At 63.1% G+C, this 57,671-nt stretch carries 44 protein-coding genes (1 of these 44 running past the window's edge); 22 read left to right on the forward strand and 22 right to left on the reverse strand.

Features of this window, described 5'->3' with window-relative positions; all coding sequences use genetic code 11:
- Nucleotides 1–178 precede the first annotated feature (178 nt).
- Together OKA05_RS24945 and OKA05_RS24950 are read right to left on the reverse strand one after the other, a co-directional pair.
- Complete coding sequence (locus OKA05_RS24945) at nt 179–5,794, reverse strand: PA14 domain-containing protein (RefSeq protein ID WP_264489934.1); 5,616 nt, start codon at nt 5,792–5,794, stop codon at nt 179–181.
- A 40-nt stretch (nt 5,795–5,834) separates the two neighbouring features.
- Nucleotides 5,835–6,620, reverse strand: coding sequence for a YdjY domain-containing protein (locus tag OKA05_RS24950; protein WP_264489935.1), 786 nt, complete (start codon nt 6,618–6,620; stop codon nt 5,835–5,837).
- A 261-nt stretch (nt 6,621–6,881) separates the two neighbouring features.
- Here OKA05_RS24950 and OKA05_RS24955 point away from each other — a divergent pair, with 261 nt between their 5' ends.
- Nucleotides 6,882–7,226, forward strand: a complete 345-nt coding sequence (locus OKA05_RS24955; RefSeq protein WP_264489936.1) for a GntR family transcriptional regulator — start codon at nt 6,882–6,884, stop codon at nt 7,224–7,226.
- 710 nt (nt 7,227–7,936) lie between these two features.
- Entirely contained in the window at nt 7,937–8,878 is a 942-nt protein-coding gene (locus OKA05_RS24960) for a fatty acid desaturase (protein WP_264489937.1), read from the forward strand.
- 124 nt (nt 8,879–9,002) lie between these two features.
- Here OKA05_RS24960 and OKA05_RS24965 read toward each other — a convergent pair whose 3' ends face one another.
- Complete coding sequence (locus OKA05_RS24965; protein ID WP_264489938.1) at nt 9,003–10,022, reverse strand: lipid A deacylase LpxR family protein; 1,020 nt, start codon at nt 10,020–10,022, stop codon at nt 9,003–9,005.
- A gap of 214 nt (nt 10,023–10,236) precedes the next feature.
- Here OKA05_RS24965 and OKA05_RS24970 point away from each other — a divergent pair, with 214 nt between their 5' ends.
- From OKA05_RS24970 to OKA05_RS24980, 3 genes are all read left to right on the forward strand, one after another.
- Complete coding sequence (locus OKA05_RS24970; protein WP_264489939.1) at nt 10,237–10,503, forward strand: glutathione S-transferase family protein; 267 nt, start codon at nt 10,237–10,239, stop codon at nt 10,501–10,503.
- Between the two features lie 232 nt (nt 10,504–10,735).
- Nucleotides 10,736–11,494, forward strand: a complete 759-nt coding sequence (locus tag OKA05_RS24975) for a PRC-barrel domain-containing protein (RefSeq protein ID WP_264489940.1) — start codon at nt 10,736–10,738, stop codon at nt 11,492–11,494.
- A 38-nt stretch (nt 11,495–11,532) separates the two neighbouring features.
- Nucleotides 11,533–12,066, forward strand: a complete 534-nt coding sequence (locus tag OKA05_RS24980; RefSeq protein WP_264489941.1) for a DUF3341 domain-containing protein — start codon at nt 11,533–11,535, stop codon at nt 12,064–12,066.
- 828 nt (nt 12,067–12,894) lie between these two features.
- Here OKA05_RS24980 and OKA05_RS24985 read toward each other — a convergent pair.
- Nucleotides 12,895–13,140: a hypothetical protein gene (locus OKA05_RS24985; protein ID WP_264489942.1), complete on the reverse strand. Its 246-nt coding sequence runs from the start codon at nt 13,138–13,140 to the stop codon at nt 12,895–12,897.
- A 134-nt stretch (nt 13,141–13,274) separates the two neighbouring features.
- On the opposite strand from OKA05_RS24985, the gene OKA05_RS24990 reads away from it, so the two are divergent.
- Nucleotides 13,275–13,490, forward strand: coding sequence for a hypothetical protein (locus OKA05_RS24990; RefSeq protein WP_264489943.1), 216 nt, complete (start codon nt 13,275–13,277; stop codon nt 13,488–13,490).
- A gap of 117 nt (nt 13,491–13,607) precedes the next feature.
- On the opposite strand, the gene OKA05_RS24995 is transcribed toward OKA05_RS24990, so the two are convergent.
- Complete coding sequence (locus tag OKA05_RS24995) at nt 13,608–14,117, reverse strand: hypothetical protein (protein ID WP_264489944.1); 510 nt, start codon at nt 14,115–14,117, stop codon at nt 13,608–13,610.
- A gap of 188 nt (nt 14,118–14,305) precedes the next feature.
- Nucleotides 14,306–15,223, reverse strand: a complete 918-nt coding sequence (locus OKA05_RS25000) for a phosphatase PAP2 family protein (RefSeq protein WP_264489945.1) — start codon at nt 15,221–15,223, stop codon at nt 14,306–14,308.
- On the opposite strand from OKA05_RS25000, the gene OKA05_RS25005 reads away from it, so the two are divergent.
- From OKA05_RS25005 to OKA05_RS25060, 12 genes are all read left to right on the forward strand, one after another.
- Nucleotides 15,222–16,064 carry an NAD(P)/FAD-dependent oxidoreductase gene (locus tag OKA05_RS25005; RefSeq protein ID WP_264490018.1) on the forward strand — a complete coding sequence of 281 codons (843 nt, stop codon included), beginning with the start codon at nt 15,222–15,224 and terminating at the stop codon, nt 16,062–16,064. The two genes, OKA05_RS25000 and OKA05_RS25005, sit on opposite strands and share 2 nt — an antisense overlap.
- A 25-nt stretch (nt 16,065–16,089) precedes the next feature.
- Nucleotides 16,090–17,421, forward strand: a complete 1,332-nt coding sequence (locus tag OKA05_RS25010; protein ID WP_264489946.1) for a cation:proton antiporter — start codon at nt 16,090–16,092, stop codon at nt 17,419–17,421.
- A gap of 222 nt (nt 17,422–17,643) precedes the next feature.
- Entirely contained in the window at nt 17,644–18,543 is a 900-nt protein-coding gene (locus OKA05_RS25015; protein WP_264489947.1) for a YihY/virulence factor BrkB family protein, read from the forward strand.
- Between the two features lie 172 nt (nt 18,544–18,715).
- Nucleotides 18,716–18,991 (forward strand): hypothetical protein, encoded by a 276-nt coding sequence (locus OKA05_RS25020; RefSeq protein ID WP_264489948.1) that lies wholly within the window; start codon nt 18,716–18,718, stop codon nt 18,989–18,991.
- Nucleotides 18,992–19,113: 122 nt separating this feature from the next.
- Nucleotides 19,114–19,464, forward strand: a complete 351-nt coding sequence (locus OKA05_RS25025) for a hypothetical protein (RefSeq protein WP_264489949.1) — start codon at nt 19,114–19,116, stop codon at nt 19,462–19,464.
- A 159-nt stretch (nt 19,465–19,623) separates the two neighbouring features.
- On the forward strand, nt 19,624–20,823 hold the full coding sequence (locus OKA05_RS25030) for an alpha/beta fold hydrolase (protein ID WP_264489950.1): 1,200 nt from the start codon (nt 19,624–19,626) through the stop codon (nt 20,821–20,823).
- 575 nt (nt 20,824–21,398) lie between these two features.
- Nucleotides 21,399–22,673 carry a phospholipase D-like domain-containing protein gene (locus OKA05_RS25035; protein WP_264489951.1) on the forward strand — a complete coding sequence of 425 codons (1,275 nt, stop codon included), beginning with the start codon at nt 21,399–21,401 and terminating at the stop codon, nt 22,671–22,673.
- Nucleotides 22,674–22,843: 170 nt separating this feature from the next.
- Nucleotides 22,844–23,470, forward strand: coding sequence for a hypothetical protein (locus tag OKA05_RS25040; RefSeq protein WP_264489952.1), 627 nt, complete (start codon nt 22,844–22,846; stop codon nt 23,468–23,470).
- 123 nt (nt 23,471–23,593) lie between these two features.
- A complete protein-coding gene (locus tag OKA05_RS25045) occupies nt 23,594–25,141 on the forward strand; it encodes an HNH endonuclease signature motif containing protein (protein WP_264489953.1) in 1,548 nt (515 codons plus the stop codon).
- 11 nt (nt 25,142–25,152) lie between these two features.
- Entirely contained in the window at nt 25,153–26,370 is a 1,218-nt protein-coding gene (locus OKA05_RS25050) for an AAA family ATPase (protein WP_264489954.1), read from the forward strand.
- Nucleotides 26,367–26,966, forward strand: a complete 600-nt coding sequence (locus OKA05_RS25055; protein ID WP_264489955.1) for a DUF4276 family protein — start codon at nt 26,367–26,369, stop codon at nt 26,964–26,966. The genes OKA05_RS25050 and OKA05_RS25055 overlap by 4 nt, the downstream gene beginning before the upstream one ends.
- Nucleotides 26,967–27,153: 187 nt before the next feature.
- Nucleotides 27,154–30,000, forward strand: coding sequence for a site-2 protease family protein (locus tag OKA05_RS25060; protein WP_264489956.1), 2,847 nt, complete (start codon nt 27,154–27,156; stop codon nt 29,998–30,000).
- A gap of 65 nt (nt 30,001–30,065) precedes the next feature.
- Here OKA05_RS25060 and OKA05_RS25065 read toward each other — a convergent pair whose 3' ends face one another.
- Genes OKA05_RS25065 through OKA05_RS25080 form a run of 4 tightly spaced genes read right to left on the reverse strand, consistent with a single transcriptional unit; the run spans nt 30,066 to nt 43,733 of the window.
- The gene (locus OKA05_RS25065) at nt 30,066–31,157 is read right to left on the reverse strand and encodes a vitamin K epoxide reductase family protein (RefSeq protein WP_264489957.1); all 1,092 of its coding nucleotides are present in this window, start codon (nt 31,155–31,157) and stop codon (nt 30,066–30,068) included.
- Nucleotides 31,154–32,032, reverse strand: a complete 879-nt coding sequence (locus OKA05_RS25070) for a hypothetical protein (protein ID WP_264489958.1) — start codon at nt 32,030–32,032, stop codon at nt 31,154–31,156. The genes OKA05_RS25065 and OKA05_RS25070 overlap by 4 nt, the downstream gene beginning before the upstream one ends.
- A gap of 14 nt (nt 32,033–32,046) precedes the next feature.
- The gene (locus tag OKA05_RS25075; RefSeq protein WP_264489959.1) at nt 32,047–32,694 is read right to left on the reverse strand and encodes a PEP-CTERM sorting domain-containing protein; all 648 of its coding nucleotides are present in this window, start codon (nt 32,692–32,694) and stop codon (nt 32,047–32,049) included.
- A 14-nt stretch (nt 32,695–32,708) separates the two neighbouring features.
- Nucleotides 32,709–43,733 (reverse strand): SdrD B-like domain-containing protein, encoded by an 11,025-nt coding sequence (locus OKA05_RS25080; protein WP_264489960.1) that lies wholly within the window; start codon nt 43,731–43,733, stop codon nt 32,709–32,711.
- Between the two features lie 426 nt (nt 43,734–44,159).
- On the opposite strand from OKA05_RS25080, the gene OKA05_RS25085 reads away from it, so the two are divergent.
- Nucleotides 44,160–46,997, forward strand: coding sequence for a site-2 protease family protein (locus OKA05_RS25085; protein ID WP_264489961.1), 2,838 nt, complete (start codon nt 44,160–44,162; stop codon nt 46,995–46,997).
- A gap of 173 nt (nt 46,998–47,170) precedes the next feature.
- Nucleotides 47,171–47,647, forward strand: a complete 477-nt coding sequence (locus OKA05_RS25090) for a hypothetical protein (protein WP_264489962.1) — start codon at nt 47,171–47,173, stop codon at nt 47,645–47,647.
- 72 nt (nt 47,648–47,719) lie between these two features.
- On the opposite strand, the gene OKA05_RS25095 is transcribed toward OKA05_RS25090, so the two are convergent.
- From OKA05_RS25095 to OKA05_RS25120, 6 genes are read right to left on the reverse strand one after another with little or no spacing between them, the layout of a single operon-like run.
- Complete coding sequence (locus tag OKA05_RS25095; protein WP_264489963.1) at nt 47,720–48,940, reverse strand: bifunctional folylpolyglutamate synthase/dihydrofolate synthase; 1,221 nt, start codon at nt 48,938–48,940, stop codon at nt 47,720–47,722.
- Complete coding sequence (locus tag OKA05_RS25100; protein WP_264489964.1) at nt 48,937–49,284, reverse strand: type II toxin-antitoxin system RelE/ParE family toxin; 348 nt, start codon at nt 49,282–49,284, stop codon at nt 48,937–48,939. The genes OKA05_RS25095 and OKA05_RS25100 overlap by 4 nt, the downstream gene beginning before the upstream one ends.
- Nucleotides 49,251–49,463, reverse strand: a complete 213-nt coding sequence (locus tag OKA05_RS25105) for an addiction module protein (RefSeq protein ID WP_264489965.1) — start codon at nt 49,461–49,463, stop codon at nt 49,251–49,253. The genes OKA05_RS25100 and OKA05_RS25105 overlap by 34 nt, the downstream gene beginning before the upstream one ends.
- A gap of 48 nt (nt 49,464–49,511) precedes the next feature.
- A complete protein-coding gene (accD, locus tag OKA05_RS25110; RefSeq protein ID WP_264489966.1) occupies nt 49,512–50,348 on the reverse strand; it encodes an acetyl-CoA carboxylase, carboxyltransferase subunit beta in 837 nt (278 codons plus the stop codon).
- A gap of 25 nt (nt 50,349–50,373) precedes the next feature.
- Complete coding sequence (locus OKA05_RS25115) at nt 50,374–51,132, reverse strand: ComF family protein (protein ID WP_264489967.1); 759 nt, start codon at nt 51,130–51,132, stop codon at nt 50,374–50,376.
- Between the two features lie 7 nt (nt 51,133–51,139).
- A complete protein-coding gene (locus tag OKA05_RS25120) occupies nt 51,140–52,207 on the reverse strand; it encodes a CPBP family intramembrane glutamic endopeptidase (protein WP_264489968.1) in 1,068 nt (355 codons plus the stop codon).
- A gap of 345 nt (nt 52,208–52,552) precedes the next feature.
- Between OKA05_RS25120 and OKA05_RS25125 the strand changes: the two genes are divergently transcribed.
- Nucleotides 52,553–53,560: a ketopantoate reductase family protein gene (locus OKA05_RS25125; protein ID WP_264489969.1), complete on the forward strand. Its 1,008-nt coding sequence runs from the start codon at nt 52,553–52,555 to the stop codon at nt 53,558–53,560.
- 97 nt (nt 53,561–53,657) lie between these two features.
- Here the strand turns inward: OKA05_RS25125 and OKA05_RS25130 are convergent, their stop codons facing one another.
- Nucleotides 53,658–54,158 carry a GAF domain-containing protein gene (locus OKA05_RS25130; RefSeq protein ID WP_264489970.1) on the reverse strand — a complete coding sequence of 167 codons (501 nt, stop codon included), beginning with the start codon at nt 54,156–54,158 and terminating at the stop codon, nt 53,658–53,660.
- A gap of 166 nt (nt 54,159–54,324) precedes the next feature.
- The gene (locus OKA05_RS25135; RefSeq protein WP_264489971.1) at nt 54,325–54,471 is read right to left on the reverse strand and encodes a hypothetical protein; all 147 of its coding nucleotides are present in this window, start codon (nt 54,469–54,471) and stop codon (nt 54,325–54,327) included.
- A 109-nt stretch (nt 54,472–54,580) separates the two neighbouring features.
- Here OKA05_RS25135 and OKA05_RS25140 point away from each other — a divergent pair, with 109 nt between their 5' ends.
- Nucleotides 54,581–55,144 carry a hypothetical protein gene (locus OKA05_RS25140; protein WP_264489972.1) on the forward strand — a complete coding sequence of 188 codons (564 nt, stop codon included), beginning with the start codon at nt 54,581–54,583 and terminating at the stop codon, nt 55,142–55,144.
- 40 nt (nt 55,145–55,184) lie between these two features.
- On the opposite strand, the gene OKA05_RS25145 is transcribed toward OKA05_RS25140, so the two are convergent.
- The 4 genes from OKA05_RS25145 to OKA05_RS25160 form a co-directional block, all read right to left on the reverse strand.
- Nucleotides 55,185–55,325 (reverse strand): hypothetical protein, encoded by a 141-nt coding sequence (locus OKA05_RS25145; RefSeq protein ID WP_264489973.1) that lies wholly within the window; start codon nt 55,323–55,325, stop codon nt 55,185–55,187.
- Nucleotides 55,322–56,116: a hypothetical protein gene (locus OKA05_RS25150; RefSeq protein ID WP_264489974.1), complete on the reverse strand. Its 795-nt coding sequence runs from the start codon at nt 56,114–56,116 to the stop codon at nt 55,322–55,324. Before OKA05_RS25150 ends, OKA05_RS25145 begins: the two co-directional genes overlap by 4 nt.
- The gene (locus OKA05_RS25155) at nt 56,113–56,877 is read right to left on the reverse strand and encodes a hypothetical protein (protein WP_264489975.1); all 765 of its coding nucleotides are present in this window, start codon (nt 56,875–56,877) and stop codon (nt 56,113–56,115) included. The genes OKA05_RS25150 and OKA05_RS25155 overlap by 4 nt, the downstream gene beginning before the upstream one ends.
- A 480-nt stretch (nt 56,878–57,357) precedes the next feature.
- Nucleotides 57,358–57,671, reverse strand: partial view of a peroxiredoxin gene (locus OKA05_RS25160; RefSeq protein ID WP_343226998.1) — the 3' end only. Its footprint extends 319 nt past the window's final position; the window shows 314 of its 633 coding nt (coding positions 320–633); its start codon lies off the right edge, out of view; the stop codon is at nt 57,358–57,360.

The following is a 57,671-nucleotide window of genomic DNA, read 5'->3' on the forward strand; positions in this document are numbered from 1 at the left end:
CGGGGAGTACCAGTGACCTTTTCGTCACACTACGCCGCCGTTCCGGCAAGCAGGGAGGATGCCGAACACTATTGGCATCTTGCCCAAGTCCGTTGAAGGGGCGTCCCGCCCGTTCCCTTGGTTCCCGATCCGGACTCTCAAGGAAATGAAGGTGCGAAGATATTTTTCAGACAGCTTCTCACGGACCGGCCTGCACCTTGAGCCGGATGAAGCGGGTCGAGGAAGTGGTGGTGTTGAAACTATCGCGAACAATGAGCTGCGTGGCGGTGTCGGCTTCGACCACCACGTTGACGTCGGACCAGTCGTTCAGCGCGCCGCAGGTTTCCACCGTGTAGGTCAGGTTCGTGGCCTGCGGATTCTTGTTCACGGTCAGGCGGAGGTGCTGCTTGTCGGCGACGGTCTCGAGGTCGGCGACCGGCCCGGCGGTGTAAACCAGCGGATTGGTGCCCAGGGCATACTCCATCAGGTTGGTGAGGCCGTCCTTGTCGGCATCGTCGCCGGGCAGGTTGGCGCCGGGGTTGGCGTTGCCGAAGTTCGCGGCCTCCCAGGTATCGTAGATGCCGTTGCCATTGGTGTCCGGATTGACGGCGGTATAGACGAGCACCAGGTTGTTGCCGGCCTGTTGGACCGCCCAGGTGCCCTGCGGCAGGGTGAGCCCGCTGGTATCCACCGTGAACTTGTCCGCGCTGAAGGTGGGGATGGAGGAGCTCGTCTGGATCAGGACGAAGGAGGCGTTGGTTTCGGTGAAGTTCGCGAGGGCGAGATCCACCGGGCGGATGGTGATCGGGTTGCCGCTGGTGGCCGTCAGACTGAGCGAGCTTACGGTCGCCTTGTCCCAGCCGGTGCCGGCCGCCCCGGTCCAGTTGTTGATCTCCCAGGTCACCTTCGATCCTCCGGCCAGGGTCAAGGTGTTGTTGACCGTCAGATTGCCGACCGCGTTGTTTCCGGGTGCGAGCGTGCCGCTGTTACTCACCGTGCCAGCGATGCTGCCGCTGCCGCCGAGGGTGCTCGCGGCGTTGATGGTGGTGGCGGTGTTGCCGAGCGCGCCGTTTACCAGCAGCGCCCCGCCGGTGATCGAGGTGGCGCCGATGTAGTTGTTCGATCCGCTCAAGGTGAGCGTGGCGGTGCCGGTCTTGGTGAGAGCCCCCGCTCCGCTGATGACTCCGGAGAGGGTCTGGCTGGCGGATGACGAATGCCGGAGGGTTCCGGCGTTGGAGATATTGCCGCCGTAGGTTCCATTGCCCAGGCTGCCGCTGCCAGCGATTTCCAAGGTGCCCGCAGCGACGACCGTGCCGCCGGGATAGGTGTTGGCAGCCGTTAGAATCACCGTTCCGTTCAAGGTCGTCGTTCCAAACGTCAGGACCGACGGGGCGGACTCGGAGATGGCGCCATTCAGCGTGGCGACACCGGTTCCCTTCGCCCCGATCGTCGCGCTTCCCGTCAGGGTGATAGTCCCGTTCAGCGTGTTGTTAGAGAGGTTGTCGTTGGCGAAGCGAAGTGCGACGTCGTAGCCGCTTCCTTCGCCGTAGCCGGTTCCCTCGATGGTGAAGTCCTGGCTGAAGGTGCCACCGGTCCACATGCCCAGTTGTCCGCCGGTTTTCACGACGACCCGGGTGGTGCTGCCGAGACCGCCGCCTGCAGCGGACGTGGTGCTGGTGCGACCGCCTTCCATTTGCAGCGTGCCCGTGAATCCTGCCCCGAGCCCCGCGGTGCCCCATCCGAAGTCGAAGTTCTTCCCGGTCTCCAGGGCCAGGGTTCCAGCACCGGTGTATTTCGACCAGGTCTGGGCGGCGGCTCCGGTGGCGGTGTTGTACTGGACCCTCAGGGTGGCACCGGACGCGATGTCGTAGGTGCTGTTGAGCGTCGGCTGGATGGTGCCGTTGCCCAGTTGCAGGGTTCCTGCCGAGACCTTGGTTGCGCCCGTGTAGGTATTGGTGCCGGTCAGGACCAGCGATCCGTCACCGGCTTTGACCCATCCCTGGTTACCCGCCAACACCGCGCCGATGGTGGTGGTTTGATTCGTCACGGTGATCACCGGGAAGTCGCTGGCGACGGCAAGCGTGAGCGGGCCGCCACTGCCGGTGTTCAGCGTCCAACCGTGGCTGGGCGAGGTATCGCCAAAGACCAGGGTGCCAATGGTGCGCGCACCATCCAGGGTGACGGTGGGGCTGGTGGTGAGATTGAGCGTGCTGAAGTCGGCATAGGCCCCGGTCCCCGATGGGATGCCGCCCTGCCAATTGCCGGCGGTGATCCACGAACCGCCGCTGGAATTAATCCACGTGGGTGGGACGATCACCGTGATATTCAGGGTGGCAATGTCCTCCAGCCCCGAGGGATCGGCCACGCGGACGGTGAAGGTATTCACGCCGAGGTCGGCGGCTTGCGGCGTGCCGGAGAGCGCGCCATTGGGCGCGACGTTCAGCCATGCCGGCCCACCCGGGAGCTTCGAGAAGACGAGCGCGTCGGCGGAGTTGAAGTCACTGGCGAGGGGAGCAAGGCTTTGACCGGTGTAGGCCATCGCGACGGGCGCGTCCGGCCTCGCGACCGGATCGGCGGCAAAGGACGGTGCCTGGTTGCCGACTGCCACATCGTCGAAGCTGCCACCGAGGCGATAGGAAAGAAACTGGCCGGGGATTTCGCCGGAGCCGTTCGCAGGCGCGGCATCGCCCTGGCGTTGCCAGGCCACCGCGAGATGATCGCCGCCGCCGCCCTCCTTGTGGCGGACTTCGAAGTAGTAGTACTTCCCGGCCTGCAAGGCGATGTAGGCGCTGGGAGAACGCTGGCTCCACCCCTTGGGATCCGTGTAGCCGGAGAGCTGGTGGATGCGAGACTTGGTCGCCGCTTGTTCGCTGGTGCCGAGCCAAAGTTCCGAGTTGTCGTCGGAGGTGAGATAGAAGCGGTAGTTGCCGGTGACGGTGGGCTTGATCCAACCGGTGATGCGCTGGCCGTAGTCCTCGCCGTAGTCGGCAGTCGTCGCGGCACTGGTGATCGGGCCGCTGGAGTCCGCGTTGAAGGGGAACTTCGCCTGTGAAGTCAGGTCGGTCACGGCACTGCCACCGATGCCGGTATAGACTTCACGCCACAATCCGCCGGACACGAGCGCCCCGGTGTCGGTCACGGTGACTTGCGCCGCGGTGCTGGTGAGCGTGCCGAGCGTGGTGGTAAAGACGCAGTCGTAGTCGCCCGCGGCGCCACCGGAGACATTCGCGAAGGTCAGCGAGGGGCTGTTGGTGGGTGCCCCCATGTTCACGCCGTTGCGGCGCCATTGGTAGAAGCCGGGCTGCGGACCCGTGGTCGCGACCGAGAGCGTCACCGAGCCACCCCGGGTCGTACTGGCCGGTTGCGGATGAGCGGTGATGCTCATCGTCGCGGGAGTACTGTCCGGCGCGGCGATATAGGCACCGTCGATCACTTCGATCGCACCGCCGTTGATCGCCCAGCCGATGGAGAGGAGATCGGCTCCCGTGCCTTCCTTGTGCAGCGCCTCGAAGGAATAGGCCTGACCGGCGGTCAGGTTGAACGCCACCGACTGCTGGCTGCCGTACTTGTTCCACTGGTTCACCGCGGTCGAGCCGGTGACCGAAGCGATCGCCGTGGGCGAGACGGCGCCGAGGCCGCTGCTATTGAACTTGAGCTGCGAGCCATCGTCCGAAGCGATGTAAAAGCGGTAGGAGCCGGTGACCGGCGCGATCACGCAGCCGGTGAGGCGCGCGCCGTAGTTGTCGCCACTGAAGTCGCCGGTCAAGCGGGTCACGGTGCGCGTGACATCCGGGGAATTCGGGAACTTCGTGGCCCCCGTCAGGTTCGTCACCAGAGTGCCGGTGAGGCCGGTGTACACCTGGTAGTTCGCGAGCCCGGCGATGTAGCCGGCAGGCGCGGGATGAATGCTGACGCTGACATCGATCGGCTCGACCAGCGTGTAGCTGCCGCGGGTGACGCTGAGCTGCACCCGGTAGCTACCGGCCATGCTGAAAGTCATGTCGGTGGTGGCGGCCGAGGGTTGGCTGAAGGTGACCGTGCCGGGACCGGAAAGCTTGGTCCACGCGGCGGAGTAGCCGGAGGAAACGGCAGCACCTTGGCCGTCCACGAGACTCACCGGCATGGCAAGCGTGCTGCCGGTGTGGGAGATCTTCCGGGCATCGATGGTCGGCCAGGTGATATTGGGCGACTGGAAGTTCGCGATGACCTGGTCGGGTGCATCGTTGATGGACGGGATGATGTTCAGGCCGCCATTGGCGATGACATACGGCAGGGCCATGTCGATTGCGGCGCACTGGGTTTCGTCGAGGTAGCTGTCATTCACGCTGCGCGAGCGGAAGTACTGGAAGCCGCCCGTGTGGGTGCGCGACAGCGCGTAGTAGAAGCGCCAGTTGTCCAACATGAAGCGTTGCTGGCGGTCGGTCAGGAAGGCGGTGGCCAGGGCGTGATAGGCCTGGGCCCCGACGCAGTAGGCGTGGGCTTCCTGCTGACGGATGTAATGGCGGCTGGTGTAGGCCTTCAAGCGGGCGAGCTTGTCTTCATCGTCCGCGGTGAGGGCACCGCCGTTCCGCTTGTAGAGGTCCATGCCGAGTGCGGTGGCGGGAGTGCGGCCGGCAGCGTCCCATCCGGTGGGCGCATTGAGCGTGTAGGCCACGTGGCCGTCGTCGTTGCTACTGGAATTATAGTAAGCAGTGCGCTTGCCCATCCAGTTCCACTGCATCTGGAACTTCTCGTCGAGCGTGTGATCGTAGTTCTCCTTGCCGACCTCCACGGCCCCGACCGGTGCGGTGGGGTAGCCGAAGTAGTGGCCATCGCGCGGGCGCACGGTCATGTCCATGCCCACGTGGCGGGCGAAGGCCATGCCATTGAAGCTATAGACGCCGCACATGTTGATGCCGCCGCCCCAGCCGAGGTGGATGTAGTCTCCGATCACCCCGCCATGCGACACCATGCCCGCGATCTGGGTGCCCGCCGGCGTGTAAGTCGTGCCGAGCGCCGGTTGTTTCCACCACTGGACCGTATTGGCGCACATCTCCGCGCCGCGCTGGATCGCGGGTGCCACGGTGGCGTCCGCGGTCTTCGCATAGTACTCGGAAAGGAACATCACGAACTGGCCGAGCTGCCAGTTGCTGAGGGCACCGCCCACGTAGTTCGGGTTCGCCGTGCCATCGAACAGCTTGTCCTCCACCGCGGCATAGACGCCGGCGTTGATCTGTTGGACGCAACGGTCGCGGATCTTGTTGATCGAAAGCCGGTAGGGCTTGGCACCGGTCGTGTCGTTCCAGTTCGGGTGGCCGAGCAGGCACAGGCCGGACCAGCCAGTGGGGTAGCCCACGTCGCCATTGCTGGTGCTCATCACGCGCTGGTGCAGCCACGCGCAGGCACTCTCGAAGCTCGCCTGGTGCTTGGCGCTGGCGCGCGGGTAGGCCGCTCCGAATGTCCCTGCCGACGGCAGGGTCACCGTGACATCGAGCGATCCCACGCCCGGGCGCAGCACTTTCAAGGGCAGCGAGCCTCCAGCACCTTCGGCGCGGTCCACCGCGAAGCCGAGCTCCTGGCTGACCCCGTGGTGATAAGTGCCGGTCGGCGTGAAGGTCTTACCGAAGGCCCCGAACAAATAGTCACCGACTTGCAAGCCGGAGGTAACCCCGGGCGCGGCGGCATCGAGCGACACGATGCGCGCGTAGCTCGAATTCGGGGTGACGCGGAATTGGCCGCCGATCGGTCCGAGCGGATAGTTCCGGGTCTCTTCCTGGGCAGTGGCTGCGGCGGGCAGCAAGGCCAGCAAGGCGCAAATGAGGGAGGCAAGACGCATGGGCTTTTGAGAGCTGGGTTTTCGCGGACGGAAAAGAAATTCAAGGGGCCGGCGGGACGGGGCGGAGCGTCACGGTGACCGGTGTCGCCTCGGACGGCAGCAAGGCCGTATTGGGCAGGTAGAGGGTATCGTCGTCGCCGCCCGCCCGCGGATTCCCGGCGAGTGCGGTGGAGTCGGAAATCAGCGCGATGATCGAGCCGTCGCGCTCCGCAGCAAAGCCGCCGGCGTCCACTACGGAGCCTTGATAATGCCAAGGCCCGCGAGCCAGCGTGCCGCCGGTTTTTCCCTGCGGACTTTCGTGGGCAAGCGCCAGCAGGTCCTCGAGCGCCAGCTTCTTCGCCGGACCATTGGTCGCCCACTCCACCTCGATCGTCACCGGCACCGGCTTCGGTGCCTCGCCCTGCGGTGCCAGTCCGATCAAAAGCGCTGCCACATGGAGGTGTAGCGGCGACACCTCGGCCGCGAGCAGCGCCTCATGGACCTTGCCCTTGGTGGTGACCAGGGCGTATTCCACCAGGCCCTCGCGGGCATTGATTTTAGCGGGAAACGAAATCGTCCGGGTGGCGCGGTCGCATTGGATCCGGCCGATCCGGAAGGTGGTCTCGCCGGTCTTTTCAATCAGCTTCGCGACTTCCTCCTTCCAAGCCTCGGGCGTGGCCGGACCCATGCCGCCTTCGGGCTTGGTGGCGGGGATGAACTTGCCCGAGCCATCGATCGCACCTTGAGCCGGGTCAGGCGGGGATTGGGCCCCGGCCGACGCCACGCCCAGGGTCGCCGCGATGGCGATGACCGACCCGGACCGGAGAAGCCCTGATAGCGTTTGCATCGTTGGTTGTTCGACCATTGGGTTTGCCGTTGCGGGCGGGAGAGCTGCTGGGTGTCGCGGTTCGTCCGAGCCGGAGCGGTGACAGACCGGGAAGGGACGCGCGTGCTTCTCCCGCTGATCTATAGCAGGATCGTCACATTCAAAGCGATAAAGTGACGCCTATATTGCATCCTCGCTCTTCTCAAGCCCTTTAATTCTCGTAACCGGTCAAAAAAGTGAAGAGGTTCGCGCACCGTGACCCGCCCACTCCGCCGCCTGCCCTTGGCCGAGCAAACCGCCGCGCACTTGCGCGAGGGCTTCCAAAGCGGGCGCTGTGTCGGGCAATTGCCCGGGGTCATGCAGCTCGCGGCCGAACTGGCAGTGTCCAATCACACCGTGCGGGCGGCCCTGAAGATGCTGGAGCAAGAAGGCTGGCTCGAGGACTGTGGCGCGGGACGCCGGAGAAGGATCGTGGCGAACCAACTCAGGGAACCGTCGCGCCGCTCTCTCCGCATTGGCATCCTGCTTGATGAGCCATTTGAGGACGCAGGATTTCGCACGGTCAAAATCCTGTTGGGGGGTACGCTTTGCGATCGAGGCAGCGGGACACACTTGCGTCTTCAGTGACCAATACCTTCCCCAGTTGAACGACGATCTTCCGAAGATCTCGCGCCTGACGAGGAAGGAAGAAGTGACCGCATGATTGGGAACTGCAACCCATGGAAGCGCAATTTGAATGCTTCGGCTCACAGCCTGCGACCGAATAGTCCGCCTTGTCAGACATTCCGCCGTTTCTAAGGTTGGCCCGTCTGCTGCAAAGAAGCCTCGTCCCCCCCCGACACTGGGGGGTGGCGAATACGGGTTCCTTCCGTGCGCGGATTCGCCACCCCCCTTCCAAACAATGCTCCACATCGCTGCGCTATTCGAGGTCCCGCCTCACTTCACTCCATTGCAGAAGGGACGGCTCAATGCTGAGCTTCAAATCGCTGGATTTGCTCGCGTTCCCGACATACCCGCTCTCTGGCTGTCTCGCTCCCGCTTTGAAGATCTCCGCTCAGCGCGACACTCCTTCAGGAACATTTTTCACGCGTGTGGAATGGCCCTGCCCCACACCTTCCTGATTCCATTCGCCGAATCGGCGGAGTTGCCGTGACACCGAACCCTGGAGCATGTCCGTCAAGTGATCTCCCTTTGCAACCGGATCAATCCGCCTTGAACCTCAGATGGGCATGAAAGGCGAAAAAGGCATGGAAAACGGAAACCCCGGCAGCGACCCTGCGACCGCAGGATGGAAGGAAATCGTCCGGCGATATCAATTGCCCTCCGGCTGGCGTGCCGTGTGGCAGCTCTCTAACACCCTCATCCCCTACGCAGCACTGTGGGTGCTGATGTATTTCAGCCTGGCGATCTCCTATTGGCTTGTGGTTCCGCTTGCGATTCTCGCGGGTGCTTTCCTGATCAGGACCTTCGTGATTTTCCACGACTGTACCCACGGCTCGTTCTTCAAATCGAAGCGGGCCAATGAGGTCGTCGGGATCATCACCGGGCTTCTCGTATTCACGCCGTTCCATCAATGGCGCTTCGAACACACCATTCACCACTCTAGCGCCGGGGACCTGGATCGCCGTGGTATTGGTGACGTCTGGACCCTCACCGTGCAGGAATACCTGGAATCCTCACGATGGCGGCGTTTCACCTACCGCCTCTCCCGCAACCCGATCATTCTGTTCGGCATTGCCCCGCTGCTGCTGTTTCTGCTGCTACACCGGGTGCCCGTGAAAAAGGCGGACCGGCAAGTCCGGCTGGGGGTTCATCTTACAAATTTGACCCTCCTCCTGATGGCCGTCGCTGGTTCGTGGGCGTTCGGTATTCTGCCGTACCTCGTGATCCAGTTCACCGCGATCCTGGTGGCAAGCGTTGCCGGCGTCTGGCTGTTCTACGTCCAGCATCAATTCGAGGACGTCTATTGGGAGCGTCGGCCGGACTGGGACTTCGCAAAAGCCGCTCTTGAGGGAAGCTCCTTCTACAAGCTTCCAAAGATCCTTCAATGGTTCTCGGGAAACATCGGGTTCCACCATATCCATCACCTGAGTCCGAGAATTCCAAACTACGAATTGGAACGAGCTCACAATGCCGAGCCGATGTTCCAGAACGTGAAGCCGCTCACCATCCGAAGCAGTCTGAAGTCTTTGAAATTCCGATTGTGGGACGAAAGCGCCGGCAAGCTGACTGGCTATCAGGCGCTTAATCGGCGGCGACGCGAAGAATCGGAGACCTGATCAATTCACGCTGGGCTCCTCCACCCCGCACTCGGAATCCTTTGGATCCAGCGCGGCTTCACCTTGCATTCATGGCAGCATCGCCAGAGGTGTGGAGCACGACCCCGCGTCCGGCTCGGTCGATTCAGAAAGTCCAGTTCAGCGACATGGTGCCGAAGACCTGGCCCTCGTCCTGCCCGTCAAATTCCTTGGTCCGGTAAACAAGGGCATAGGCGAGCTTGGTGTTGTGATAATTGATAGCCACGCCTGCACTCAGGTCGGCGACGAAGACATTGCTGTCGACCGAGTGGCTGTTGCTGAACGTATTCCCGTCGAGGAAGATGTTCCGCGCCACCGCCCGCCCTTCCACGCGGGTGAAGACATAGGCGCCCACGTCATAGCGCGAGCGATCGGCTTCCTGGCGGCCATCGACGGGCGTCGAGGTCGGGGCAGCCGACGCGATCGACGGGGTACCGAAATCGTCGGGGAGATTCAGCCCGATGCGGAACTCCGAACCGAGGCACGCGTCGATTTTCACGGTGCCAAGAGCCGCCCCCGCGTAGGGTAGGAATTCCCAGTCGAGACCGGCGCGGCGTTCATGCGCCGGCCAGCGCCACATGTGCTCGTAATCCACGCTGAAGGCGAGTTCGTCATCGAGCTGGTTATCCCAACCCTTGGGGCTGTCAAATCCGCGCAGATCGTGGATGAAACGCTGGGTTTCTTCCGCGTAAGACAAGGAGCCGACTACCCCGATGTCCAGCACGAGCGAGTTGCGGACCTTTGCATCCTTCCACACCACGCCTAACTCGAGATAAAGCCAGCCCGCATAGGGGCGGTCGTACCTCTGCAAGACCGCAGTGTCGGTATCGACCGGAGTGTAGATGTTCTGCCCGAGGGCGAAAACGAGGTTTTTCTGGTAGTCCTTCTGATTGATGTAGGGAAGCAGGTCGAACAGCGGCAGGAACGGACTCGCAAAGGGGGTGTCGCTGAACTTCTCAAGATCACGGGAGCTCCAGCTGATTTTGACCCCGCTGGTGTAGTGTTGATCCGTGCCGGCAAAGAGGTCGTTTTCCAGGTAGAGGCCCAGCGTGCCAGCGGAGTCCTGGGCTGCTGCATGCCGCGCGGAGGACAGGCTGGCGAAGACAACGAGAAGGCGGAGGGTCATCGTGGCGGTAGCAGTAATAAGGACGTTGCCGCCTGAAGGGTTGATTCCCGGCGGTGTGTGACAGGTCGCGAGCTGCCGGCAATAGTCAAGAGGTGATTGAATCTCGCGCGGATTGCCGACGTGTTGGTCACCTTCATCGCTCCGCACCTCTGCGATCGCCCCACGAGTGATTCCGTTAGCGCCGCAAACCGATTCACGCGAGAATCCTTCACCCATGGAAATTCTCATCTATTGCATCCTCGACGAAGGCACGCTGAATCACGCGCAAGAGCGGTTTGACGGTGAGCTCGAAGCTCGTGGACTCACGCCGAAGGAGGGTTCACCGAATATTTGGGTCTGCGGCGATTGCTTCAGCGCGGCGGACGAGGCCCTTCAGTCGATTGGCGAGGCTGCTACGGCTTGCGGGGTTGTGGTGCAACGCGCATTCGCAGTGGCGGACGACCCCGCCGCCAAGACCGAAGCAGGGAAGTTTAGCAGTTAGAGATCGCGCCCCCTGTCGAAGCTGGGGCGGCGAAGACCGAAAAGCGCCTCATTCGGGAGAAGGTCCAGCGCAGCGCATGCAGATTGCCCATGGTGATGCATAAGATGCCCGATTTCCAGACGGTGGCCGAAGGATAGCGCCTACGGGTTGCGTGATCCGGGCGTCTGGGCTCCTAGGCACAGCGTTTGCAAATAGGGTGCCGCCTTAAAATTGCGGCAACCCATCCAATCCCATGAAAGTCTTCAACCGTACTGCCATCTGCTCACTCCTTCCCTTCTTCATCGCGATTCCCGCCATGGCCCAAAAGCCGGACTCTCCGGAAGAAGTCACCCAGGCGATCGGCAAGAACAGCGAATCCGCATGGCGGGCTTCAAAGCTCATCGGCATGGATCTGGTGAATTCGAGCAAGGAGTCGATTGGCGAGATCAAGGACATCGCCATCGACCTTGAGAGCGGGAAGGTGCTCGGCGTCATCGTTTCGACGGGCGGATTCCTCGGCGTGCAAGACACGCTCAGCGCCGTCCCGATCTCCGCCCTTGCTTACGATGCGGATTCAAAATCCTTCACCACTTCCCTGACGAAGGAGCAGGTGGGCAAGGTGCCACAGTTCAAGTCCACGGAGTGGCCGGACCTCAGTTCGGCATCCCTCGGCACCAAGCTCCGCGGCGTCCGCGACTCCATCGGCGGCGATGTTTCTGCCCCCGATAACACCGCCAAGAACGAGCGCGATATGAACGAGAAGACCACCACCCCTGTGGACCAGGGCAACAGTGACTCCGATCTCAAGATGACCAAGGATATCCGCTCCACCATCGTCGGCGCGGATCTCTCCTTCAATGCGAAGAACATCAAGATCATCACCCGCGATGGTGCCATCACCCTGCGCGGTGTGGTGGAAAGCAAGGAGGAGCACGCAGCCATCCTGAAGATCGCCAAGGAGCACGCGGGCAGTGCCACCATCTCCGACAATCTCGAAGTAAAAACCAAATAAAACACCCGCTCGCTCTCACCATCTAACCATTCATTACCATGAGCCACAAATCCGTATACGCCATCGCCACCTCTCATTCCCAAGCCGAGCAGATCGTTGACAATCTCTCCGCCGCCGGGTTCTCAGCCAATGACATCTCGGTGTTGTTTCCCGACAAGGGCACCACGCACGAATTCTCCCACGAGAAGAATACCAAGGCTCCGGAGGGAGCGGTCACCGGTGCTGCCACGGGCGGCGTGCTCGGTGGAACCCTGGGCCTGCTCGCAGGGATCGGCGCACTCGCCATCCCCGGCGTGGGTCCGCTGATCGCCGCCGGTCCGCTGCTTGCCGCGCTGAGCGGCGCTGCCGCGGGTGCCACGGTGGGCGGCATTGCCGGGGGCCTGATCGGCCTCGGCATTCCAGAGATCGAAGCCAAGCGCTACGAGAACCGGGTCAGCGAAGGCAACATTCTCGTCTCCGTGCACGCGGTTGATGGCGATGAAGTCGATCGCGCCAAAGAGATCCTCAAGGCCGCCGGAGCTGAAGACATCTCTTCCACATCGATCTCGGATGCGAAGAGCACCGTGAGCTAAGAAGTCCACGATGGACGGCCTTCCCACGGGAGGGCCGTCTTTTTTATGGCACCCGGAAAAGCGGCGCTGCCCGACCACAGCCTGGGATGTTTCCCGAACGCGACCTATGCCTCGTCTTCGCAAACGCAATCTTTTCGACTGGCTGCTTATTGTGATGCTCGCAGTTTCGCTTGCCACGCTCGGCCTCTTCGCGATCGTGGCACTCGTCCCGTTCTTTCAATAAAGGACTTTCTCCGGGCACCACTCCAAGCGCCTCGGCATAGCCTCCGCTGCGAGCTACCACGGAGGTGGCCATCGAGTCGCCAGCTCCGCTGCGCGACCGAAGCTGTTATAAAGGATTGGCACCGCCCCCCGACCCATCCTCACCGGCTGGGCCTTCTGGGTCATCCTTCTTCTCAAGTTCGGAATTCAACGTGTCGCCCGCAGCCTTTCCTCCAAGGGCTCCCAGACCAGCGCCCACAAGAGCGCCCACTGCCATTCCAGCCGGACCTGCGAACGCGCCAACTGCCGCTCCGGCAGCCGCCCCCGCGACCCCTCCGACCGACGTGCCAACTGCCCCGCCAAGACCCTCCATCCGGACGACATGACTGGTGCCATGATCTTTCGCGTTGGGGTGCTCGGCAGGAGTTTCCGGGGAGTCGGGTTGGCGGTCATGGTCGGTCATGGAAGACACCGATTGCAGGAATCATGCCCAAGGCATCCACTAGTACGGGGCCTATCTTACCAATGCCTTCAAGGACCGGCGGTCTGCGCAGGTCCTGACATGCCGAGAGTCCGACGCAAGACGCACTGGGAGAATGCAGCGTGCACGGAACTGGCATTCCGCGATCAATAACGAGCGAACCTGCCCGCGATGAAGCCCACGCCTGCAGCGATGAGGACGACCCGGACCGGTCCAAGCTCGACAAGGTTTCTGAAGCTCGACCCCGGCGGCGAAAGATCGAGGTCTTTGATTTCAACCGGCTTCGTCTCGTTCGCAGTCGCCTGCCCGGACCCTTCTGGATCTACCTCCGGGTGAGTCGCGGTTTCGTGATGCAATGCGGGATTCTTTGGGTATGCGGGAACGTTAGACATGGTGGTCGGGCCTACTGGCATCGAGATCTTTGCAAGCAGTATGCCAGCATGTCCTGGAGCCGGTCGAACCATCGCGGAGAGGCGGCCAGTCCCAGCCCTCTGCTCGTACGGCACGCTACTTGCGAAAGCATCCCATGCTTCTTGCAAAGACTGTTGGCCACCTCCGGGAAGAGCTCTCGCAGCTTGCTTTCCTTGAAGACTTCGGCAACGCCCGCCCGCACCTCACCGGCCCGGATATCGACTTGGCCTTTCAGGAGGCCATCCGGGTCATCGCACCATCACAAAGGGTGGAGGCGATGGAGCGGGAGATGGAAAGGCTGCTCGGAATCGTGAGCGATGAGGAAGAGTAGCGGCTGCGTTTCATCAGAACGCGGCGGGATCAGGTCGAAGCAAAAAGTAACGGCATCCACAATCCACACGCTGAGGTGGATCGGGATGCCGCGAAGCAAGCGGAGTTTCGAAATCCCTCAGGTATCAGGCCGCACCGCGGAGCCCTGATGAAGACGGTCCCAAGCAGCTTTTGCCGCCGCGCGAGCCTGCAACCAGTGAAGCTTCGATTCCCTTCTGGCAGCATCCCACTCGCCGGCCATCAACGGCTCACTCTCTTCAAAACTGGAGTCCGGGCGATAGCGATCAACGCTCATCTGATAAGCCGGCCCGTAATCCGCGAAGTCCTTGTCGTCCTCATAGTAAGGCTCCCGCTTGAAGTTCTCCCGCCAGTAGTCCTCCTCAATGGTGGGATCGATGTTTTCTGCGACCCTCTTACCGGCGAGTCCGCCTGCAATCGCTCCTACCACGCCCCCGATTGCCACGCCGACCGGCCCTCCGATCGCTCCCATCGCGGCCCCGGCGGCAGCACCGCCCGCCGCCCCGATACCTGTCCCCACTGGATGGGAACCAGGCTCGCCGGTCAGTGGGTCGCGGTTGAGATGACGGTCTTTCAGGGCCTCATGCGGCGGCGGTGTCGGGTCGGTCATAGTCCTTGCAGTCTAGCCGCTCCCGTGCCCGCTTCCCTAGATCCGGCTCTCCCCACCCAAGCTTGATGAAGCGATGTTTCGGGCGGGATTCCCCTGCATCCCGGTTTCGGTCGGAAGCATTATGCATCCACCCCATGCATACTGCTATGGACCCGTTGCTTTCGCATGCGATGGGCTTAGGGAGACGACTAACGTTTGTCGATGCGGAGGGCGATCAGGCCGAATAGCAGCGCCCACGCCGCACCGACCGTCCACCCAGCCAGCACGTCGGTTGGCCAGTGTACGCCTAGATACACCCTGCTGACTCCCACCAGCACGGTAACAATCACCGAGACTGCGATCAGGTAGATTCGCAGCGGCCGGCTGGTCTGGGTGCGTGCCAAAAGGATTCCCAGTGTGAGATAGACCACCGCCGCCATCATCGAGTGTCCACTGGGGAAGCTCGCGTTGGTTACCACCGTGCCGTGTGGGACGAGGTCCGGCCGCGGCCGGTCGAATCCACGCTTGAGCAGGGTGCTAAGGAAGGACCCACTGGTGATGGCGATCGCGATGAGCGCGGCAATCCGCGGCCTTTTCAAGAACAGCGCTATCCCGATCGAGACCAGCGTGAGGCCAGTGAGAATCGTGAATCCTCCCAGCGCGGTGAGATCACGCCCCATCTCCTCCAGCCGCCCGGAGCCAATGGGATTGGAAAGGTCACCCGGCTCCCGCATGGCCAGGAGAATCGCCTCGTCAATATGATGGGATTCTCCCTCCCCGATCTCATCCGCGATCTCAAGGAATATCCAAAGGCCACCCGCTATCAACAACAGGACTGCCGGGATCAATGGTTCCTGCCTCCAGCGGCCGAGAACTTGGAGAAATCGATTCATCCCCACTTCCATTATCCCGTGCCGGTGAATTGCAACAGGCATCTCCCTGCCGCCTTTCAAACCAACCGATGAAAGCTGCCCCATGCACGCGCCACCGGCAGCCACCTGGCGTCCTTTCATATCCTTGCTGGTAGATCGCGCAACCTGACCCATGGTCCGCCACATGAAGAACGAAACACCCACACTCGATGCCATCGTCATCGGGGGTGGCCCCGCCGGGCTGAGTGCGGCCATGCTGCTAGGGCGATGCAGGCGGAGAGTGGCGCTTTTCGACGAAGGCCGGCCCCGGAACGAAATGTCGTCGCGGGTGAATTGCTTTCTGGGGATCCCAGCCAGCTCACCCGTTGAGATTCTCCAAACGGGTCGCGGGCAGGTGGCAGCCTACCCCAACGTTTCCATGTTCAAGGACGGCATCGAACAGCTCGAGCAGTCGAACGGGATCTTCCGTGTGGTCTCGAAAGGAGGCGGGCATTTCCACTGCCGGGCCATGGTGATCGCCACCGGCTTGATCGACAGTCTTCCCGACATCCCCGGCATGGCGGAGTGCTACGGGAAGAGCGTCTTCCCCTGTCCCTACTGCGACGGCTGGGAAAATGCCGATGGGCAACTCGCCGTCATCGGATCGGGCAAGCCTGCTGCGGACCTCGCGGCGGAACTCCTCCTGTGGAGCGACTCCGTCGCGCTGTTTGTCACAGGGCAAGCGCTCGATGATGGACTTCGAAAGCGGTTGCAAAGCCTGGGCGTCACCGTCCACGCGAGCCCGGTACTCAAGTTACGCAACGACTCGGGGAAGGTTTCGGCCCTTGAACTGGGAGACGGCACCGTGATCGGGTGCACGGCCATCTTCCTCGTCGCTACCCAGATCCAACATCACGATTTTCTGGACCGGATGGGATGCAACCTGACGGACGGCGGCCAAGCCGAATGCGACGATGCGGGAAGAACCCCCATGCCCGGACTCTTTGTGGCCGGGAATGCCAGCAGTGGGCTTCAACTGGCCATGATTGCTGCCGCCGACGGACTGAAATGCGCGGTGGCCGCAAACGAGTGGCTGCTCCAACAAGATCAGCCCTAACAAATCGGAATCCCACCGGCAAAGCATGTCCCTACTCGCACGATTCCCCTTTCCACCGGAGGCCTCAGCCGCGCAGCTCCCTCTGCTGTATGCCTTGGTGGGGATGGCAATGTTCGCGGCCGCCTTCTTGCCACGGCTGCTGTGGCGCTTGCCGCTGTCGATGCCGATCATCCTGGTCACTTTCGGTTATGCCGTCTTCGCATTGCCTCTAGGCCTCCCACGGCCGGATCCTCAGGTGCAGGGCTACGCGACCGAAAAGCTGTGCGAAGCGGTGGTCATCGTCTCGCTGATGGGTGCCGGCCTGAAGATCGACAGGCCTTTCCAATGGAGGGCATGGAACGGCACATGGCGGCTGCTGGGGATCACCATGCCCCTGACCATCGCGGCGACCGCGCTGGCAGGCTGGGGGCTGGCCGGTCTGGCTCCTGCGGCGGCACTGCTGTTAGGCGCAGTCATCGCCCCCACCGATCCGGTGCTGGCGTCGGAGATCCAGGTGGGTCCGCCGCAGCGTGGCTCCCACGATGTGGAAGTCCACGGCAACAACGCCCCCGCCGAGAAGGAGGAAGACGAGTTCCGCTTCATCCTCACGTCGGAGGCCGGCCTCAATGACGCGATGGCGTTTCCTTTCGTCCATGCAGCTCTGGCGCTTGCGATCTCCGCCGCCTGGGGTGACTGGGTGGTGGACTGGGCGCTGGGCGATGTGGTCTATCGCCTCGTAGTGGGCGGTCTGAGCGGAGCACTGCTCGGCAACATCCTCGGACGTCTCATCCTCTCCATCCCAGCCCGTAGCCGCACGGCCACTGCCATGGTGGGCCCCGGGGCGCTGGCGGCCACGCTCATGATCTACGGGGTCACCGAGGCCCTCGCAGGCTACGGCTTCCTCGCCGTCTTCGTGGGAGCGCTGGCAATACGCAATCAACGCCGCGAACATCGCTTTCACGAGGCGCTCCACTCCTTTTCCGAAATGGCGGAGCGGGTCCTGACCGCGATCGTCCTGTTCGCATTCGGAGGTGCGATCGCCGGCGGGTTGCTTGCACCGCTGGACGCATCGCTGGTGATCGCTGCCGTCTTGACAGTGATTCTCATCCGCCCGCTGGCGGGAATGATCGGGCTGGCGGGATTCACTGAGGCCAGCGGCAGGGAAAGATGGGCGATCAGCTTCTTCGGCGTGCGGGGAATCGGCTCGCTCTACTATTTGGCCTACGCCTTGGGCCGACACGACTTCGCGGACGCCGGGCGGCTTTGGGCGTTCACGGCGCTGGTCGTGCTAATGTCCATCGTGCTGCACGGTATCCTCGCCACGCCGATCGTGCGCCGCCTGGATCGTCACCGGTCGGAAGGACCATCCGCAGGTTGATCATCGCGTCAGCGGACCCTCGGCAAGGCGCACGGAACGGATGCAGTGTGCACCTTCGGCGCCGCAATTCACCCGAGGCCTATGAACAAGCCCCTGCCTTGAATGGGAAATTTTCGCCGTCGGTCATCCACGGAGTCCATTTGCCGCTAATGAAAGAAGCTTGGATCAGTGCGTGCAAAGAGCAGTCGAACTCCGACCACGACCTTCACCAACACCCAACTCATGCAACGGCAACGACCGACCATCTGGCAGATGCTTCGCCAAACCGGAGACGAGTTCATCGAGGACGGCGCTCTCAGCCTGAGCGCTGCACTTGCCTACTACTCGATCTTCTCCATCGCTCCCCTGCTGGTGATCGCGGTCGCGATTGCGGGGACACTGGTGGATGCCAATACGGTCAACGAGGAACTCGGCTCCTTTCTCAAACAATCGCTCGGTCCGGGTGCCTTCGCCGTGGAGGAGATGGTGCAGAGCGCCCGACGACCGGCCACCAATGCGTGGGTTTCGCTCGGAGGCGTCGCGATGCTGCTATTCGGAGCGAGTGGAGTCTTCGGCCAATTGCAGGAAGCGCTGAATACCGTATGGGGAGTGAAGCGTCGCGACGGCCGCGGAATCCGGGGATTCATCAAGGACCGCTTCCTGTCTTTCGCCATGGTCCTTGGCACCGGCTTCCTGCTGCTGGTCTCGATGCTCTTGACGGCATCGCTGGAAGGGGCGGCGAAATATGCGGCGAGCGCGTTTGATACAGCGCCCGCGATCGTGGCCGCGATGGGTACCCTCGTGACCTTCCTGGTCGTGTGGGGACTGTTTGCCGCGATCTTCAAGGTGCTGCCGGATGCGAGGATACGTTGGCGCGACGTGGTGACCGGCTCGCTGGTGACGGCCGCATTGTTCGTTGCCGGAAAGTTCGCCATCTCATGGTATTTGGGCCGCGAGGCCACTGCCTCGGCCTATGGAGCTGCCGGTTCCCTCGCGCTGGTGTTGCTGTGGGTTTATTACTCATCGATCATTCTGCTCTTCGGCGCGGAATTCACCCAGGTCCGCGCCAATGCTTCCGGACGGACCATTCAGCCGGACAAAGACGCCGTGGCAGTGGGACCACCCGTCGCGAAGGAAGAGTAAGATCATGGACTCTGAGAAACGACCCGCGGGAAAAATTGGCGCGAGGTCTGCGAAGAAGATTCCCCCCGGTGCCTAAGCCCAAGGTTCACCGGGCGTGAGAGGCTCGTCATCGGTCACGTGCCTTCCACCCGCATCTCCGACCGGCGAATGAGCTTACAAACCCACATGCACAATGAAGACGGAACTTTCAGAACAGCAGACGCAGCAGAAATCCTCCGGCCCACAAGCGACCGATGATCTCACGATCGCCGAAACCCTGCGCATCTGGAAGGAGGCGCAAGCGGAGAAGGGCGAGGAAGGCTACTCCGACAGCCAGCATCCCGAATTCACTATCCCGGAGGAACGGGCCGTAAAGTTCATCGAGGAATTCGGCCCTCTGCACCCGGGCGATTACAAGGAGAAGGTCGGCAAGGACTGGCGGGTGGATTTCGTCGCGCTGGCGGATTGATCCCACCGTCCTCGTGCAGGCGGCTTCTGTCCTTCCCGCTCCTGCTCCCGACCCGTTCAGGGACCCAAGGGGGCTGGAGCGGACGTCGGCGTTGCGGCCGTTGGCAAGGGGATGAACCGGCCATGAAGTTCTTCATTCCAAGCGTGGAGGATCCCGATCAAGCACAGCTACTCCATCAGGTCCTCGCAAATGCGTGCTCGCAGAAATTTGGGATTTCGGTGACGCCCGCGCGGGTGTTTGCGCTGCGCTACCGCTGCGAGGATCACGAGTACCTCGCCCAGGTGGGCATCCCGCATCCGCCGGGGCCAGAAGCGCACGAAGTGGTCGCCATCTTTCCCAGCCCTCAGGTCTACCTCATTTGCATGCGGGGCGAAGTGACCGCTTCCTACCGGTGGAGGGTCATCGCCCGGAATGCGATTTCCGATGCGGAGTACTTCAACGAGATCGATGACCAGATTCCCGAGCCCGAGTAAGGCCCGCCGTCACGGCCTGCTAGGTTGGTCCACATTCATCGCGAACGAGGGGAAGCAAAGCGTCTGTCTGCTAGCTCGAAGGCAGAGTCAATTCGCACGTGATCGACCGTAGCGGCGGAGGGTCGCTTTCTTGGCACCGCGTCTGCGAAAGCCCCTGCCATGATACCCTCCTTCATCCTGGTGATTTGGCTTTCAGGACTCATCGCTCTGGCCGGCATCGGCGGTGCCGCTTACCTCTTCCACGATTGGTATCAACGCTCGTGGGGATGGGATGCCGCCGCGGGAGTGTCCGTCTTCGCACCCTCGCTGGGTTGGGACGCTTTGACCGCCGTGCTCGCAGCGGCGGTGCTGCTCTTGCTCTTCACTTTCGCCGGCCGTCCCATTATCCTGAGCTTGCTCCGCATCGGTCGCACGGGGAGCAATGATATGGATTCCGACCCGCGTCCTTCGCCCGTGCCCGAGTCCGTTCATGGCATCGACCGCCCGGATGGCTCGCGTCTACATGTCGAGTGCTACGGAGAGCCGGCAGGCATTCCATTGATCGCGACGCACGGTTGGGGGCTCACCGCCGCGGAGTGGAACTATCTGAAGCGCGATGTGCCCCCGGGCTACCGGCTGATCGTCTGGGATCTCCCCGGCCTTGGCTCCTCCACCGCCCCTTCCGATCGCGATTTCAGCCTGCTGAAACTCGCAGGTCATCTGGGGGCTGTGGTGGAGTTTGCGGCCAAGCCTGCGGTCCTTGTGGGCCATAGCATCGGGGGAATGATCGTCCTCACCTACATGGCGCTCTTTCCCCACGCCTCGGGTTCCAGCGTCCGGGCTCTCATGCTGGTCCACACGACGCCCACCGACCCGGTCAAGACCACCTCCGGCAGCGCGATCCTGCTGCCCTTGGAGGTGCCGCTGCTGAAACCCCTGATGTATCTCACCATCGCCCTCTCCCCGCTGATCCGCCTGATGAACTGGCTGTCGTACGCCAATGGCACCACCCATCTCATCAACAAGTTCAGCTCCTTCGCCGGCGAAGAAACTTGGCAGCAAGTGGACTTCGCCGCCCGCTTCAGCCCCCGCGCATCTCCCGCCGTGCTCGCCCGCGGAATGCTCGCGATGATGCGCTACGATGCGTTCGCGGCGCTGCCCCTCATCAAGGTCCCCACGCTGGTCGTCGCCGGGGATCGCGACTCCACCACCAAGCCCTCTGCCAGCCGCACGCTCCACGAGGGCATTGCGGGTGCTCGCCTGATCGAATTGTCGCCCGCCAAACACCTCGGCCTCATCGAGCACCACGTCATCTTCAGGCAAGCACTCGCAAGCATTTGCCAGCTTCCGAGGAAAGCTCCTTTGCCCGCTCTGAGATAGAGACTCACGGAGCTGCCGACGCTAGAGCGGATCTGCCCACGGAGATGGCCGCGGCACTTGCCGGGTCGGTGCTAGACGTGCGAGTTCGATTGCTTTCGATCGAGCGACTGAGAATCACTGCTGCAATACGAGAGGCAAGGATGCCTCGACATCCGTTGGCAAGTGGGCCTTTGATTTTCCCGATGGCATCCTTCGAAAATCTCCTTATGCACGCCGCTTGCGTGCTAGAGGACGAGGTGCAATTTTGCCGCGTCATGAGCAGATCTGGCGCTCACTGTAGCCGGGGTGATCCCAAATAAGCCGCGGCTCCAGCAGAGGGCTGGGCACTCACCCATGTGGTGAGTGCCCCTCTCAAAACTCAGAACAGGTGTCTATAGCACGAGACAACGATCCTCAGTAGTCCGGCCGTCCGGCAGACGCATGACCTACCCTCCATGGCTGCGAGCGGAAGCGCCGTCACGATCACCACTTGAGCCCCAGGAGCTCTACAGGATGGCACGGGCGCTCTACCGTTCCATGCACCGCCGTCCAAAATTTTCAGTAGCGCTCGCGAAAAAGCTGGCGGATCTGGAGCCGTGCAAATCAGCCGAGAGAAACTGGCGACCATTGGCCTGACCGCTGGAGTCTCCGCCCTCCTCACGGTGTTTATCCGGAATTTTATTTCGGGAGAAAAGAAGATCAAACATCGGATAGCTCAGCGCTACGGAATCGCCGACCCGCAATTTGAACGGGCGATGAGCCAGTTGCTTGGGCCTCCCATCATCGGCGGCAATCAGGTGGTTCCTCTTCAAAACGGGAGGCAAATCTTCCCCGCAATGTTGGACGCGATCGACAAAGCAGAGCGAACGATCACCTTCGAGACATTCATCTACTGGTCAGGTGAGGTCGCCGATCGCTTCGCCGATCTTCTCGCCGCCAAGGCGAAAGCGGGGATCAAGGTTCATGTCTTGATTGATGCAGTCGGCTGCAACTGTGTAAACGGGCAGGCCATCCGCAAAATGGTGGATGCCGGAGTGGAATTGGAGCTCTATCACATGACCAGCTTCGCCCGGGTCAACCACCGGACTCACCGCAAGCTGCTGGTGGTAGATGGCAAGGTGGGTTTTACCGGCGGTGTCGGAATTGCGGACCATTGGGATGGCGACGCTACCGACCCGGACCACTTCCGCGACACCCAGTATCGCGTCGAGGGGCCCGTCGTCGCGCAGATGCAGGCGGCGTTCCTCGACAACTGGATGAAAACGCGTGCTGTCGTCCTTCACGGCGAATCCTATTTTCCCGCCCTCCAGGATGCGGGGAACCTGCATTGCCAGATGTTCAAAAGCTCCCCGATGGAGGGCAGCGAAAGCGCGCGGCTCATGTATCTCCTCTCGATCGCCGCGGCGGAGCGGAGCATCCAGATCGGCAATGCCTACTTCCTTCCTGACGACCTAACAACCCAGACGCTTCTCGAAAGCGTGGAACGAGGCGTGAAGGTCGATGTCTTGCTTCCTGGGCGGACGATCGACTCACCGACGGAACGCGTCGCATCCCGGCATCGGTTGCGTCGACTGCTGGAGGGTGGCGTGCGGGTCCACGAGTATCAGCCCACCATGTATCACTGCAAATGCATGATGATCGACGAGCACTGGACATCGGTCGGCTCAGCGAACTTCGACAACCGCTCTTTTCGCATCAATGACGAAGCGAATCTGAATGTGATCGATCCGGAGTTCACCGCTCAAGAGGTTGAGGTCTTCAAACGAGATCTCCAACAAGCGAGGGAGTTCACCATCCAAGATTGGCACCAGCGCTCAACCACCGAGAAAATCGCCGGCAGTGCTGCCGCGCTCCTTCGATCCCAGTTGTAGCCTGTCAGGGTCACGATCCGGTTCGGCGTTCGCTTGGTGCCATCTGACTCCTGTTGCCCGGTCAGAGAGTCAGGCCGCTTTCCCGATCGGCTTGCCTTGGTCTTTCTACTTGGTTCTTCCCGGAATCGGCACCCACCATGACCGCGATGATGAAGCGGTCGCGAATCCTCATGCTGTGTTGGCTCCTGCTTGCCATCATGGGGATTCCAGCAGCTTGGAAACTCGTCAGCGCTGGCGACGGCAAAAGCAAGGCTGCTGCGGACTCCCTCGCCGAGGCCGCCTCATCTCCTGCCGCTTCATCCGCCGCAAACGGCAGTCCGGACAAGAGCAGCCGCGCAGCCGTCGATTTCGCGGCCAAGGCGAAGTCCATGCTCGAACTCCGCCCCGGCGAACTCGGGATCCTGCCGATCCCCGCGGACTTTCTCGGCGATTTGCCAGACGGCCCGGCCCCTCTCCAAAGTGGGCCACAGCTCAGGGGCATGATTCACAAGGCGCAGGCCCAAAAATACCTCGAAAGAGCCCTACGCGAAGATACCCCCGTCCAGGTAAAGGTCGGAGCAGCAGGCGATGGCCTCGGCTGGAAAGACCAGAAGCTCGATCTCACCGCCCGGTTGAACAATCCCGACGTGGCCTTTCCGGAACTTTTCGTCGAAACCTCTGCGGAGGGCGTGAGCACGAAGATCTCCATGCAAGTTTCCTGCGGGACCTGCGCCGTGGTCAGTTATCCCTCGGGGGAATCGGTCTTGATCGTGGTCGGCGGGGGATTCCCCGTGGGAGGGCTGACCCGCGAGAAATGACACTGGAAAGCGCTCCCTGGACAGCAAGAGCTGCTCCACCCGCCCGCGGAGAGCGCGGACCACGATGCCTCGCTTTGTCAGACGCGGCCGGCCGGGGTGCCGGCAGCCTGGTGCGGCATCGCGGTGCTTTTGCCCCTCTTCGCGCTGCTGGTGGCGAGGGTGCGCCGGACGGGAAAGCTCCGGGCCGTTCCAAAATTTTCGCCGACTCGCGCAGCGGAGCCGGCATCGTCGAACAAATCTCGGCCACAATCCCGCCACCCCGACCACCTAGTTCTGCTAGAGCCTCACGGTTTTGTTCGACCTTCTGGCCAGTTCAGGGCACCCAATCGGAGGCACGAACGTCGAGGTCATTGCATTCTACAGCGGCCCGTTCAATCTCCGCCAACGACGCGAGCGCCGGCAGGTTCAAGGTCTACCATCCCCCTTATGAATTGGAAAAATTACCAAGCATACCAAGCCTTTGATGAGTTCTTAAACAGTGTTGTCGTCGAGCGTCGGAGCCATATCACCGTCGGCAAGGAGCCGCTCGATTTCGCCTCCGCCTTCGACGAAATCAAAGCGCGCTTCGTGGAAGCGTTCGATGCATCCAATTCGACTTTCGATGACAAGGCGCGGCGACAATTCCAAGGAGCGGCCGACAACACGAAAAGAGTCTTCGCCAATCTAGAATACCTCTGGTGCATGCCGGTGGGGAACGTCCGAGGCGATACGAAGCGCGAATATGCACTACGCTGGTTCAGCGATCACGAGATTGTGTCAGGAGAGAAATACTTCTTCAGTGACGAACACGGCATCGCGAATCCGGGAATGTGGCACCTCACGAACAAGTATTTCGAGATGCTTTCCATCTCCCGGATTCTCAAAACCTTGGTGGATGACGGTGCGGTCAAAACGATCGCGGATTCGAAGAGCAAGATCGAGGCTCTCGCCCACGAAGGGATCTACGGCACGCCGGACTCCGGGGCCGATTTCTACACGACCCTGAAATGCAGCAGCTATCACATGCTGCTGCATCTTGCGAATCCGGATCGCTTCGAAGCGATTGTTTCTGAAAACAACAAAGCGCGGATCGTTTCGGTTTTCTCCCATGTCATCGCGGATGAAGTCATCCCGGATCGGGAAAGGCAGATCCAACGGATCCGCGAGAAGCTCTATGACACCTACGGGGTTTCAGCGAGTTCAGACGAGAAGCGCCGCTGGTTTTTTTATCTGTTGGATGTCAAACCCCTGTGGGTTGGGAAAATCACAAAGAAGTCGCAGCGGGCAGCTTCTGTCATGGCCGAGGTGTGGGAGGAGGAGATGGCCGAAGAATTGGAAGGAGATAAGAAAGATTTCTCCGGATACCGGCTCTGCCGAAGCGGCAAGCTGGTTCACAAGGCGAAGGTGCGGGATCGTTTCTCCTGTGTCGCTTGCGGATTCCACCACGAAGGACAGGTCGTTCAGGTCCATCACCTAGATCCCTTGAGCGAACGACGCCATCCCAAGATGACCTCGCTGAGCGACCTGATCACGCTCTGCCCGAATTGCCACTACATCGCGCACCATCTTCTCAGGAAGGCCGCTCTCCAGAAGTCCGACCGGTTCAAAAAGAGAGAGGAATTGGTTCCCGAGCTGACTAGGGTCTGGAATCGACGGAATCAAAGTCTTATCAAAGCGGGAGGAACCCGCTAGATCATCACCAGATGCTCATCCGCCACATCAAGGTTTCCGGTTTGCTGTCCTTCGGCCCGAAGGGCATCGACCTGTCTATGCGCCCACTGAACGTGCTGATCGGGCCGAACGGCAGCGGGAAAAGCAATTTTCTTGAGGTGTTGAATCTCATCCGGGAATCCGTTTCGCCGCTTCGCTCTTTTTCCGGCCCGGTGAGTGAAAGCGGGGGAGCGGATGAGTGGATGTGGAAGGGCGACTGGGGACTAGACGACTCACCTCCACCGGCATCGCTTTCCTGGGTGGTGTCCGGCCCCGGTGAGAAGTTTGATCCCGACCAAGGAGGAGGTGTCCACCACTCGGTTCAGTTTTACTCGTATCAGAATGAGTTGAAGCTGGCCGATGAGCGCATAGAGATGGCACTTCCCTCCCGAGGCCGTAAGGATCCGTGGTGGTTCTATCACATGAACCGAAACGGAAAGCCTTTAGTAGCTCACCTGCAAGACAGCACCGAGGAGGTCACTCGGATTCCTCATGACAAGCTTGTTCCGGGAGCCTCGATTCTTACCCAAGTCCGTTCACCGAACCGATACGAGGTCTTTCGATACCTAGAGGAGCAGTACTCAAGCATCCAACTTTACCGGGATTGGAGCTTCGGACCGCATGCCCAGATCAGGAAGCCTAACATGCCGGATGATCGGGCGGACTCGCTGGGCCGGGCCGGGCTGAACCTCGCGGCCGTGGCAGCCAGCATGAGCAGCCGGGTCAAGAAGCAGGTAGTCACTGGGATGCAGATCCTTTACCCAGATGTCCGTGATGTCCGCGTTCGTCCGGCACCGGGCGGCACGCTGAAACTCTATCTTGAGGAAGGTGACGAGATGGAGATCCCAGCCAGCCGCCTTTCCGACGGGACGCTTCGCTATTTGGCCCTACTGCTCATCCTCCTCAATCCCAAGCCCGCTCCATTGATTGTGATCGAAGAACCGGAGTTGGGGCTCCACCCTGACGTGATTCCGGCGGTGGCGAAGCTGCTGATTGACGCTTCGCAACGCACGCAACTCGTGGTGACGACCCATTCCCGGATGCTGATCGACGCGCTCGGTGACGATCCAGAATGCGTGGTCGTTTGCGAGAAGCAGGAGGGGGAATCGATCTTTGAGCGTCTGGACCGCAAGCAGATGGCAGCTTGGCTGGAGAAGTATTCCTTGGGGGATTTGTGGAGCAAAGGTGAGATCGGAGGGAACCGCTGGTGAAGATCAAACTCTACATCGAAGGCGGCGGCAACTCGCAGCTCCAAGACACCCAGTTCCGCGAGGGCTGGCGAAAATTTTTCGAGAACGCCGGCTTGAAAACGAAGATGCCGGCAACGTTTCGGGGCGGCGGCAGGGATCAGACTTTCGACGACTACAAAACCGCTGTGAAGAACAGAAAGCCCGACGTTTTGCCCCTGCTCTTGGTCGATAGCGAGGATCTCGTGGCGGCAGGTGAAACCGAGTGGGATCATCTGAAATCCCGAGATGATTGGGAGCGCCCTGAGAAGGCCGGCGGGAATGACGCCTATCTGATGGTGACCTGCATGGAGACATGGTTTCTCGCCGATCGGGAGGCCTTGAAGAAGTTTTTCCACGACTGCTGGCGAGACAATGCGGTCCCGAAATGGGCCGATCTGGAGAGCGTTCCCAAGGTCAGGGTATTCGAGGCCTTGGCAAAGGCAACGGCTGGCTGTGGCGAGAAAGGCTATGCCAAGGGCAAGCGTTCCTTTGAGATTCTCAAGGTGATCGATCCAGCCGAAGTCGAGGCGAAGTGTCCCGGAGCGAAGCGCCTGCTCGACCGGCTCCGCAACCCGTGAAACCCTTCACAAGCGAACGAGGTTGGGCTTGAACCTTGGTTAGACACGCAGGCCGCATAACCGATCGGGTGGTGCATTGGCTCAAGAGCTTCAATGATCCTTTCCCCCAAAGATTCGGGAGTGCCTGATGATCAGGAGATCCTGATTAAGGATTGAAGAATTTTAAAATTTTCCATATATCCGGGGCATGACGGCGCTTGGCCTCTTGTCTCTTCGCGACCTGCTGCCGGCCTGGGTGCTGGCAGCGTGGCTCGGCATCGCCGTGCTTTTGCCCCTCTTCGTGCTGCTGGTGGCGAGCTTGCGGCGGACGGGAAAGGTCCGGGCCGTTCCAAAATTTTCGCCGATGCCTCCGGCGATGTTGCCGCGGGAGTTGACCCTCCATGGCCAGCCGTGGATCGGGCGGCTGGGATATCTGGGCCATCAGGTGGTCCAAATCTTGCGCCCGGAGGGGGACGATGCCCCGGACTCCGTCATCTGGCTGATGCCGAATTCGAAGGAGCGAACGCTCGCGCTGCTCAGCGGCACGCTGCCGCCGAAGGGAGGACGGCCGGGCTTCTCGCTGCGGCTGATGACCTTCCTCGCCGATGGGCGGGTGATCGTGACCGCCGACCACCCGGTGACCCACCGCACACCGGCGCATTGGGCTCTGATCCAGCGGCCGTTTCCGACGATCGAGGAACAGCTTCAGGTCCATCGCTCGCAGGTCGAAACCCTAGCGGGCGAGGTCCCCGCGGTCTTGCCATTCGCCGCGGAAGTCATCGAGCGGCTCACTGCCGAGGAACAGGCCGTGAACGAGGCGCTGCTGAACTCCGGTGACTATCGTACTTCCGGCGAGCAAGAGATCCGCCCCACCCTCTTCCGCGCGCCCTCGATGGTGCTGCGTGACTTCTTCATGCGGAGGGAAGGCTTTCACGCCAGCTCGACGAACAAGAAGGATGTGGCCACCGTCCGCAAGGACACGGCGTCAGGCGACGAGGAACTCGGGGCCAGCGGCGGCATCCTCAAGCTCTCCCTAGAGGAGGAGGTGGAGCAGGACATCCGCCGCTATCGCAAGCACGCCGACCAACCCGCCGGGATGGGGCATGTCTTTCTCCGGCTGATGCTGCTCGGCGCCACCTTATTCGCCTTCACCGCCGCCTTCGGTCGTGAGAATCCGGCTCTAACAGTGGGCATGCTGCTCGGGCTGATCCTCGTGCACGAATTCGGCCACTGGCTGATGATGAAGATTTTCGGCTACCGCCGCATGGGCCGCTTCTTCGTGCCCTTCGTGGGGCCGATCGACCGCGGACAGAAGCTCAACGCCCCCGCGTGGCAACAGCTCCTCGTGATCCTCGCCGGCCCGCTGCCCGGCCTCGTCGCAGGGCTGGCCGTCTTGATCGCCGCCTTCTTCCTGCCGGGCCTGCCGATGTGGTTGCGGGACCTGAGCGGTCTGGCGATTGCGCTGAATGCCTTTCACCTCTTGCCCTTCCTGCCACTCGATGGCGGGAAGGTGGTCGATCTGCTGATCTTCCGCGATCTCCCGTATCTCCGTCCCCTCTTCACCATCGCCTCCGCAGCGGCGACGCTGGTCGCCAGTATCCCGCTGAAGTCGCGCGCCTTGCGCATCATCGGAATCGGCATGTTCACCGGCTTAGCGTGGGATATCCGAATGATCAAGGTAGCCCGCGGCGGCCGCCGTCTCGACTGGGCGGGTACGGTGGATGACGAGCACGAGGCACTGCAACGGATCTTCCGCGGCGTGCGTGAGGAGGAAAACGAGGCCTTCCTGCGCAGCAGCGGCTGGGAACGCCAGATCGACGTGCTCTTGTCCGAGGTCCTCCGCAAGCGGCCCAAGTTTGTCACGCGGATCTTCGGCGGTGCGGTCTATTGGTGGGCCAGCATGCTGCCGGTGGCGATCATCGCGGGACTGTTCATGATGAAGTTCGTGGGCAGCACCGGCCAACTGAATGCCCTGGCAAAGAACGTGGTCGAGTTCCGCGAAGGATATCCCGCCGAAGAGCGCCCCCTCACCGAGGCGCAATACGACGCAGTGACCGGCTTGGTAGCCATCACCCGCGAGGCGACGAATGGCTCGAAGAAGAGCCCGCAGGAAATGGTCGCCCTCTTGAATCCCGACGTCATCACCGGCCTCGACAAGCTCGATTGGACCGCCGCGGGAATCGCCCTCCATGGCGGTGAAGTGGATCCCACCACCCTGGCCGTCTGGCTGGAGACCCTGTGCGGCAAGCTGGAAGCCGCCGTGCGGAAAGGCGACCACACCGAGGCCCTGCGCCGCGTGGAACTGCTGCTCCATGGCATCAACGCGATGGAGCCCGCCAGCCTGCTCGCCGAGCGCGAGCCGCTGTGGGATGCGCAGATCCGGAGCCTGGCCGCCGTCGAGCAACTCGCTGCCTCGGGCAAGCTCGATGCCGCCACCATCCAGCGGCTGGAAGCCCGCGTGAACGCTCTCAACAAGGCCCCGCGCCCGGAGGTGGAAAGCCTGCTGCTGGTCGATGGCTGGGGACGCCGGCAGGCAGAGGCGGCATTCGTCGCTCCGAAGCCAGCCGATGGACCGGAGCCGAGCTTCGATGCCCGCTTCTGGCGGCTCGCCAATCCGCAATCGCTGCGGTTTTTCGACAACATCAAGGCCTTCGCGGATTCGACGCCGGCCACCGTGGCGCTCGGACGCCACTGGAAGAAGACCGGCAGGGTCGGCGAACTCCCGCCCGAACTGGAAGCCGGCACCGAGGTCCACCCTGCGCCGGGTGAGGCCGAGTTCATCGCCGACTTCTGCGAGAAGCATCGCCGGATCTCATGGCGGCGCATGACCACGATCTGCGCCCTGCGAATGGAGACCTACCGCCTCAAGAATGGGAAACTGCCCGACCGATGGAAGCATTCCATACCGGGTGGCGCGGAGTTATCGCTGGTGGAATCCGCCGGCCCGTGCCTGCAGCTCAAGGACAAGCGCGCTGCCATCATGCCGTTGGTGCCGAAGTGGCTGGGCCCGCTGGAAATCACCACCGATGCCGATTACCTCTGCCCGCTGAATTGAGCGCGCGACGCTGGAGCTGTCGCGGAAGTGATCGAATCACCCGCCGCTGGGAGCCCAAGTCCCTGTTAGAGCCCCAGCTCCTGCTGCATCACGCGAAGGAAATCAGCCTCGCTGGAGGGCAGACCGTGGAGAATCCGGCGGTCGCGGATGAGGAGCTTCGGCAAATGCTTGGTGCTGCTGGAGAAGACGATCCAGTCCTCGGCGTTCACCTTGAGCATCTCATTGATCCACGCGTCATCCTCGGAAGTGGTGGAGGCCTTCTCGCGGGCAAGGCGGAGCCCCGCCTGGGGATCCGTGAAAATCGACCGGTGGACTTCTTCAAAAGCCGCCGGTGCGCTGCGCCATACCGCAAGCGCCGCACGCGACAGCTCGCAGCTTCCCGGATGCGCCGTGTCCTTCGGCCCTAACAGCCGATTGCAAGACCGCTCCAATGGCACCGGCAAGACGATCACCGCAATGTCCTTGGGATGGCGCAAGCGAAGCGCTTCGAGGAAGCCGTGCATGGTCCGGCACGCGGGGCACTGATAGTCGAAGTACTCCACGAGCACGTGCTTCGCATCCGCGGAACCGAGCCGCGGCAAGGCCTCCACATCATAGCGCTTCATGCCGCCATCGAAGTCCACCTTGCGTCCCCCACCCTGCGCATGAAGCTGCGAAGCAGCCGTGGAAAACGGCGCAGCCGCCTCGATCCGATGCGTCGCCGCCACCGGCCCGAAGACCTGGATAAGGATCACCGCAGCAATAGGTGCCACCCCTCCAACCACCGCCAGCGACCACGTGAACGAAGCCATCCCTTTCAGCTCCCGCCATCCCCACGTGATCGTCGCCAGCGCAACGACGTGCGCCGTGAGGCACCAGCCGCAGAAGCGATGCAACACAAACGCTTGCACCACCAGAAACCACACCACCGCCCCGCCTAACAGCACCAGACAGGTCGCCAACAGCAGCGGCTTCCGCCATCTCAACGCCACACCCGTAAGCAAATACGCCGCGATCCCGAACCACGGCACCGGCACACCGGCCACGAACGACCAGCGCGACGAAAGCACCTCATCGCACGCACTCCCGCAACCCGCGATGCCCTGCGACGACTTCACGAACACCAGCAGCGCATGGATCGCCACGCCGCACGCCACAAACAGCCACCCGGCCTTCATGGCAGCGTCGCCTTGAAACGAAGGAAGCGCCGCGGATGCTCCTGGCCCTGCGGTGTGAGATCACGGACGATCCACTGGTTCGGTTGATCGGACATCACCGCGGTGAGGGTAGCACCGGATTGCCAGAACGAAAGATTCTCCGACACCTCCACCGCGTAGAGCGCCAGCCGGTCCCTGCGCCGGGGCATGGCGAGCTGGAGGTAACGCTGCCCGCCGCTTTCAAACCAAGAGTTGGTCATGGCCGGCGGCGGCCCCGCGATGAGCGGCGGCGTGCCGAAGCTGAACTCTAACAAATTCGTCACGCCATCGTGATCCGGGTCGTCATCGGGACCATCCAGCGTTTCACCCGCTAGCTCGCCGGCCGACCATTGCGCGTAGCTGCTGACCGCTGCGGTCTGCATCAGGAAGGGCGAGCCGCCGGTGTGGATCGCGCCGAGCACAACCTCGTTCGCGTCCCTGGCATTCCACTGGATCAGTGGCGGATTGAAAGGATTCGCCGCAGGCCACTTCCATAAGGTGTGGCGGAAGAGGATCCACTCGCTGCCAGTGGAGGTATTGCGGAAGCCCCAGATCCATCCCTTGCCATTCACGGTGAAGGGCGCGGCATTGTTCTCCAGCGTGAACTGTCCGTCGTAGAGGCCGTTGCTTGCGTTGTATGAAGTGGTTTCCGCGGCTGTCCAATTCGCCGCCCACTGCGCAGCATTCGAGGCGGTGGGCGCGAAGCTTCCCGTGAACGCACCGATTTGAAACTGGAAGGCCGCGTTCAGCGGCGCGCCGGTGCTGTCGACATTGGCGCCATGAGGGTCGCTGAACCAGCTAACCGTTTCCGCGGAGGCGGCGGTGAGCAGGAGCGAGGCGACGAGCGGGCGAATCACCGGCGGGCTTTTTGTTAGAGACGGCGACGGCGGCCGAGGGCGACGAGTCCGCCCAGCGCGAGGAGCAAGAAGGCGGCGGGTTCCGGAACGAAAGTGTGCGTCTGCAGCCCGTTCGGACTTGGCGAACCCACGATGCCACCACCGGGAATGCCATCCACCCCGCCGAAGACCGGCGTCTCGTCATCGATGTCGTTGACGGCCCACTGAGTGGGCAAGCCATTCGGGCAGCACTCGGGATCGGCCGCCGGGAAGATCCATGTGGAAGCGCGGGCGAGCAGCCATTCCGTGAGCGGCATCGGCAGATCGCCATTGCGGATGAAGAGGAAGGCCTCCAGTCCCTCGAAGCTGCCCGAGCCGGGAGTGAGCCACGCGCTATTGCTGGTGCCGTCGGCCTGCATCTTCACGGAGGATGCGAAGTAGCCGATGCTTTCATTGTAGCTCGCGCGGTCGAAGACATTCCAATGCGCGACCCAGTCCTCGACATTCGACTCATTCGGAGTGAAGCCCGCATCGAAGGCACCGAGCTCGAAGACGAAGGTATTGCCCAGTGCCGCGCCGGAGCTATCGACCAGATTGTCGAAGACCTCGTTCCCCCAATCCAGCGTCTGCGAATGGGCGGTGGTCGCGCCCAACAGGAGCGCGAGCAGAGGGAGGCATTTCATGGAGCGGGGAAAGTTCACGGCGTCCAGGGAGTCAGGATCTGATAGGTGAAGATGTCGTTGGCGAGGTCCATGAAGACGGCGCGATCGCCCAGGAAGAGCACGTTGTCGTTGTGCGACTGGATGGTGGTGTCGCCGGTCTTGGTCCACTGGATCAAGGCGGGCTGCACCGGTGCGCCATGCAGCAGGAAGTAGCCGGTGTAGCCCGTCTCGAGCGCGACGGCATCGCCACGCCAGACGTAGAAGCGGTCGGCCTTCTTGAAGTCGCGGCTGCCGAAGAAGCCCTGGCCGAGCGTCATCGCGCGGCTGCCGGTGAGGACCATCGGCTTCTGATCGATGGGATAGCCACCACCGACGAGGCTCGCGCCCTTGGCCAGCGGGCGGATGAATTTATTCGGGCGGACCTGCCCCCACGACAACACCGTGCCGGTGGTGTGGCGGCTGTTGAAGAACATCCCCTGGCCAGGAGGAATCACGGCAGCACCTTGGTCTGTTAGAGTGGCATCCTTCACCCAGCGCGGGGTGCCGCTGTCATCGTAGAGCCAGTAGATGGTCCACACGCCGGCGCTACTCACCTGCACCTGGTCGGCAGTGGATTGGCTGCCAGTCGCGCCGAATTCCGTCGGCGGGAAGAGCTCATCGAGTGTCCAGTGGCGGCGGATGACGATGCCGTCGCCGGCAAGGCTAACAGGAAGCCCGCCGATGAGCGTATTGAAAGGCGCATCGCCAGTGGTGAGTTCGAGGTCATTCGCCACGGTCAGCGTGCTGCCGGTGGCGGACACGACATCGAAGCGGTGGCCTTCATTCTCACCCGAAGTCATCTCGGCGTAGTAGCTGACGCCGGGCTGCAAGAGCGTGGCGAGATCGACCGGGCCCGAGCTGGTGACCAGCTCGATCTCACTTCCGGTGGCCGAGTCCACGGTGCCGGTGAATGCGGCGCAGCGCAGGTAGGGATTGTTGTAAGTGCGGCAGCAGATGTCCACCGGCGTGCGGGTCCAGCCTTCGGTGGCGGTGAAGGAGGTGTGGTCGGTGGTGTCGTCTCCGTCCTCATCGAGCTCGGCGCGGATGCGGACGAAGCCTTCGCCGCCGGTCAAGCCGGTAAGATTTTCGAGGTCGAAGATGACGACGGTCTCGGTGCAGTCGCCATTGTCGGTGACGATCAGGTCGTCGGGCTGCAGCACGATCGGGTGCCAGGTCGTCGGCGTGCCGAGCGCGGACGCGTATTCGAGGATGTAGGTGACGTGATCGGTCGCCTGCTTCGGCCGGATGAACTTGCCCTCGATGGTGCCGGGCGCGGTCTCCGATGGCGAGATGCAGAACGGGTCCCCTGCCCCGCTGTCGTAGGGCTGCGCGAAGGCGAATTCGGCGAGATTGTCGAGCACGTCGGCATCGGGATTGCCGCTGGCGTTTTCTCCGGGATGCAGCTCGAGCCACTCGGGCCAGTCATTGGAGCAGGTGTCGAGGGTCTCGATGAAGTTGTTGTCCTCATTCGTCTCGCCGGGCAGCACGACGATGGGCCTGACGTCGCCGATGAGATTGTTGTCGCCGCCATCGGCATCGCTGAAGCTGTCGTAGCCATCCGGCTGGACCTGGCCGACCTGATAGGTGCCGGGGAAGACACCGGTGAAGCTGTAGGAGCCATCCGGACCGGTGATGGTGGTGATGGGGTCGCCATTGCCATCGAGCACCGGATCGCCGTGCTCATCGAGCAGCGCGAGCGTGACGCCGGCGAGCGGATCGGTGCCGGCATAGACGAAGCCGCTGATGGCCCCGAGGCGGATCTCTACGAAGTCGCGGCCGGTGACGTCTTGGCCGGGGGCCACCGCGATGGCGGTGAGATTACCGATGAAGTCGAGATTGCCACCGTCCACATCCGAGACGCTGCCGTAGCCGGTGGGCTGCGTCTCCGCGACCTGATAGCTGCCGGGCAGGAGATTCGCGAAGAGGTAGGAACCATTCGCGCCGGTGACGGTGGTGATCGGCTGGTTCAAGCCATCGAGCACCGGCTGGCCGGCACCATCTAACAAGGACAGCGTGACTCCGGCGATCGGCGTGTCGCCGCTGCCATCGTCATCGCTATCGTCGAATACCGAGCCAGCGATGGAGCCATATTCCACCTCCACGAAATCGCGGCCGGTGACATCGTCCCCGGGCAGCAGCACGATGGGCGTTTCGTCGCCGATGAGGTTGTTGTTCGCGCCATCCACATCGCTGACGCTGGCGTAGCCGGCGGGCTGGGATTGCGAGACGCGGTAGGTCCCGGGCGGCAGATTGGCGAAGAGGTAAGAGCCATCGGGCAAAGTCACCGTGGTAGTGATCGGGGTGCCGGAGCCATCGCGGAGCGTGAGCGTGATGCCGGCCAGCGGGGTATCGCCGCTGCCATTGTTATCGCTATCCGCGAAGACATGGCCGGTGATGCTGGCGGGCTCGATCTCGATGAAGTCGTGGCCGCCGCTGGTGCCGCCGGCCGTGACGGCGATAGCCGTCTCCTCGCCGATCACGTTGTTGTTCGCGCCATCGGTATCGTTGACGCTGTTATAGCCAGCCGGCTGGTCTTCGCTCACGCGGTAGTTGCCGGGAGCCAAGCCGCCGATGCTGTAGCTGCCATCCGCAAGCGTGAGGGTCGTGACGCCATCCACCGGAATGCCCGCGCCATCGAGCAAGCGTATGAGCACGTTCTCCAGCGGGGCATCCCCGTCGCCATCGCCATCCGTGTCTGCGAATACGCTGCCGCTGATGGAGCCGGGCTGCTCCTCGACGAAATCGTTGCCGTTGTCGGTCTCGTCGGCGGAGACCGCGACCGGAATGCGGTTGTCGGTCGTGCTCGCATTCGTTGAGTCGTCGCCCGGCGTGGTGGTATCGCCGTCGGTCACGGTAAAGTAACCGGATGGCTGGGTCTCCACGACCACGTAGGCACCCGGCGGCAGATTCGTGAAGCTGTAGGTGCCCCCGGTAAGAGTGACGAAGGGCGAGCCATAGGCCACGCCGTCGGCTTGGTTTCCGTCGCCGTTCGGATCGGTGAAGAGCGCGATGGTCACGCCGGCGATGCCCACATCGCCCACGTTGTCGTTGTTCGTGTCGGCCCAGACCGTGCCGCTGATCGTGCCCGGTTGTTGCTCGACGAAATCGTTGCCGTTATCCGCTTCATTTGCGGAGACAGCGACCGGGATGCGATCATCGGTCGTGCTGGCATTGATCGCGTCGTCACCCGGAGTGGTGGCGTCACCGTCGGTCACGGTCAGATAGCCGGATGGCTGGGTCTGGACCACGACGTAGGCACCCGGGGCCAGATTGGTGAAGCTGTAGGTACCGCCGGTGAAGGTGAGGACCGACGATCCGATCTGAACTCCATCAGTCGGATTGCCATCCGCGTTCGGATCGGTGAAGAGCGCAATGGACACACCGGCGATGCCCACATCGCCCGCGTTGTCGTTGTTCGTGTCGGCCCAGACCGTGCCGCTGATGGTGCCGGGCTGCTCTTCGACAAAGTCATTGCCGTTGTCGGTCTCGTTCGCAGCCACTGCCACGGGAATGCGGTCATCGGTCGTGCTCGCATTCGTCACGTCATCGCCCGGCGTGGTCGTGTCACCATCGGTCACCGTAAGGTAGCCAGCAGGCTGCGTCTCGACCACCACGTAGGCACCCGGCGGCAGGTTGGTGAAGCTGTAGGTGCCGCCGGTGAGAGTGATGACCGATGAGCCAAATTGAACGCCATCAGCCGGATTGCCATCCGCGTTCGGATCGGTGAAGAGCGCAATGGTCACGCCGGAGATGCCCACATCGCCCGCGTTGTCGTTGTTCGTGTCGGCCCAAACCGTGCCGCTGATTGTTCCCGGTTGCTCTTCAACGAAATCGTTGCCGTTGTCGGTCTCGTTCGCAGCGACCGCGACGGGGATGCGGTTGTCGGTCGTGCTTGAATTGGCAGCGTCGTCACCCGGAGTGGTCGTATCGCCATCAGTGACGGTGAGGTAACCGAACGGCTGCGTCTCCACGACCACATAGGCACCCGGCGGCAGGTTGGTGAAGCTGTAGGTGCCGCCGGTGAGAGTGATGACCGATGAGCCAACCTGAACTCCATCAGCTGGATTGCCGTCTGCGTTCGGATCGGTGTAGAGCGCGATGCTCACCCCGGCGATGCCAACATCCCCCACGTTGTCATTGTTCGTGTCGGCCCAGACCGTGCCACTGATCGTGCCCGGTTGCTCTTCAATGAAATCGTTACCGTTGTCGGTCTCGTTCGCAGCCACTGCCACGGGAATGCGGTCATCGGTCGTGCTCGAATTCGCCGCATCGTCACCCGGAGTAGTCGTATCGCCGTCGATGACAGTGAGGTAGCCGGAAGGCTGGGTCTCCACTACGACGTAGGCACCCGGCGGAAGATTGGTGAAGCTATAGGCACCACCAGTGAGGGTGACGAAGGGCGAGCCATACGCCACACCGTCCGCTTGGTTTCCGTCGGCATTCGGGTCGGTGTAGAGCGTTAGGGTCACACCAGCGATGCCGACATCCCCCACGTTGTCATTGTTCAGGTCGGCCCAGACCGTGCCGCTGATGATGCCCGGTTGCTCTTCGACGAAGTTGTTGCCGTCATCCGTTTCATTCGCGCTGACCGCAACGGGAATGCGGTTGTCGGTCGTGCTGGCATTCGCCGCATCGTCGCCCGGCGTGGTCGTGTCGCCATCGGTCACGGTGAGGTAGCCGGAAGGCTGGGTCTCAACCACCACGTAAGCACCGGGAGGAAGATTGGTGAAGCTATAGGCGCCACCGGTGAGGGTGACGAAGGGCGAGCCGTACGCCACGCCATCAGCCGGATTACCATCCGCATTCGGGTCGGTGAAGAGCGCGATGCTCACCCCGGCGATGCCGACATCGCCCACGTTGTCGTTGTTAGTATCAGCCCAGACCGTGCCGCTGATGATGCCGGGCTGCTCTTCAATGAAATCGTTGCCGTTGTCCGTTTCATTCGCAGCGACCGCGACGGGGATGCGGTTGTCGGTCGTGCTTGAGTTGGCAGCGTCGTCACCCGGAGTGGTCGTATCGCCATCAGTGACGGTGAGGTAACCGGACGGCTGCGTCTCCACGACCACATAGGCACCCGGCGGCAGGTTGGTGAAGCTGTAGGTGCCACCGGTGAGGGTGAGAACCGATGAGCCAAACTGAACGCCATCAGCCGGATTGCCGTCCGCGTTCGGGTCGGTGAAGAGCGCGATGCTCACCCCCGCGATTCCCACATCGCCCCCGTTGTCGTTGTTCGTATCGGCCCAGACGGTGCCGCTGATAATACCCGGCTGCTCTTCAACGAAGTTGTTGCCGTCATCGGTCTCATTCGCGCTGACCGCCACCGGGATACGGTCATCGGACGTGCTGGCATTCGCCGCATCGTCGCCCGGCGTGGTCGTGTCGCCATCGGTGACGGTGAGGTAGCCAGACGGCTGGGTCTCAACGACCACGTAGGCACCGGGCGGAAGATTCGTGAAGCTATAGGTGCCACCGGTTCCGGTAACGATTGCTGAACCATAGGCCGCGCCGTCCGCTTGGTTTCCGTCACCATTGGGATCGGTGAACAGCGTCAGCGTTACTCCAACAATGCCGACATCGCCCACGTTGTCGTTGTTCGTATCAGCCCAGACCGTGCCGCTGATGACACCCGGCTGCTCTTCAATGAAGTCGTTGCCGTTGTCCGTCTCATTCGCCGCCACCGAGACCGGAATCCGATTGTCGGTCGTGCTTGCGTTGGCCACGTCGTCGCCCGGCGTGCTGGTGTCGCCATCAGTGACGGTGAGGTAACCGGAGGGCTGCGTCTCCACTACCACATAGGAGCCCGGTGGAAGATTCGTGAAGCTGTAGGTGCCACCAACTCCGGTAACGATTGCCGAACCATATACCGCTCCGTCCGCTTGATTGCCGTCGGCATTCGGGTCGGTGTAGAGCGTGAGGGTCACACCGGCGATGCCGACATCGCCAATGTTGTCGTTGTTGGTATCCGCCCAAATCGTGCCGCTGATGATGGCAGGCTGCTCCTCGACGAAGTCATTGCCGCCGTCCGTTTCGTTCGCGATGACCGCAGCGGGGATGCGGTTGTCGGTGGTGCTGGCATTTGTCGCGTCGTCACCCGGAGTAGTCGTGTCGCCGTCTGTGACCGTGAGGTAACCGGAGGGCTGGGTCTCGACCACCACGTAGGCACCCGGCGGCAAGTTGGTGAAGCTGTAGATGCCGCCGACGCCGGTGAGGATTGGCGAGCCAAAGGCCGCGCCATCGGCGGGATTGCCGTCTGCGTTCGGATCAGTGAAGAGCGTCAGCGTGACGCCAACAATGCCGACCTCGCCGGTGTTGTCGTTGTTCGTGTCGGCGTAAACGGTGCCGCTGATGATGCCCGGTTGTTCCTCGATGAAGTTATTGCCGGTGTCGGTCTCATTCGCCGCCACCGCGACGGGGATCATGTTGTCCGTGGTGCTCGCATTCGCCGCATCATCGCCCGGCGTGGTGGTGTCGCCATCGGTCACCGTGAGGTAACCGGCAGGCTGGGTCTCGACGACCTGATAGCTACCCGGAGTGAGATTGGAGAAGGTATAAGCGCCGCTGCCATTCGTGGTGGCCGTGGTCGGCTGCACACCGCCCGTATTCGGATCGCTGTCGATGTCGTTGCCCGACCCGTCCTTCAGCGTAACAACGACACCCGCAAGCGGCAGGTCGCCGGTGTTATCATTGTTCGTGTCCGCGAGGACCGAGCCGGTAATGGTGCCGGGCTGGAAGTAGCCGGCATCCAGCGTGAGATCCGATTGGCCGCCGGTGAGCGTGACGGTGTGGGTCCGCCCGGCCGCATTCGCATCGCTGTCCGAAGCGTCCGCGCCTTGGTCGGCCAGGCTGCGCAGGTAGCCGGCCACCGGATCAAAGATCACGTAGTAGCTGCCCGGCATCAGCCCGGTGAAGGAGTAGAGACCGCTCGCATTCGTCGTCGCGGTGCCGGCGATGGTGTCGTTGCTGCGATAGAGCGTAAGGGTGACGCCCGCCAGACCGCTTTCGCCTGTGTCCTTCTGGCCATCGCCATCGAGATCGTTCCAGACCAGATCGCCGATCGATACCGGCAGGGTGTAGCCGTAGTCGATCTCATCGCGGGTCTGGTTGGCGCTGAGCGAGAAGGTTGCCGCGTGATCGAGACCCCCGTTTGCATCGTAGGTCTGGGTCATGTTCGCCGGCAGCGTGCCGACGTCGATGCGCGCGGTGTAAGTGCCGGGGACGAGATTGCCTATCGAGTAGGCACCGCCCGAATCCGTGAGAGCGGAAGGCTCGGTGGCGCTGTCGAAGGTGCCGTTGCCATTGATGTCGACATAGACGCGGACATTCGCGATGCCGGTTTCGACGCCATCCAGGATACCGTTGCCATTGCTATCGTTCCACACGCGATCGCCGAAGGCCGCATTCGACCGGTAGCCGAAGTCCACGTCGGTGGCTTCCTGGCTGGTGGTCAGCGTGCGGCTGGCCTCGTGATCGAGCTCGCCATTCAGGTCATGGGTCTGGGTCGAGCCCTGCGGCAGGGTGCTGAATTCGACGCGGACATTGTAGCTTCCCGCGGCGAGGTTCTCGAAGCGGTAGAAGCCCGCGAGGTCGGTGATCGTGAATCGCTCGATGCCTTGGTCGAAGGCATTGTCACCGTCGCTGTCGATGTAAACCCACACGCCCGGGATGCCCGGCTCGCCCGCATCGCGGATGCCATCGGCATCGCGGTCGTTCCAGACGAGGTCGCCGAGGCTGGCATCGTTGCGATAGCCGAAATCCGCGTCGGTGCGGTTCGCGCCGCTGATGGTGACGCTGGCGGTATGATCGGTGGAGGGGCTGGTGAGGTCGTAGGTCTGGACGTAGCTGGAAGGCAGCGTGGAGGTATCCACCCGCACCACGTAGGTGCCGTTGAAAAGATTGCCGATCGAGTAGGCACCTGACGCATTGGTCACGGCGGAGGGCTCGGTGGCGTCGAAGACCCCGTCGCCGTCCATGTCGAGATAGACGCGGACATTCGCGATGGCGGCTTCGGAGACGGTGTGGGTAACCGCTCCGTCGTCGTCGTTGCCATTGCTGCCATTGCCACTCAGGTCGAAGTAGCCATTGACGATGCTCACGCCGAACAAAGTGCCATCGTCCTCGTTGCCAATGCTGCCGTTGCCGCTGACATCGATCCGCCCGTTGGAGACCACATAGCCGGCAAAGCTGCCGTCATCCTCGTTGCCGCCGCTGTTGTTCTGGCTGATGTCGATGAGCGCGTTGTAAACGTTGCGCACCGTGCTGACCGAAGAAATGCCGTCGGCATTGACGTCTTCCCACACCAGATCGCCGATCGAATACGGGCCGCGATAGCCGAAGTCGAGAGTGGCGCGGTGCTCCGCGCCGAGCAAGGTGACGGACGCCTCGTGATCCAGGCCGCCGTTGAGGTCGAAGGTCTGGGTGGCCGAGACCGGCAGCGTGGAGGTGTCCACGCGCACCGCGTAGGTGCCGGGGTTCAGGTTGCCGATGTACCAGAGGCCGTCGCCGGAGGTGGTCGTGTTCGGTTCGCCGGCATCGTAGGTGTTGTCATTGTCCGTATCCAGATAGACGCGGACGCCATTGATGCCGGGCTCGCCATTCTCCTGCACGCCATCGTTGTCGCGGTCGATCCACACGCGGTCGCCCACGCTGGCGCCGACCCGATAGCCGAAGTCGGCATCCACGCGGTCCTCCGCGATGCCGAGGGTGACGGACGCGCGGTGCGAGGTCGCGATGCCATCGAGATCGTAGGTCGGGCCATAGCCGACATTGGCCGCGGCGATGTCAGCCGGATCCACGCGGACGACGTAGTTGCCCGCGCTGAGGCCGGCGAAAAGGTAGTTGCCCGAGGCATCGGTGATGTCGACCGGCTCGCCGGCGTCGCGGATGCCGTCGTTGTCGAGGTCGAGATGGACGTCGATGTTAGGAATGCCGTTTTCACCGGGATCCTGGATGCCATCGCCATCGAGGTCGCCCCACACGCGGTCGCCGATGCTGCCGTAAACGGTGTCCGTCCATGAGAGTGGCAGCAGCAAGCCATAGGGGGAAATCTCCACCTGCCCGGTGTTCTCGATGGTCGCTCCCGTGAGGCTCTCGCGGGGGACGATGGTGGCGCGGAAGACGACTTGGAATTGCTGGCCGCTGGCGAGATTGCCGGGCACCGAGAAGCCCGCGACATCGAGCGGGAATGCCGTGCCGGTGCCATTGTCCGGGATGGCGGTCCATGCCTGCCAGGCACCGCCGACCATGAAGCGGTAGCGGGTGGTGCCCGGGACGTAGGTCACGGTGGACGGCAGGTTATCCTGCACTGCGAAAGGTCCCGGGATATTCGTGCGGGCGTTGCTGATGCCGCGGATGTCGTACTCTAGCGTATCCCCGCAACTGACCGCGCCATCGCCATCGGCATCGACCGCGATGGACGAGCGCTTGCCGCCGTCGCCCTCGCGCATCGGCGGGACCAGCGAGGCCACGTCCAGGCCCGGCTGGGCGACGGTGGCAACCGCCGGATCCTGACCCCACGCGGCGGCGATGCGGACGGACGGATTGAGCGTGTAAACCAGCATGCCGCTCTGGTCGCCGTCGGGATCGAAGATTTTCAACTGCTCCAGCTCGCGGAGCGAATGGCCGACGTCGTAGTGGTTGCCATTCGGGTCGGTGAGCGGGCCGACGTTGTCGCCATTGTAGTCGACGTAAACGGTCTCCTGCGTGTGGCCGTTGCCGGAGGTGGTGATCCACAGCGGGTTGCCGTTTTCGCCGGGGCTCACCGCAGAATAGGGATCGCGGCCGATGCCTAGGCTGAGCAGCACCTGGGTGGTGAGCGAAGGCCGGCCGACCAGCGTGAAGCCACCGTCCCAGTTCTGGTTCGAGCCCGACGCGGCGTCCGCGTCGATGGCGCTCATCGCATAGAAGACCGGCGGGGTGACGCCGGTGGTGTAGAAGCGGTACGCGCCGAAGTGGTTCGTGCCATTCGCCGGCTGCAGGGCGACCCGCGCGTTTCCCTTCGCCGGCACACTGATAGTGGCGGTCGTGTAGGCGGTGGCGCTACTACGGTAGTCGTAGTTGACCGTGATGGCAGCGGCACCAGGATTGTAGAGAAAGGTCACCGTGCCATCGGTCGGACTCGTGCGCGTCGAGACCGGCGCGAAGTAATCGCTGCTCCAGCGGTAGGTCGGCAGCAGCGAGGTATCCCGACTGGCGTAAGTCGACCCCACGGTGCCGGTGAAAAGCACGACCTGCACCGGCTTGTCCGCGAGCACGTGGCCGCCGACATTGACATCACTGCGGAAGATGGCCTCGCCCTCGGCAAGCAGCACCGTCTCCTCGAAGACGCCGTTGTTGTCCTTGTCCACCTGGACGCTGGCCCCGCCGGGACCGGCGGAAATCGCGAGCGCGGCGTAGCTGAAGAGGTTCTCGTCCTGGGTCAGCGTGGCGGTCGGCGTCGTCTGTGGCATGTCGATGCCCACCGGCGAGCGGTACTCATTCCCCCACAGGCCGCGCTCGAAGACTTCCACGCAGCCGGCGAGCAGGGTGTCGGTGCCGGCCGGCACGGTGGTCTTGGTCACTGAGATCGGCTTGAAGGAGGCGATCTTGTCGCGGCCGTCGTAGTCCACCACCGCCTGGAGGGTGGCGGTGGCGACGAAGTTGCGGAGGTTGAAGACCGTGCCCGCGGGGATCAGGTCGGCAGGGTTTCCCGGCGGGTAGCCGTTCGCCGCATTGCCGTCACCGAAGACCAGGGTCGTGGACTGGACCGGATCGGTGATGTCCCGCTCGTAGCCGTCTTCCCAATGGTCGTAATAGATCACCGTGCCGTCCGTGGCCGCGGCCAGCGTGACGAAGACGGTGATGGGATCGTTGGCGACCGAATTGATCGAGTCAAAGGCGCTGAGCTGATGATCCTCAGGGAACGGGACGTAGAAAAGCTGCGTCGGCGGCGGGTTCACCGCATGCGCGGCCCCACCGGCACACAGGAGGGCGCCGACGAAACCGAGGACAAACCTGCGGACAGTGGGGACTGCGGGGAGGAACATGCAAACAACCGGGGCTGACAGGGGAGAACACGGCACGCCCACTCCACGCCGCACTCATGCGGAGGATCCGTACGAGACCTCCGGCCAGACTCGCAACACCGAGCATGGTTCGACAGGTCGTCTCTGGGGAATGAAGGGGAGAACCAAATGCAACCGTCCGGACAGCGGGTGGGGACCCATTGCCCCGGACGACACGGGGAGGATGGTTAAGAAATCCTGATTATACAATATTTTTATTTATCGCCGAAATTCCCCCACGCGATCGCGTTGAATTCTCATCGAACGCTTGTTGGAAAATGAGGGATTTGCGGCCCATTATCCTACAGGTAATGAGGATTTCAGGATGGCCCCGATTTTAAATGTATCTTGATTTTTTTAAAATCTGGTGCCAGTTACTTGGCCCGGATGCTCGCCGCATTACCAGGGATGTCCTTCGGTTTCGCCCTGCTGGCCTTAGTCTTCGCGACTGGCTTGCCGCTCTTCTGTGCATTCATTGCAGTGGCCAATGTGCGCCGCTACCGGGTGAAGGCTCACCCGTGTGATTCTTATCAAGTGCCGCCGGACGTGCGGCGGCGGATGGCCCCGTGGCTCAACCGCATGGGCCACTTCGGCTTCCGCCAGGTGCAGCTCTCCCGGCTCGAAAGCGCGGGCTACGCCGAGGCGCATCGCTGGATCCTGCTCAATGAAGAGGAGCGGACCTATGCGACGCTGGAGCGCACGGTGCCGGTCAGCGGCGCAGGTGCCAGCGTCTCGCTCACGATGTTCACCGCCCTGCGCGATGGCACGCTGGTCGTGACTGCGGATCGCCGCATCACCCATCACCCGCCCGCCTGGTGGCAGGACGTGCAGCGGTTCTTCGGCACGGTCACCTCGCAGTGGAAGCTCCACTACTCACGGGTCCGCGGCGACAAGGAGCGCGTGCTCCCGCCGATCGAGAAATTCACCGGGATGCTGGAAGCGGACGAGCAAGCCCGCCACGAAGCCCAGGTGAAGGGCGGCGAGTTCGTCCCGACCCGGCAGGATCCTGATATCCTGCGCCTGCGCTTCGCACGGCTGCCCTCCCGGGTGATGCCGCTGCTGGCGGACTTCTTCACCGGCCGCAGCTTCCGCTCGGCAACCCGCCGCGACGTGGCGGCTCCGACCAAGGCCCGGGTCGACGAGAATGAACGCGTCGGCGGCCCCATCGGACTCTCGGTCAACCAAGCGGTGGAACAGGATCTGGCCCGCTACCGCGCCCTGATCGCGGTCCGCTCCAGCCCGCTCGATCACCTGCGGCGGATCGTGGTGCTGCTCGGAACCGTGGCATTCTTCATCGCGATCTTCGGCCGCGACCAACCGCTGCAAACCGCGCTCACCGTGCTGGTGCTGGCCGCGCTGCACGAAGCCGGCCACTGGGTGCCGATGAAGCTCTTCCGCTACAAGGGCGTGCCGCCGGTCTTCATCCCCTTCACCGGGGCCACCGAGCGCGGACGCAAGCTCCACGCCCCGGCATGGCAGCAGCTCGTGGTTCTGCTCGGCGGTCCCCTGCCCGGCCTGATCGCCGGCCTGGCGATGCTCGCCCACGGCTACTTCGAGCCGTCCACGCCGCGGTGGCTGCTGGATGCCGCCGGGATGGCGGTGGCGCTCAATGCCCTGCATCTGCTGCCAGTGCTGCCGATGGATGGAGGCAAGGTGATCGACCTGCTGGTTTTCCGCGACATGCCGATGCTGCGGCCGTTCTTCACGGTGACCGCGTCGCTGTCGGCCTTCGCCGCTGCGCTGGTCTTGAAATCGCGGGTGCTGCGTTACATCGCGGCCGCCATGTTCGGCGGCGTGCTGTGGGACATGCGCACCATCCAGGTGGTCCGCGGCGCCCGCAAGCTGCCATGGGCGGGCGAGGTCAATGACGAGTCCGAGGCACTGCGCCGGATCTTCCGCGGCATGCGCGAGGAGGGCCAGGGAGCCTTCATCGGCAGCGAGGGCTGGCACAAGAAGATCGAGGCACTGCTCATGGAAGTGATGCGCAAGCGGCCGGCCTTCATCACCCGCTTCGCCGGTGGCACGCTGCTGGCAGTTTCCGGAGCCATCCCTGCCCTGCTGATGGTGGGCGTGCTGCTCGGCCCCGTGCTCAGCGATGCCGGCCGGGTGGTCCGCAATGCCGAGCATGTGATCGAATTCCGCAAGACCTTCCCGAAGGAAACCCGCCAGCTCTCCGCCGAGGACCAGGCCACCTTGATCGCCCTCGCGACGGAAACCGAAACCGGCCCCGAACAAAGCGTCCGCCCGCTCACCGACGAGCCAAGCGAAACCGCGGCCGACGTGCTCCCGGTGATCGCGAAACGGCTCGACCAACTCGACTGGAACAAGGCGAACATCGCCTCGCGCAGCAATTTGATCGGCGCCCGCGTGTTGCCGATCTGGGTGGAAGTGCAATGCCTGCAACTCGAGCGCAGCGCCACTGCGGGCAATCGCGCCGAAACCTTGGAACGGGCCGAGGAGATGCTCGGCATCCTCGCCGCCGCCGAACCCGCCACCAGCCTGGAACGCCGCCAACTTCTCTCGTCCATCGAGCTCCGCGTCCTTTCCGTCGTCGAGCGTGAGGCCTCCGCCGGCCGCCTCGAGGTGGACGACCTCGACCGTCTGGACACGCGGATTTCGGCGCGGAATACCGCTCCCGATCCGGAAGTGGAAAGCCTGCTGCTGGTCGCCGCGTGGGCTGAGCGCAGCCGACTCTCGGCCATCGCCGACGCGGCCGCCCAAGCGTCCCTGGATCCCCGCTTCTGGCGCGACCTCTATCCGCGCATCCGCGTCGTCCGCCGTCTCTTGACCGAGCAGAACGCCAAGCTGGTTCCGGCCTCCGTCGCGCTGGCCCGCCACTGGAAGACCAGCCGCCGCGTGGGCGAGCTGCCACCCCAACTCGGCATGAAGGTGGCCGTGGACCCGGGTGAAGCCTCGCTTATCCTGGGATTCTGCGAAGGCCATCGCCGCCTCTCGTGGCGGCGGATCGTCACCCTCAGCGCACTGCGCATGGAGAGCTTCCGCCAAAAGAATAACGGCAACTTCCCGAAGAACTGGAAACACAGCGTGCCCGGCGGTGCCGAACTCAAGCTGGTGCTCGACTCCGGCCCCTTCATCCGCCTGACCGACCGGCTCGACCAAATCCAAGGCTCCGTGCCGATGTGGCTCACCCCCCCCTCCCTCCCCCTCCCCCGCTCCGGCCCCACCATCGACTACGATTGCCGGCTCTACGGTGCGCCGCCGCTGCCCGAGCTGTCGTCGCATTGAGGAGAAATGCTGCCGGGTATTACTGCCCGTGGAGGACCGCCGGGGATGGTGCTTCGCTACCTGCGAATTGCACGGTCTTGAGGAAGATCAGGAGACACGTATTTTCGCTTGAATGGGACCTAACCATTCACTAACAGCCGCTCGGCGTTTTCTCCACGCCGCCCCCTCCATACATGAAAAAGCTACTCCTCCGCGCCTTTGCGCTCGTTGTTGCCGTCCTGCCTTTGACCGTGGCTGAAGCCGCGCCGAAGCCCAAGCCACCCAAGATTTTCGGCGGCTTCGCAGTCGGCGAAACCTTCACCTTCACGGTGACGAACAAGACCGTCGCCGCGACGCAAGGCACCACCCCGGTCGTCAACCCCGTGGTTCCCGCGGGTGTGCCGAACTACACCGTCGGCCAGCAGGTCACGTTCACCGTCGGCAAGAAGGGCGAACTCGTCGCCCCCGGCCTCAAGATCAAGTTCTTGTCCGAGAGCGTTGTCTCCAATGCCTACGCGAACAAGCCCAAGAAGGGTGCCCAGCCGAATGCAGCGATCGTCCACAAGGACACCGAAAGCGGTGACGCCATCGGTGTGTCGCTGGCCTTCTTCACCGTCAAGGTGACCAAGCGCGTGCCGAACGTCAACCAGGTGACTTACACGCTCGAGTGAGCCTCTCCGACCGGTAACGGTCACGGTTAGTACAAATGTTGTGATCGGTGAAGGAGGGCCCAGTGCCCTCCTTTACTGCGTACTAGGCTGGAAGGTTCCTCCCTGGAGGAATGCCTTCGCCTCGCCGACAAGGAACAGCGAGCCCGCGATGAGGATGATCCCCTCCCCTGCCATCGCTGCGGCGAAGGCCTTCTCGAAAGTGGGATGGCAGACATGAGGAGGTGCGCCGGGTGGCAGCGCCGCGGCGAGTTCCTCCGAAGTCACCGCGCGCGGGGTATCGACCGGGCAGATGTGGATGATCTCTGCCAGGGGAATCAGCTCCGAGAGGATTCCCGCGATGTCCTTGGCGGCGACCGCGCTGAAAACCAGCGTGGCCTTTCTTTCGCCCAGCTGCTCCTTCCAGGTGCTCGCGAGGACGGCGGCCCCCTGCGGATTGTGAGCGCCATCGAGCACGACCTCGCGGCCGTCGTGGACCAGTTGCTCGAAGCGGCCCGGCCAGCGAACCGTGGACAGCCCGTGCAAGACCACCTCGTAGTCGAGTCGCAGGCCGGCGGCGTGCAGGCACTCGAGCGCGAGCGCAGCATTCCACCGCTGGTGCGGACCGGCCAAGGCAATGGGGTAGCCCTGCAGCGGGGCCTCGACAAAGGTCAACGGGCAGCGGCGCTCGTTCGCCTCCTTTTCTAACACCCTCTGCACACCCGGCTCCTGCGGCGAGCAGATGGCCGGCTTGCCCTCGACGAAGATGGCCGCCTTCTCCACGGCGATCGCTTCCACCGTGTCGCCCAGCCACTGCTGGTGATCGAGCCCCACGGGAGTGATTGCACAGACATCGGCCGGCACCGCGGTGGTCGCATCGAGCCGGCCGCCCATGCCGGTTTCCAGCACGATGAGCTCGCACTCGCACTCGCGGAACCAGCGCATGGCGAGCGTCAGCGAGATCTCGAAGAAAGTGGGATGCGGGTCGAACGTCTCGCACAGTGCCCGCAGCTCGGTGAGCATCGCAGCACAGTTCTCCTCGGGAATCTCCACTCCCGAAACGCGGACCCTTTCGCGGTAGTCGATGAGGTGCGGCGAGGTGAAGAGCCCGCAGCGATGGCCACCGGCGCGCGCCACCGAGTCAATCATCGCGCAGGTGCTGCCCTTGCCATTGGTCCCGGCGACGTGGATGACCTTCACGCCATGGGCAGGAAAGGCGAGATACTCCTTCAGCAAGCGCCGCGGCCCATCGAGGCCCAGCTTGATGCCGAACATCTGGGTGGAAAACAGCCAGTCGATGGATTCGCGGTAGGTCACAGCAGCCAGGGATCGGGAGGGCGGCGTTTCATGCCGTAAGAGGGGCGGCGGCGATCGTGGCGAACCACCATGATCCATAGTTCTCCGCTCCCGGAGAACACCTCGTAAAGCAAGTGATAGGGAAACTTCTTAAAGTTCCAGCGTCGGAAGCGACCGCTCGGGTGTCCCACCTCCGGATGCCGGACGACAAACTCCGCAGCCGCGTCGAGCTGATGGTAGAATTGCTCCACCGCCTTTGCTGAGTCTTCCGACAATTGCTCCACGATGTCGCGGATATCGCGAATCGCTCCTTCATGAAGAAGCATCTGCATCATCGGCCCAGCATCCGCATCGCCTCGTCCCATGGCACCATCCGGGCTTCACCGCGCTCGACTTGCGCCATTCTTTCCGTGGCGATCCGGATCGATTCCTCATCTTCAGCACCATCGTCGAAGCTGTCCAACAAGGCCTCCGCTAGCCAGCGCCGATCCTCGGGATCGAGTGCCAATGCGGCTTCCAACAAAGCCTGCGACTTTTCGCTCATGGGAGAACCTCTAGCACAACGTGCGGCCGGCGTCCACGTCCACGCCACTCAGGACGCTACTGGCATCATGAAGGACAGCAACTGCTCCAGCCGCTCGCGCAACTTGGCGCGGGGAACAATCGCATCCACCAGCCCGTGATCGAGCATGAATTCGGCGGTCTGGAAGCCCTGCGGCAGGTTCTGGTGGGTCGTTTCCTTGACCACCCGCGGACCGGCGAAGCCGATCATGCACTTCGGCTCGGCGAGGTTGATGTCGCCGATGGTGGCGAAGGATGCCGTCACGCCGCCGGTGGTCGGGTCCGTCATCACCGAAATGTAAGGCAGTCCGGCTTCCGACAGCCGGGCGAGAGCGCCGCAGGTCTTGGCCATTTGCATGAGCGAGAGCATCCCCTCCTGCATGCGGGCGCCGGAGGAGGCGGACACCACGACGACGCCGCGCTTCTCCGCGATGGCGACCTCGACCGCACGGGTGATCTTTTCACCCACCACCGAGCCCATGGAGCCGGCGAAGAACTTGAAATCCATGACCGCGAGCACCGCAGGCAGGTTGCCGATGGTCAGGCGACCGGTGACGACCGCGTCATTGAGAGCGGTCTTGGCGCGCATGCCCTCGATCTTCTCGCGGTAGTTGGCGAAGCCGAGCGGGTTCGCCGAGACCAGGTCGCCATCCATTTCCACAAAGCTGTCCGGGTCGGCCAGCAGCTCGATCCGGTCCCGTGCATCCATCCGGAAGTGATGCTCGCAATGGTGGCAGGTCTGGTGGTGCTGCTTGAGCTCCAGCTTGTGCAGCATGGCCCCGCAGTCCGGGCACTTGGCCCACAGGCCCTCTGGCATGTCGTCGCGGCCGCGGCCGCCGCGGAGAGGTGGCTTGTTGAAGATACCCATGGGTCGTTCGGTCGAGACGCCGACGCTAGCCACGCATCACGGTGACGACAACCACCTTTTGAATCCCGGCCTTGCGCAGCACGCGGGCGCACTCGCTGGTGGTGGCACCGGTGGTGAAAACGTCGTCCACCAGCACCGCGCCTAGCGGTTTTCCGGCGGCGAATCGCTTCCCCGCGCGCGATAAATCGAAGGCCCCGCGGAGGTTATTCAGCCGTTGGGCGCGGCTCAGGCTGGTCTGGCTGTCGGTGCGGCGAGTGCGCACCAGCGCCCGGCACAGCGGCAGGCCGGTTTGCCGCGAGAGGGGCCGCGCAATCTCCTCGGCCTGATTGAATTGCCGCCACAGCAAGCGCCTGCGGTGGAGCGGCACCGGCACCAGCGGCCAACCCTCCGCCAGCGCCGTGGCCAGCCGCGGATCTTCCTCGAAAGCCCGCCCGGCGAGCCGGCCGAGCTCATTCCCCAGCTCGATCCGCCGCGCGTATTTCAGGTCGTGGATCATCTCCAACAGGTCCGGGTGCAGCGGCAGCGCGGGCCGGGCGAACTCGAAGGAAAACGTCTGGTCGCGGCAGTTCGAGCACTCGAAGGCACCCTCGATCTGCCCCTCGAATTCCTCGCCGCATTGCCGGCAAAAGGGCTCGCCCAGCGACGGCAATTCCGCCGCGCAGCCCTCACACAAGGAGCGACCCTCAGCCAAGCCGGCCCCGCAGCGATGGCACCGCCCGGGGTAGATCAGGTCGAACATTCGCTTCCAAATGCCCCGCTTGCCGATCCCGCCGGTGTCGCGCATGGCGGGTCTAACTGCGATAGCTCGCCGGCGGCTCCGGCACGCGCGTCATCAGGTGCACCAGGATGCCCGTCACCATCACCACCGACAGCGGCAGCAGGCCTTCCCGCAGGGTCGGGCCGACGAACCAGCGGGTGGCCTCCGGCAGGCCGAGCACCGGCCAGGTCGCCGCCTTGAACATCCCCACGCCGACGACCCAACCGAAGTGCAGGCCGATCGGCAGCCACAGCGATGCGGTGCGGACGCGGGCGTAGGCGAGTACCACCCCGACGGCCATCAGCACGGTGAAGCTCGACACGAGCTCCAGCGGATTGGCGAAGCGGGAGAAGATCTGTCCCAACAGGTAGAAGCCGGCGGACGACGACTCCGGGTCCGGCACCCGCACGAACGGCGGAGGTTGCAGGAAATGAACGAACGCAAAGAGGAACGACAGCGAGGCGACCGCGGGTGCCAGGCGCATCGCGCGGAGGAAGATCCCGAGCAGCACGCCACGGAACAGGAGTTCCTCCACCAGGGCGACCACCACCGCGCCGGGGATGACTTTTTTCAACGCCTTCGCCCAATCGATAGCCTCCAGCGGGAACTTGTTTGGCTGGCCGCGGGTGGACTCGGCGGCATCCCGCCAGACGAAGCACCCCGCCTGGAGCATCAGCCAGCCGGACAGCAGCAGCAGGCCGGCGGCGAGGATGAAGCCGGTGCCAAATTGCAGCCAGCCCTGGGGATTGCGGCGGAGCGGCTGGCCGCGGTCGACCACCACCACATTGTCCGGCAGGCGCAGCGACCACGGGGTATCACGATAGCTGCCCGGCGGCCGGCCGAGCCGGAGCCACGCGGTCAGCGGAAAGAGCAGCACCAGCGCCGACAGCATCAGCGCGCGATCGAAGAACTTCGGGAAATCCGCCCGCCCGGCCGCATCGGCCAGAAAGCGCACCGCGCCGTTCGTCTGCTTGTCCTCGGTGACCTCCGCCAGCCCCTTGCCGAGTTGGTAGAGCCACGGCGAAATCACCGCAGCGAGGACGAGCGTGGCAGCCACATAGGCGAAGATTTTCAACACATCACTCTGCTGGCCGGGGCGCACGGGCCGGAGGGTGATCTGACGGCGGAAAACTTCCAAGTGCCAAGTGATGGGGCTTCTTCGGTAGCGGGAGGGCTGCGCCCTTCCGGCGGGGCGCGGCTCCTTTGGTGATCGTCACTCCGATTCATCTTGCGGGCCGCCCCCCGCTGGAACGACGAAGTCGTTCCGCTACGAAGCCAAGAAAAGAAGCCGTCGCGCTCCACTCGCTCCCGCTTTCGTAGCGGATGGGCTTCGCCCTTCCGGCGGGGCGCGGGTCGCCAGAAATCGCCGCTCGCGAATCTCCCTTCCCGCCACCCCCCGCCGGAACGACGAAGTCGTCCCACTACGAAGCCTCAGCGATCCATCGCGATGATCGCCGGCATTTGGAATCCCGATTGGCCGGGCCGGGCTCCGGTCTCGCATGATCACATGATGGATACCGGATCGAATGGAGCGCGGGAGAGGATCTTCATTGTGGGCGCAGGTGCGGTCGGACTTCCGTTGGCTGCCGCGCTCGCCGCCGCCGGGCGGGAGGTGGTGCTCGTTCGCGCGAGACCCGACGGGCCTCGTATCGACTCCAACATCAGCGTCCGTTTCGGAGGAAACGCCGATCCCGTGAGCGTCCGGGTGGAGCAGGTTTCTTTTCACGAGCTTCGCGAATTGGACGGAACGGTGGTGCTCGCGATCAAGTCGCACGCGAACGAAGAGGTCGCGGCGGCGCTCGCGTCCAAGAAAGTCCGGGGCGAACTTGTCGTGATGCAGAACGGCTTGGGCGTGGAGCAGCCCTTTCTCTCCTGCGGCTTCGAAGCGATGCTGAGGAGCGTCCTCTACATGACCAGCCAGGTCCGGTCCGACGGTGTGGTCGAGTTCCGCCAGATCGCATCGTGCCCCATCGGGACGGTGGCGGGCGAGCCATCGCGCCTCGCCGGTTGCGTCGCGGCACTCACGACACCGCTCTTCGCCTTCCATGGCCACGACGACATCGAGACGGAGGCTTGGCGGAAGACCATCGTCAACGCGGCCTTCAATTCGATCTGCCCGCTGTTAGAAGCGGACAATGGCCTCTTCGCGCGCGACGCCGAGGCGGCGGCGGTGGCCCGGCGGATTGCGGGAGAGTGCGTCGCGCTGGCGAGGGACCGCGGGCTTTCGATTCGCGAGGAGGACGTGATGAGCCGCATCATGGAGATCAGCCGGGGTTCGGACGGAGTGATGATCTCGACGCTCCAGGACATCCTGGCGGGACGTGAGACGGAGGTGACGAGCCTCAATCTGGCGATCGCGCGAATTGGCGCCGAGTCTGTGCCTCCGCATGTCCTGCCAGTCACCGAGGCACTCGGGCAGCTCGTGCTCGCAAAGAGCCGGCTCACGCGGAGATAGGAGAGCTTGGACTGTTAGACGACCCGCTGAAAAGGTTCGTACTCTTCCCAGCCGGAACGACGAAGTCGTCCCGCTACGAAATAGAAGCGCCCTTCGCCTAACGATTCTCCGGCACCATGCGGCTCTCAAGCATCAGCATGACCTGCCGGGCGAGGGTCTGGAGGAGCCTGCCTTCGACATCGGTGAGGTCGCGGGGCTTGCGGTCAACGATGAGGAGTGTCCCGAGCGCGTAGCCGTCGCGCGAGCGCATGATGGCTCCCGCGTAGAAGCGAATGTGGGGCGATCCGGCGACGGCGGCATTGACCGTGGTGCGGAGGTCGCAGCTCGCGTCGCGCACCACGAACAAGTCCTTCCCCGACTCCACCGCATGCGCGCAGATGGAGCAAGTGAGCGGGGTCTCCTTGCAGTAGAGGCCGACCTCGGCCTTGAACCACTGGCGCTGCTCATCCACAAAGCTGATCGCGGCGATGGGCACGTCGAAGATCTCGCTGACGAGCCGCACCAGCTTGTCGAACTCCTCTTCCCGCGGAGAGTCGAGAATGCCGTGGCGGTAGAGGGCCTTCAGGCGGTCGGCATTTGAGCAGGTGGGTAGTTCCATCAAATCAGGTCTCGGCAGGGATAGCGCGGTGGGGATCTTTTTCAAGATCGGGGATGCAGGGAGGTCTCACATCGACGCTTGCAAGTCCCCTTCCCGCCGTCCCCAGCCGGACCGACGAAGTCGTCCCACGAAGCCCGGAAGCCGTAATCCGTCCCCACAGGGAGCTTCAATTCCCTCCGCTGGTCGGTGACCCCGCACTGGAAGCGAGCACCGCACCGGTCAATGCCTCTGCCTGATCCTTACCGAGGCCGAAGAGGGCGGGAGCAGCGGCCAATGCCATCGCGATCAGTCGGAATTGGAGCGTGACTTTCATTGGCCCGATTGAGCAACGCTTACGGCCGTCCGAGAATCCTGCAAGTGCATCGGTTCCGCCACCTGCGGGTTCATTTCACCCACGCGCGCCTGAGCCATCGCGCCGTGTAATGCTGCCGCTGACGCGCCGGCCGCCATCCCGGATTCGCTCCTTTCAAAGAGGCCCGGTGCCATGCAGCCTTGCCACGTTCATGGCAGCCACGCCCCGTCCTTGGTATCGTTCACCCGCGCTCTGGTTCGCCCTGCCGGGATTGATCTTCCTTCTCTGGGGGTGGGTCTTTTCCATGCAGCGGGTTGCCAATCTGAATTTCGAGATCGGCGGATACTCGGGGCTAATTCAGAATGAGGGGTCCGCTGCGGGTGCAACATGGCGGGAGGCACCGCGCAGTCACATCACGCCAGCGAGGACGTTTGATTTCAAATTGCTTCCCCGCTCACCCAGGGCATCCACGGAATGGTTTCCCCTTCCCTACTACCTCTCGAACCGCACGACTTCCTCCAGCCGCCCGTGGCACCAGCTTGAGATCCCCTACTGGCTTCTCGTGTTGGTTTATCTTGGCGTTTGGCAGCTTCCCTGGCTGGCAAGGTATCACCGGCAACGCCGGATCGCCCGATCCCTCGCCATCGTTCCAGCAGATGCGATGAAGCCTGCGGACGGCGCCGGTCCTGATTGAGAAGACGGGCGTGCGCTCTGCCCTAACAGCCAGTCCGGCGCTACAACCCCAGCTCCTCCCGCAATGCCTCGAAGAGGCGGTCGCGCGGGGCGTCGGTCACGGCGGGTGACTTGGGCCGCGGCTTGCGGGCGGACTTGGCGGGTGCTGCGGGGGGCTGCCGTTTCACGCGCGAGGATTTCATTGGGGTGTCGCGTCAGCAGTGGCGGGTTTCGGCTTCGAGGGGAGCTCCTTGCCGGCGGACTCGATCCAGTGCTGGATGAAGAATTTCTTCTCATCCGTCAGCAGCCAAGACTCCCGGCCGAGGATGGGTCGCAGCGACGTGGTCATCTGCAGCGTCACGAGCAGGAAGATAATGCTCCACACCGTGACCGGCCCTTTCGAAATGGCCCCGGTGGAGCCGACGGCATCCTTCAGGAAACGGAAGCCGAAGATGAGCGCGATGAACCACGACGCCAGCGCCAGCACGCCCATGAAGCCGAGCGAATTCGTCGCCTGGGTGAAGATCCACACCGCGGGAGCGAAGCCTAACAGCAGCAGCCCGGCCAAAGCCATCATGCCGGCGAAGGTGGCGGCGAGTTGCGAGGCACCGGCCTGCGAACCGGCGAGACAGGAGAAGATGTAGAGGCTGGGAAAGCAGATCACCCCGGCGATCAGCAGGCCCACGGTGATCTTCAGCGGGGCGGCCCACATCTGGGTGCCCATCGCGAAGCTGCCGAGCACCGCGCCGAAGACGAGCAGCGAGAGAATCGCGATGCCGAGAAAGGGCAGGAGCGCACCATGGCCCGGATCGGCGAGGCGGCGGACCAGCGCGCGCGGGCTGCGCAGCAGGGCCTCGAAGAGCGTGCGAAGGTTGAGCGTTTCCGGCAGCGGGGGCTCGACTCGCGGGGCCGGCGCCTGGGCTTGCGGCCCATAGGGCGATGGCGGCGGGGCCGGTGTGAATGATGGGGTCGGATTCGGGGTGTCTTGGTTCATGGTCTTACGAGTTGAGTTCGGGGAAAGAGAGTGCGGACCACCGGCCAGGCGATGACGGCGAGGCCAAGGACGAGACCCGCGACGGCGAAGGCGGCATTGCCATCGGTGCTTCGATTGAGCGAGCGCCACACGGCGCCGTAGAAGCTGTCGCGCATGGGATCCGGGCGGAAGAAGGCCACCTTCAGGCCCGGCGTGCCGAAGAAGGGCCGCAGGATCCAGGAGAATTGGGCGCCGAGGAATCCATTGCCCGCCAGCCACGCTAGCATGGTGATGGTGGCGACGCCCGGCGATGGGCAGCGTTGGCGCAGAATGCGGTAGAGCGTGAGCGTGCCGGCGATGCCCGCCACGGCGACGAGGAAGACGTGAAACAAAAGGTAGCCGGCATGGGCGGAAGCCGCCTGTGGCGAATCGGGTGGCGGGGCATCCAGCGCAAGCAGCAGCGTGACCGGAGCCAGCGAGCCAAGCAGCAGCGCGGAGACGGCGAAGGCACTGAGCAAGGCGAGCAGCGATTGACGGAAACCAAGTCCGCCGAGCAGCACGCCGAGCAGGCCATTGAGCATGCCATTGCAGCACAGCGTGCAGGCGACCAGCAGCGGCATCTTCAGCGCCACATAGACGCCCATGAGCGGCGAGCGCCAGTAGCCAGTGGTGAAGCCATAGGCCGCCAGCGCGAGTGCCGCGATGCCGGCAATGCGCGCGATTTTTCCCGGCGTGGGATCATCGAGCAGGTCGGCTTGCGGCTGCAGCAGGCGGCGGATCACGTATGGAGGTAAAACCGCCAACGTGAATCAGGGATGAATGGAGAGTGAAAAAGGGGTCCGCGGCTAGGGGGAACATTGCCTATGGGAAATGGCCCGCGCGATAGACGCGGCGCAGCCGCCTTTGGACTGCTGCGGTCATCCGCAGCTTTTGAGTGAAGGGTGCGGCGGGCTGCTTCGGCGGAGGGAAGCGGGCGTTTGGGATCGATGCGGTCTTTGAAGGGATGCGGGCTTGGCGATGCATTCGAGAGCTGCGGATGACCGCAGCAGTCCAAGGGCCTGCGGCTTTCATGGCGCGGAGGTGTCAGGGCGAAGCGGGAGCATGGGGTGCTCCGGGGTGCTCCGGGGATCTCCGACAGCTGTTAGAGCGGCTTCGACCGCACCCGTAGAGTGAGGACCACTTTGCGGACCACTGGCACACAAAAAAGCGCGGCTGCGGATTTCCCCGCAGCCGCGCTTGCTTGGCAAAGAGATCGGATAAGCTCAGTTCGCGATCGCGAGGTAGTCGGACACGCCCTGGTGATCCGGCGTCATCGCCTTGTCGCCGCGGTTCCAGTCCATCGGGCAGACTTCACCGAATTGCTCGAAGTGCTGGAGTGCATCCACGAGGCGCAGCGCCTCGCGGATCGAGCGGCCAAGCGGCATGTCATTGACGACCTGATGGCGGACGATGCCTTCCTTATCGATGAGGAAGAGGCCGCGATAGGCGACAAGCTCGCCGCGCACGACGAGGTTGCCGTTCTCATCGATGTCGTAGTCGCCGGCGAGGACGTCGTAGGAGTCGGAGATGGTCTTGT

It is taken from the genome of Luteolibacter arcticus (genome assembly GCF_025950235.1).
Taxonomy (GTDB): domain Bacteria; phylum Verrucomicrobiota; class Verrucomicrobiia; order Verrucomicrobiales; family Akkermansiaceae; genus Haloferula; species Haloferula arctica.

Bases quoted from the DNA above. Each gene is read 5' to 3' on its own strand.
- OKA05_RS24995 (WP_264489944.1), bottom strand. From the start codon at position 14,117: ATGACCGACCCGACACCGCCGCCGCATGAGGCCCTGAAAGACCGTCAT.
- OKA05_RS25140 (WP_264489972.1), top strand. From the start codon at position 54,581: ATGCTGCCGCTGACGCGCCGGCCGCCATCCCGGATTCGCTCCTTTCAA.
- OKA05_RS24950 (WP_264489935.1), bottom strand. From the start codon at position 6,620: ATGCAAACGCTATCAGGGCTTCTCCGGTCCGGGTCGGTCATCGCCATC.
- OKA05_RS25015 (WP_264489947.1), top strand. From the start codon at position 17,644: ATGCAACGGCAACGACCGACCATCTGGCAGATGCTTCGCCAAACCGGA.
- OKA05_RS25125 (WP_264489969.1), top strand. From the start codon at position 52,553: ATGATCGCCGGCATTTGGAATCCCGATTGGCCGGGCCGGGCTCCGGTC.
- OKA05_RS25010 (WP_264489946.1), top strand. From the start codon at position 16,090: ATGTCCCTACTCGCACGATTCCCCTTTCCACCGGAGGCCTCAGCCGCG.
- OKA05_RS24945 (WP_264489934.1), bottom strand. From the start codon at position 5,794: ATGCGTCTTGCCTCCCTCATTTGCGCCTTGCTGGCCTTGCTGCCCGCC.
- OKA05_RS25105 (WP_264489965.1), bottom strand. From the start codon at position 49,463: ATGAGCGAAAAGTCGCAGGCTTTGTTGGAAGCCGCATTGGCACTCGAT.
- OKA05_RS25080 (WP_264489960.1), bottom strand. From the start codon at position 43,733: ATGTTCCTCCCCGCAGTCCCCACTGTCCGCAGGTTTGTCCTCGGTTTC.
- OKA05_RS24975 (WP_264489940.1), top strand. From the start codon at position 10,736: ATGAAAGTCTTCAACCGTACTGCCATCTGCTCACTCCTTCCCTTCTTC.
- OKA05_RS24965 (WP_264489938.1), bottom strand. From the start codon at position 10,022: ATGACCCTCCGCCTTCTCGTTGTCTTCGCCAGCCTGTCCTCCGCGCGG.
- OKA05_RS25065 (WP_264489957.1), bottom strand. From the start codon at position 31,157: ATGAAGGCCGGGTGGCTGTTTGTGGCGTGCGGCGTGGCGATCCATGCG.
- OKA05_RS25085 (WP_264489961.1), top strand. From the start codon at position 44,160: ATGTCCTTCGGTTTCGCCCTGCTGGCCTTAGTCTTCGCGACTGGCTTG.
- OKA05_RS24970 (WP_264489939.1), top strand. From the start codon at position 10,237: ATGGAAATTCTCATCTATTGCATCCTCGACGAAGGCACGCTGAATCAC.
- OKA05_RS25025 (WP_264489949.1), top strand. From the start codon at position 19,114: ATGAAGTTCTTCATTCCAAGCGTGGAGGATCCCGATCAAGCACAGCTA.
- OKA05_RS25040 (WP_264489952.1), top strand. From the start codon at position 22,844: ATGCTGTGTTGGCTCCTGCTTGCCATCATGGGGATTCCAGCAGCTTGG.
- OKA05_RS24980 (WP_264489941.1), top strand. From the start codon at position 11,533: ATGAGCCACAAATCCGTATACGCCATCGCCACCTCTCATTCCCAAGCC.
- accD (WP_264489966.1), bottom strand. From the start codon at position 50,348: ATGGGTATCTTCAACAAGCCACCTCTCCGCGGCGGCCGCGGCCGCGAC.
- OKA05_RS25145 (WP_264489973.1), bottom strand. From the start codon at position 55,325: ATGAAATCCTCGCGCGTGAAACGGCAGCCCCCCGCAGCACCCGCCAAG.
- OKA05_RS25005 (WP_264490018.1), top strand. From the start codon at position 15,222: ATGCTGCTAGGGCGATGCAGGCGGAGAGTGGCGCTTTTCGACGAAGGC.
- OKA05_RS24990 (WP_264489943.1), top strand. From the start codon at position 13,275: ATGCTTCTTGCAAAGACTGTTGGCCACCTCCGGGAAGAGCTCTCGCAG.
- OKA05_RS25060 (WP_264489956.1), top strand. From the start codon at position 27,154: ATGACGGCGCTTGGCCTCTTGTCTCTTCGCGACCTGCTGCCGGCCTGG.
- OKA05_RS25030 (WP_264489950.1), top strand. From the start codon at position 19,624: ATGATACCCTCCTTCATCCTGGTGATTTGGCTTTCAGGACTCATCGCT.
- OKA05_RS25075 (WP_264489959.1), bottom strand. From the start codon at position 32,694: ATGAAATGCCTCCCTCTGCTCGCGCTCCTGTTGGGCGCGACCACCGCC.
- OKA05_RS25020 (WP_264489948.1), top strand. From the start codon at position 18,716: ATGAAGACGGAACTTTCAGAACAGCAGACGCAGCAGAAATCCTCCGGC.
- OKA05_RS25135 (WP_264489971.1), bottom strand. From the start codon at position 54,471: ATGAAAGTCACGCTCCAATTCCGACTGATCGCGATGGCATTGGCCGCT.
- OKA05_RS24985 (WP_264489942.1), bottom strand. From the start codon at position 13,140: ATGTCTAACGTTCCCGCATACCCAAAGAATCCCGCATTGCATCACGAA.
- OKA05_RS25100 (WP_264489964.1), bottom strand. From the start codon at position 49,284: ATGGGACGAGGCGATGCGGATGCTGGGCCGATGATGCAGATGCTTCTT.
- OKA05_RS25050 (WP_264489954.1), top strand. From the start codon at position 25,153: ATGCTCATCCGCCACATCAAGGTTTCCGGTTTGCTGTCCTTCGGCCCG.
- OKA05_RS25090 (WP_264489962.1), top strand. From the start codon at position 47,171: ATGAAAAAGCTACTCCTCCGCGCCTTTGCGCTCGTTGTTGCCGTCCTG.
- OKA05_RS25000 (WP_264489945.1), bottom strand. From the start codon at position 15,223: ATGGCCGCACTCAGCCCGGCGGGGCCACCCCCGATGACGATGGCATCG.
- OKA05_RS25150 (WP_264489974.1), bottom strand. From the start codon at position 56,116: ATGAACCAAGACACCCCGAATCCGACCCCATCATTCACACCGGCCCCG.
- OKA05_RS25115 (WP_264489967.1), bottom strand. From the start codon at position 51,132: ATGCGCGACACCGGCGGGATCGGCAAGCGGGGCATTTGGAAGCGAATG.
- OKA05_RS25130 (WP_264489970.1), bottom strand. From the start codon at position 54,158: ATGGAACTACCCACCTGCTCAAATGCCGACCGCCTGAAGGCCCTCTAC.